Annotated in this window: 52 protein-coding genes (2 of these 52 cut by a window edge); 24 read left to right on the top strand and 28 right to left on the bottom strand. The window is 47.1% G+C overall.

The window, feature by feature from the left end; genetic code table 11:
• On the top strand, positions 1–294 hold the end of the coding sequence (gcvP, locus tag I5M27_RS15130) for an aminomethyl-transferring glycine dehydrogenase (protein WP_200507166.1). 2,628 nt of this gene lie to the left of the window's left edge; 294 of the gene's 2,922 nt are visible here — the last part of the coding sequence; its start codon lies beyond the left edge, outside the window; the stop codon is at positions 292–294.
• A gap of 787 nt (positions 295–1,081) precedes the next feature.
• Here the strand turns inward: gcvP and I5M27_RS15125 are convergent.
• Positions 1,082–2,377, bottom strand: coding sequence for a lectin-like domain-containing protein (locus I5M27_RS15125; protein ID WP_200507165.1), 1,296 nt, complete (start codon positions 2,375–2,377; stop codon positions 1,082–1,084).
• Positions 2,378–2,649: 272 nt separating this feature from the next.
• On the opposite strand from I5M27_RS15125, the gene I5M27_RS15120 reads away from it, so the two are divergent.
• Positions 2,650–3,234, top strand: coding sequence for a DUF4136 domain-containing protein (locus tag I5M27_RS15120; protein WP_200507164.1), 585 nt, complete (start codon positions 2,650–2,652; stop codon positions 3,232–3,234).
• A gap of 106 nt (positions 3,235–3,340) precedes the next feature.
• On the opposite strand, the gene lipA is transcribed toward I5M27_RS15120, so the two are convergent.
• Positions 3,341–4,234: a lipoyl synthase gene (gene lipA, locus I5M27_RS15115; protein WP_200507163.1), complete on the bottom strand. Its 894-nt coding sequence runs from the start codon at positions 4,232–4,234 to the stop codon at positions 3,341–3,343.
• A gap of 52 nt (positions 4,235–4,286) precedes the next feature.
• The gene (locus I5M27_RS15110) at positions 4,287–5,036 is read right to left on the bottom strand and encodes a hypothetical protein (RefSeq protein ID WP_317193607.1); all 750 of its coding nucleotides are present in this window, start codon (positions 5,034–5,036) and stop codon (positions 4,287–4,289) included.
• 69 nt (positions 5,037–5,105) lie between these two features.
• Between I5M27_RS15110 and I5M27_RS15105 the strand changes: the two genes are divergently transcribed.
• A complete protein-coding gene (locus tag I5M27_RS15105; RefSeq protein ID WP_200507162.1) occupies positions 5,106–5,513 on the top strand; it encodes an OsmC family protein in 408 nt (135 codons plus the stop codon).
• Between the two features lie 119 nt (positions 5,514–5,632).
• On the opposite strand, the gene ytxJ is transcribed toward I5M27_RS15105, so the two are convergent.
• The 4 genes from ytxJ to I5M27_RS15085 form a co-directional block, all read right to left on the bottom strand.
• Positions 5,633–5,977, bottom strand: a complete 345-nt coding sequence (gene ytxJ / locus I5M27_RS15100; RefSeq protein WP_317193606.1) for a bacillithiol system redox-active protein YtxJ — start codon at positions 5,975–5,977, stop codon at positions 5,633–5,635.
• Between the two features lie 18 nt (positions 5,978–5,995).
• On the bottom strand, positions 5,996–6,304 hold the full coding sequence (locus I5M27_RS15095; RefSeq protein ID WP_200507161.1) for an SPFH domain-containing protein: 309 nt from the start codon (positions 6,302–6,304) through the stop codon (positions 5,996–5,998).
• 24 nt (positions 6,305–6,328) lie between these two features.
• Positions 6,329–6,730 carry a hypothetical protein gene (locus I5M27_RS15090; protein WP_200507160.1) on the bottom strand — a complete coding sequence of 134 codons (402 nt, stop codon included), beginning with the start codon at positions 6,728–6,730 and terminating at the stop codon, positions 6,329–6,331.
• Between the two features lie 103 nt (positions 6,731–6,833).
• The gene (locus tag I5M27_RS15085) at positions 6,834–8,810 is read right to left on the bottom strand and encodes an alpha-ketoacid dehydrogenase subunit alpha/beta (protein WP_200507159.1); all 1,977 of its coding nucleotides are present in this window, start codon (positions 8,808–8,810) and stop codon (positions 6,834–6,836) included.
• A gap of 155 nt (positions 8,811–8,965) precedes the next feature.
• On the opposite strand from I5M27_RS15085, the gene I5M27_RS15080 reads away from it, so the two are divergent.
• From I5M27_RS15080 to I5M27_RS15045, 8 genes are all read left to right on the top strand, one after another.
• Positions 8,966–9,346, top strand: coding sequence for a hypothetical protein (locus I5M27_RS15080; RefSeq protein ID WP_200507158.1), 381 nt, complete (start codon positions 8,966–8,968; stop codon positions 9,344–9,346).
• A gap of 132 nt (positions 9,347–9,478) precedes the next feature.
• Positions 9,479–10,765, top strand: coding sequence for a M16 family metallopeptidase (locus I5M27_RS15075; RefSeq protein WP_200507157.1), 1,287 nt, complete (start codon positions 9,479–9,481; stop codon positions 10,763–10,765).
• A gap of 9 nt (positions 10,766–10,774) precedes the next feature.
• Positions 10,775–11,161 (top strand): hypothetical protein, encoded by a 387-nt coding sequence (locus I5M27_RS15070; RefSeq protein WP_200507156.1) that lies wholly within the window; start codon positions 10,775–10,777, stop codon positions 11,159–11,161.
• 293 nt (positions 11,162–11,454) lie between these two features.
• The gene (ispF, locus tag I5M27_RS15065; RefSeq protein WP_200507155.1) at positions 11,455–11,931 is read left to right on the top strand and encodes a 2-C-methyl-D-erythritol 2,4-cyclodiphosphate synthase; all 477 of its coding nucleotides are present in this window, start codon (positions 11,455–11,457) and stop codon (positions 11,929–11,931) included.
• A gap of 111 nt (positions 11,932–12,042) precedes the next feature.
• Positions 12,043–13,707 carry a M28 family peptidase gene (locus I5M27_RS15060; RefSeq protein ID WP_200507154.1) on the top strand — a complete coding sequence of 555 codons (1,665 nt, stop codon included), beginning with the start codon at positions 12,043–12,045 and terminating at the stop codon, positions 13,705–13,707.
• Positions 13,708–13,848: 141 nt separating this feature from the next.
• A complete protein-coding gene (locus I5M27_RS15055; protein WP_200507153.1) occupies positions 13,849–14,571 on the top strand; it encodes a toxin-antitoxin system YwqK family antitoxin in 723 nt (240 codons plus the stop codon).
• Positions 14,572–14,765: 194 nt separating this feature from the next.
• Positions 14,766–16,139, top strand: coding sequence for a LutB/LldF family L-lactate oxidation iron-sulfur protein (locus tag I5M27_RS15050; RefSeq protein ID WP_200507152.1), 1,374 nt, complete (start codon positions 14,766–14,768; stop codon positions 16,137–16,139).
• On the top strand, positions 16,132–17,904 hold the full coding sequence (locus I5M27_RS15045) for a DUF6044 family protein (protein WP_200507151.1): 1,773 nt from the start codon (positions 16,132–16,134) through the stop codon (positions 17,902–17,904). Before I5M27_RS15050 ends, I5M27_RS15045 begins: the two co-directional genes overlap by 8 nt.
• A 57-nt stretch (positions 17,905–17,961) precedes the next feature.
• Here I5M27_RS15045 and I5M27_RS15040 read toward each other — a convergent pair whose 3' ends face one another.
• The 5 genes from I5M27_RS15040 to I5M27_RS15020 all read right to left on the bottom strand — a co-directional run bounded on the left by I5M27_RS15040 (position 17,962) and on the right by I5M27_RS15020 (position 23,096).
• The gene (locus I5M27_RS15040) at positions 17,962–18,156 is read right to left on the bottom strand and encodes a hypothetical protein (protein ID WP_200507150.1); all 195 of its coding nucleotides are present in this window, start codon (positions 18,154–18,156) and stop codon (positions 17,962–17,964) included.
• Between the two features lie 234 nt (positions 18,157–18,390).
• Positions 18,391–18,585, bottom strand: coding sequence for a hypothetical protein (locus I5M27_RS15035; RefSeq protein ID WP_200507149.1), 195 nt, complete (start codon positions 18,583–18,585; stop codon positions 18,391–18,393).
• A 534-nt stretch (positions 18,586–19,119) separates the two neighbouring features.
• Complete coding sequence (locus I5M27_RS15030; protein ID WP_200507148.1) at positions 19,120–19,575, bottom strand: hypothetical protein; 456 nt, start codon at positions 19,573–19,575, stop codon at positions 19,120–19,122.
• A gap of 140 nt (positions 19,576–19,715) precedes the next feature.
• Complete coding sequence (gene sdaAA, locus I5M27_RS15025; RefSeq protein ID WP_200507147.1) at positions 19,716–20,624, bottom strand: L-serine ammonia-lyase, iron-sulfur-dependent, subunit alpha; 909 nt, start codon at positions 20,622–20,624, stop codon at positions 19,716–19,718.
• 1,056 nt (positions 20,625–21,680) lie between these two features.
• Positions 21,681–23,096, bottom strand: a complete 1,416-nt coding sequence (locus tag I5M27_RS15020; protein WP_200507146.1) for a thioredoxin-like domain-containing protein — start codon at positions 23,094–23,096, stop codon at positions 21,681–21,683.
• A 200-nt stretch (positions 23,097–23,296) separates the two neighbouring features.
• On the opposite strand from I5M27_RS15020, the gene I5M27_RS15015 reads away from it, so the two are divergent.
• From I5M27_RS15015 to I5M27_RS14985, 7 genes are all read left to right on the top strand, one after another.
• Complete coding sequence (locus I5M27_RS15015) at positions 23,297–23,773, top strand: NADH-quinone oxidoreductase subunit A (protein ID WP_200507145.1); 477 nt, start codon at positions 23,297–23,299, stop codon at positions 23,771–23,773.
• A gap of 177 nt (positions 23,774–23,950) precedes the next feature.
• Entirely contained in the window at positions 23,951–24,487 is a 537-nt protein-coding gene (locus I5M27_RS15010; RefSeq protein WP_200507144.1) for an NADH-quinone oxidoreductase subunit B, read from the top strand.
• 31 nt (positions 24,488–24,518) lie between these two features.
• A complete protein-coding gene (locus tag I5M27_RS15005; RefSeq protein WP_200507143.1) occupies positions 24,519–25,235 on the top strand; it encodes a DUF6794 domain-containing protein in 717 nt (238 codons plus the stop codon).
• Between the two features lie 12 nt (positions 25,236–25,247).
• Positions 25,248–25,790 (top strand): NADH-quinone oxidoreductase subunit C, encoded by a 543-nt coding sequence (locus I5M27_RS15000; protein ID WP_200507142.1) that lies wholly within the window; start codon positions 25,248–25,250, stop codon positions 25,788–25,790.
• Between the two features lie 148 nt (positions 25,791–25,938).
• On the top strand, positions 25,939–27,150 hold the full coding sequence (locus tag I5M27_RS14995; RefSeq protein ID WP_317193605.1) for an NADH-quinone oxidoreductase subunit D: 1,212 nt from the start codon (positions 25,939–25,941) through the stop codon (positions 27,148–27,150).
• A gap of 546 nt (positions 27,151–27,696) precedes the next feature.
• The gene (locus I5M27_RS14990; RefSeq protein ID WP_200507141.1) at positions 27,697–30,126 is read left to right on the top strand and encodes a DUF5686 and carboxypeptidase-like regulatory domain-containing protein; all 2,430 of its coding nucleotides are present in this window, start codon (positions 27,697–27,699) and stop codon (positions 30,124–30,126) included.
• A gap of 291 nt (positions 30,127–30,417) precedes the next feature.
• Positions 30,418–31,932 (top strand): NAD(P)H-hydrate dehydratase, encoded by a 1,515-nt coding sequence (locus I5M27_RS14985; protein WP_200507140.1) that lies wholly within the window; start codon positions 30,418–30,420, stop codon positions 31,930–31,932.
• A gap of 278 nt (positions 31,933–32,210) precedes the next feature.
• On the opposite strand, the gene I5M27_RS14980 is transcribed toward I5M27_RS14985, so the two are convergent.
• Positions 32,211–33,053 (bottom strand): UbiA prenyltransferase family protein, encoded by an 843-nt coding sequence (locus tag I5M27_RS14980; RefSeq protein WP_200507139.1) that lies wholly within the window; start codon positions 33,051–33,053, stop codon positions 32,211–32,213.
• 48 nt (positions 33,054–33,101) lie between these two features.
• Here I5M27_RS14980 and I5M27_RS14975 point away from each other — a divergent pair, with 48 nt between their 5' ends.
• Positions 33,102–34,043 carry a hypothetical protein gene (locus I5M27_RS14975; protein WP_200507138.1) on the top strand — a complete coding sequence of 314 codons (942 nt, stop codon included), beginning with the start codon at positions 33,102–33,104 and terminating at the stop codon, positions 34,041–34,043.
• A gap of 52 nt (positions 34,044–34,095) precedes the next feature.
• On the opposite strand, the gene I5M27_RS14970 is transcribed toward I5M27_RS14975, so the two are convergent.
• The 4 genes from I5M27_RS14970 to I5M27_RS14955 all read right to left on the bottom strand — a co-directional run bounded on the left by I5M27_RS14970 (position 34,096) and on the right by I5M27_RS14955 (position 38,703).
• Positions 34,096–34,776 (bottom strand): DUF6766 family protein, encoded by a 681-nt coding sequence (locus tag I5M27_RS14970; RefSeq protein WP_200507137.1) that lies wholly within the window; start codon positions 34,774–34,776, stop codon positions 34,096–34,098.
• Between the two features lie 88 nt (positions 34,777–34,864).
• Positions 34,865–35,431 carry an inorganic diphosphatase gene (locus tag I5M27_RS14965; RefSeq protein WP_200507136.1) on the bottom strand — a complete coding sequence of 189 codons (567 nt, stop codon included), beginning with the start codon at positions 35,429–35,431 and terminating at the stop codon, positions 34,865–34,867.
• A gap of 154 nt (positions 35,432–35,585) precedes the next feature.
• The gene (gene pafA / locus I5M27_RS14960; RefSeq protein WP_200507135.1) at positions 35,586–37,259 is read right to left on the bottom strand and encodes an alkaline phosphatase PafA; all 1,674 of its coding nucleotides are present in this window, start codon (positions 37,257–37,259) and stop codon (positions 35,586–35,588) included.
• A gap of 613 nt (positions 37,260–37,872) precedes the next feature.
• Entirely contained in the window at positions 37,873–38,703 is an 831-nt protein-coding gene (locus I5M27_RS14955) for an IS5 family transposase (RefSeq protein WP_200507134.1), read from the bottom strand.
• A gap of 378 nt (positions 38,704–39,081) precedes the next feature.
• Here I5M27_RS14955 and I5M27_RS14950 point away from each other — a divergent pair, with 378 nt between their 5' ends.
• Together I5M27_RS14950 and I5M27_RS14945 are read left to right on the top strand one after the other, a co-directional pair.
• Complete coding sequence (locus I5M27_RS14950; protein ID WP_200507133.1) at positions 39,082–40,338, top strand: ribonuclease D; 1,257 nt, start codon at positions 39,082–39,084, stop codon at positions 40,336–40,338.
• A gap of 127 nt (positions 40,339–40,465) precedes the next feature.
• Positions 40,466–40,984: a hypothetical protein gene (locus I5M27_RS14945; RefSeq protein ID WP_200507132.1), complete on the top strand. Its 519-nt coding sequence runs from the start codon at positions 40,466–40,468 to the stop codon at positions 40,982–40,984.
• 65 nt (positions 40,985–41,049) lie between these two features.
• Here I5M27_RS14945 and I5M27_RS14940 read toward each other — a convergent pair whose 3' ends face one another.
• From I5M27_RS14940 to I5M27_RS14900, 9 genes are all read right to left on the bottom strand, one after another.
• Positions 41,050–42,543 (bottom strand): T9SS type A sorting domain-containing protein, encoded by a 1,494-nt coding sequence (locus I5M27_RS14940; protein ID WP_200507131.1) that lies wholly within the window; start codon positions 42,541–42,543, stop codon positions 41,050–41,052.
• A gap of 155 nt (positions 42,544–42,698) precedes the next feature.
• Positions 42,699–43,592, bottom strand: a complete 894-nt coding sequence (gene atpG, locus I5M27_RS14935) for an ATP synthase F1 subunit gamma (protein WP_200507130.1) — start codon at positions 43,590–43,592, stop codon at positions 42,699–42,701.
• A 123-nt stretch (positions 43,593–43,715) separates the two neighbouring features.
• Complete coding sequence (atpA, locus tag I5M27_RS14930) at positions 43,716–45,290, bottom strand: F0F1 ATP synthase subunit alpha (protein ID WP_200507129.1); 1,575 nt, start codon at positions 45,288–45,290, stop codon at positions 43,716–43,718.
• A gap of 2 nt (positions 45,291–45,292) precedes the next feature.
• Positions 45,293–45,850, bottom strand: coding sequence for an ATP synthase F1 subunit delta (gene atpH / locus I5M27_RS14925; RefSeq protein ID WP_200507128.1), 558 nt, complete (start codon positions 45,848–45,850; stop codon positions 45,293–45,295).
• A gap of 105 nt (positions 45,851–45,955) precedes the next feature.
• Positions 45,956–46,450, bottom strand: coding sequence for a F0F1 ATP synthase subunit B (locus tag I5M27_RS14920; protein WP_200507127.1), 495 nt, complete (start codon positions 46,448–46,450; stop codon positions 45,956–45,958).
• Between the two features lie 168 nt (positions 46,451–46,618).
• The gene (gene atpE / locus I5M27_RS14915; protein WP_200507126.1) at positions 46,619–46,888 is read right to left on the bottom strand and encodes an ATP synthase F0 subunit C; all 270 of its coding nucleotides are present in this window, start codon (positions 46,886–46,888) and stop codon (positions 46,619–46,621) included.
• A 37-nt stretch (positions 46,889–46,925) separates the two neighbouring features.
• Complete coding sequence (gene atpB, locus I5M27_RS14910; RefSeq protein WP_200507125.1) at positions 46,926–48,011, bottom strand: F0F1 ATP synthase subunit A; 1,086 nt, start codon at positions 48,009–48,011, stop codon at positions 46,926–46,928.
• Between the two features lie 44 nt (positions 48,012–48,055).
• Positions 48,056–48,439: a hypothetical protein gene (locus I5M27_RS14905; protein WP_200507124.1), complete on the bottom strand. Its 384-nt coding sequence runs from the start codon at positions 48,437–48,439 to the stop codon at positions 48,056–48,058.
• A 10-nt stretch (positions 48,440–48,449) separates the two neighbouring features.
• Positions 48,450–48,686, bottom strand: coding sequence for an AtpZ/AtpI family protein (locus tag I5M27_RS14900; protein ID WP_200507123.1), 237 nt, complete (start codon positions 48,684–48,686; stop codon positions 48,450–48,452).
• Between the two features lie 235 nt (positions 48,687–48,921).
• Between I5M27_RS14900 and porW the strand changes: the two genes are divergently transcribed.
• Genes porW through uvrC form a run of 3 tightly spaced genes read left to right on the top strand, consistent with a single transcriptional unit; the run spans position 48,922 to position 55,688 of the window.
• Positions 48,922–51,570, top strand: coding sequence for a type IX secretion system periplasmic lipoprotein PorW/SprE (gene porW / locus I5M27_RS14895; RefSeq protein WP_200507122.1), 2,649 nt, complete (start codon positions 48,922–48,924; stop codon positions 51,568–51,570).
• Positions 51,571–53,877 (top strand): penicillin-binding protein 1A, encoded by a 2,307-nt coding sequence (locus tag I5M27_RS14890; RefSeq protein WP_200507121.1) that lies wholly within the window; start codon positions 51,571–51,573, stop codon positions 53,875–53,877.
• An 8-nt stretch (positions 53,878–53,885) separates the two neighbouring features.
• Positions 53,886–55,688, top strand: coding sequence for an excinuclease ABC subunit UvrC (gene uvrC, locus I5M27_RS14885; protein WP_200507120.1), 1,803 nt, complete (start codon positions 53,886–53,888; stop codon positions 55,686–55,688).
• Between the two features lie 172 nt (positions 55,689–55,860).
• Here the strand turns inward: uvrC and porN are convergent, their stop codons facing one another.
• Together porN and porM are read right to left on the bottom strand one after the other, a co-directional pair.
• Positions 55,861–56,715, bottom strand: a complete 855-nt coding sequence (gene porN, locus I5M27_RS14880; RefSeq protein ID WP_200507119.1) for a type IX secretion system ring subunit PorN/GldN — start codon at positions 56,713–56,715, stop codon at positions 55,861–55,863.
• Positions 56,716–56,742: 27 nt separating this feature from the next.
• Positions 56,743–57,671, bottom strand: partial view of a type IX secretion system motor protein PorM/GldM gene (gene porM / locus I5M27_RS14875; RefSeq protein ID WP_200507118.1) — the 3' portion only. It continues 652 nt past the right edge of the window; the window shows 929 of its 1,581 coding nt (coding positions 653–1,581); the start codon falls outside the window, past its right edge; its stop codon occupies positions 56,743–56,745.

Here is a 57,671-nt window from a genome sequence, read left to right as displayed (position 1 = left end):
ATCGCGATCCGCAAGGAAATTGAGGAAGTAGAAAATGGTGCAGCCGATCAGAAAAACAATGTGCTGAAACATGCGCCGCATACGGCTGAGTTAGCCCTTGCTGAAAACTGGGATCGTCCGTATAGCCGTGAGAAAGCGGTTTATCCGTACGAATTCAGCCGCACGAACAAGTTCTGGCCTTCCGTTTCCCGCGTAGATTCTGCTTACGGCGACCGTAACCTGATCTGTTCTTGTACGCCATTAGAAGCCTACAACAACCCGGAAGTTGCGCAGCACGCTACGGGCATTGAATAAGCTAAATTGTTAGATGGCATAACTGCTTAAAGATTGAAAAGGCCGCTCTGAAGAATTTCGGGGCGGCTTTTTTATTTATAGGCCTGATTTTTTGCAACCCAAAGCATAGCGTTTTTCTTTGAAATACAGCTTTTAACCCTCCCCTTTTTTGTCTGAAACAGGATTTTCAAGATTCAAGGATTTTGTCTGAACTATGGTTTATTTGATTTTTATAATTTGTCTGAATCAGAATTTACAGAACTGCCCCACCTAAATCCTCCCCTAAAAACAGTCGAGGACTTTTTTACGCATATCGCCAGCGCAGCGTATCCTGAAGATCACGTTACCGGGAAACTAAACTAAAAAGAAGTTCACTACGAAGGGAACTGATACCAGTTTCTGTGCGAGCGGCCTCCAAGACTTCCGGTGCCACAGGCAGCCCGCAAGGGCAGGAAGGGTTGCAGCCGCGAACGCAGAAACGAAGCCGCCCGGCTTGAGGGTGAAAGTAAACTATGAAAGTAAAAAGTTATTAGTTAAGATCGAAAGTAAGCTATGAAAACGGTATCCTTTCAGGCTCAAAAACTCAAATTGCAAACTAACTTATTAGCTTAAATAGATCCCTCCTATCGTCGGGATGACAAAATAAACGCTATACTTTCAGCCATAAAAACTCTGCGAAATCCCAACTCCCTTAAATCTGTGATCCAAAACGCTATAGCTTTAACGTAAAAAAACCCGAAGCAACGCTCCGGGCCTTTTTTCACTTTATCAAACAAAATTAATACTACTGCTTTTTCTTTTTTGCGGGTTAGCGAACCACTACCCGCTTAGTTTCTTTTGTGCTGCCGCTGGCAACCTGCACCAGATACATTCCCGGCTTCACAGAGGCCATATTCAGGCTGTAAGTATTCCGGCCGGTTTCCGCGGTCTGGTTTTCGCTTTTTACCACGGTGCCCATCATGTCGAGTAACTGAATGGTAACGTTTGCTTTTGCTTTGGTTTCGAAAGTAAGATGCAGGTTTTCTGCTTGTTGTACCGGGTTCGGGAAAACGCTTACTGAAGCAGCCAGTTGGTTTTCAGACTGTATGGTAATTACCTTCGAGAATTCAGACGTTCCATCCAGGTCCACCATTTTCAGGCGGTAGTAAAGCAGGCCGGCGGCAGAGGAAGCGTCAGTAAATTCGTAGTTAACTATATTGCTGCTGTTGCCTTGCGATGCGATTTTGGTTAAAGCATTCCAGTTTTTAGCATCGGCGCTGCGTTCAACCAGGAAATAAGCACTGTTCTTTTCAGAAGCCGTAGCCCAGGTTAATTTATTGCCTTTGTCGGTTTTGGCAGCTGCAAATTTTACCAGAGAAACCGGCAGCGGCGTGATCACTTTATTATTAAGGTCGGTCAGGGAAATATTTAAATCATATACCCGGTGCTGGTTAGAAAGGCTTTCGGTGCTGGATGTAAAACCCCAGTAAACACTGCCGTTTCCGCCGAAAATGTTATTTACCACATCATTGGTGTAGGTTTGGCGCAAGCTTCCATTGAAATAAACGTACAGGGTCTGGGCAAGTGCATCCCAGGAAACTTCTACCTTGTGGTCGGCGCCGTTTTCGATATTGGCATTAACAGTACTGGCCTGAACTGCGTTCTGTAATTTGGTAGCGGTTGCAGTAGCTGTGTTTTTAGACAACCCGATCGCGTCCGGAGCGTTTTTACCGGAATTTCCCCGGGAAACATTGGTATCGAACTCGATGTTCAGCGACGAGGCAATTCCCTGAAAACCAAAATACTGGCTCGGGCCGCCAACGGTAGCTGCCGCGCCGCGGGCATCGTTCTGAAAAACCAACGCCATTCCTTCGGCACCTGTAGCATCTTTGCTGCCAAAATTAGCCGAAAACGTTAAGGTAAAAGAGTTATTCCGAAGATCGATCGGGGTATTGCTCCATACTGCACCTTGCTGGGTTGTCAGATCGGCTGTAAGCTGAAAAGAGTGCGGACGCTTTGTTGTTGAAATTTCGATTGCGTCGCCGTTAGCAGTAAACTGGGCTTTGGAAACCCGGGCAGTTAAAGCGAAAAGCAAAATTAAGGCGGTGGTAAATATTTTTTTCATTTGATAAGCAGTTGGCAGTGCGCGTTATTTTCTTGTTTGATGCTCCAAAATTACTGCCTCCCTCCCGCCTCCCGGAAAGTATTCGTTAAACGCCGGCTATAGCTCGACGAAACCGGCTTTTTGTCGGTTATATTTTCCAGGCTACCCGATAAACCATATCACTTTCCCGACAAAACACCATAACACACCACAAAATAAAATAGCAGCCGTATAAACTTTAATTTTTCCCGGTTAACAATAACCCGGCTTAAACGCTTCTAAACCTGAAAACTATGAGCAAAATTTACCTCCTGACCCTGGTGCTGGGCTTATTCCTGAGCGGCTGCGCTTCCGTGCCGGTAGATGTAAGCACCGATTACGACCGGGCCGCCAATTTTAACCAATTCACCACTTTCAGATGGTTCCAGGAAAACCCCTCGGCCCGGCGTGATTCTACCCGGTCTTACAATACTTTTTTAGATAAACGCATTAGAGCGGCCGTAGAAGCCAATCTGGCCCGCAAAGGTTTCCGGATGACGACTGCCAACCCCGATGTTCTGGTTGCTTACGATGTGAAAGTAGTTACCAAACAGGAGGTTCGCCCGGACTATTCTTACCCTCCCGGCTGGTATGGCGGATACGGCTGGTGGTATGGCTACCGGTATAATTATGGCTATTCGCGCTTTGCACAACCCATGTACATCGATCAGTACCAGGATGGCACCATTATTATTGACCTGATAGATGCCAAAGACAATGAACTGGTGTGGCGCGGCTGGGGACAAATGGAAGTGGGCAGCACCAATGTTTCGGAAGCCGAGGTAAACAAGATCGTAACCAAGATCCTGGAAAAATACCCGCCGGGCTCCGACAAATAAAAGCAGTTTTTAAAGTAAAAAGCATAGCATTTCCCGATTTGCAGAAAAAAAAAGTCCTTCCGGAAAGCTCAGGAAGGACTTTTTCAGCTTAAAAGCATAGCGTTTTTTATACGTGCACGTGGCGTTCGGCGTGGTAGGAAGAACGTACCAGCGGGCCCGATTCTACGTATTTCAGGCCGCGGCGCAAACCTTCTTCCCGGTAATGCGCAAACAGATCCGGATGGATGAATTCGGCAACTTCGATATGGCGTTTGGTTGGCTGCAAATACTGACCCAGCGTTAAAATATCCAGTCCGTTGGCTGCCAGATCGTCCATGGCCTGATAAACCTCTTCTTTCTTTTCGCCCAGGCCCAGCATAATGCCGGTTTTGGTGCGTTGGCCGTATTCCTTGGTTCTTCTGATCTGCTCCAGGCTGCGGTCGTATTTAGCCTGCGGACGCACCATGCGGTACAAACTGCCTACGGTTTCCATGTTGTGCGAAACTACTTCCTGGCCGGCCGAGATCATTACTTCCAGGGCTTCCCAGTTCGCTTTCACGTCCGGAATTAAGGTTTCAATGGTAGTTTGCGGCGAAAGTTGTTTGATAAGCACTACGGTTTCGTGCCAGATAGCCGCGCCACGGTCTTTCAGTTCATCGCGGTTTACCGAAGTGATCACGGCGTGTTTTACGCCCATGGTTTTGATGGCTTCGGCTACGCGGCGGGGTTCGTCGGTATCATATTCATTTGGCCGGCCGGTGGCTACGGCGCAGAACGAGCAGCTGCGCGTGCAAACGTTGCCTAATATCATGAACGTGGCCGTGCCGGCGCCCCAGCATTCGCCCATGTTCGGACAGTTTCCGCTTTCGCAGATGGTATGCAGTTTATTTTCGTCTACTATTTTGCGGACGTTGGCGTATTCCTTCCCTACGGGCAGCTTTACGCGCAGCCAGTCGGGCTTGCGGTTTTTGGGCTGTTCTACTACCGGTTGTATAACCGGCAACCTTACAAATTCATCCATAAGGCAAAGGTACGAAGCTTGCGGGGGAATGACAAAAAGCTGAGCGCCAGATTTATTTGCGGCGACCCCAGTAAACGGTAAGGTATACGGTGGTAAATACCTTGTAATTTTCGGCTGCGGGCAGCATAACGAGCTTTTTATTGAAGGCTTCGAAGAGGAAACCGGTTTCTACGCCTGCAATATTTTCCTGGTACCGGCCAAATTCAAAACTGAGGGCGGTGCGAAGATGTGCACCCAGGTTTACATCGGTTTCGTTGGCTCCGGTCAGGAAGCCGGCGCTGCCTCTTATATTTTCAAATTCGCGGTGCTGACCCATCGGATCGTAACGTTCCACGCGGATATCGGTAGGGCCAACCTGCACGCCTTTGCTGTATTCGGTATAATCGTAACTGATGTAGTAAGGAACCATTAAACCCAGCGAAGGACCTACGCCAATTACCCCGTTCACCTGCACGCCGGATTCCGGCGCTTTGCGGAAAAGCGAATATTCCCGCCCGTATTCAGGCCGGGCCACGAACAGGTAATTGGTTTTCCCCAGCACAAAAACATCGCCATCCAGCCCCAGTAAACGGTTTTCTTTCGGGTGTTTTACTTCTACAATTTCCAGGCTCCAGAACTGCTGCCACTTTTCCTTATCGGGCACGGGCCGCAGCATCCGGATAGAAGCGCCGCCAATTATGCCGCCGTTGGTGTTCCAGTTTATGCCCCAGGTAAATTCACGGCTTTGCTCCCCTCCCTGCGCAGAAACGCTGGTGGCCAGGCCTAAAAAGAGCAGTAAACCGATCGCTAAAGATTTATACACAGACGGGAAAATAAGTGCTTTAAAAGTAATAAATTTACGTCCAATACCAAAATTAGTTATTCACATTCCATGAGCACAATCACTTCTGTTTATACCGGCAATTTACGTACCCAGGCTACTCATAACGCTTCAGGCAACCAGATTATTACCGATGCGCCCTTAGATAATAACGGCCGCGGCGAAGCTTTTTCGCCTTCGGATCTTACCTGCGCCTCGTTGGGTAGCTGCATGATGACGATTATGGGCATTGTGGCCGAACGCAATAATATTACGCTGGAAGGCACCAAAATGGAGATCACCAAAATTATGGTTCCGGAGCCGCGCCGCATTGGCGAAATCGTGATCGACTTTCATTTGCCGGCCGGCGCCACGTACTCCGATAAAGAAAAAGCACTGCTGGAAAATGCCGCCAAAACCTGCCCGGTAGCCTTGAGTCTGCACCCGGAAATTAAGCAAACGGTTAAATTTATCTATTAAACGTCTGCTTTAGGAATTGCCTTATGCAAAAACGGTAGGTATTTCAGCTTAAAAACTCATGCGAGACTTTTAAGCTGAAATACCTACCGTTCTCATTTCGCCGGCGGCGTTATTTTCTATTAGGCGGAAACCCGTTTTTTTACTTCGTCTAACTTAATGCCCAGGTGCGAACCATGGTACGTACACATGCCGTCCTGAATAAGGAGCAACTGCGGCGACTCGTGGCGGACCTGGAAAAAATCGGCAATTTCGTTTGAAACCGGGCGATGCGCCAGCAGATCCAGGTAATAGGTTTTCACGTTCCCGAATCCGTTTTCAGCCCACTGGCGTTCCAGGCGGGTTTTAGCCGTAGCGCTGATGGAGCAACTGGTGCTGTGCTTAAATATTACCACCGGCTGCTGTTTCGATTCTTCGGCCAGCGCCTCTATCTGTCCCACTTCATTAAGCTTTTCCCACTGCATCATAATCTGATCTGAAATAAATTAACGCTTCTTTTTAAACAACTTCCGCTCTTTTTTTACGGGGTTCGGGCCGTAGTAAATTTCGTCGTACTGTAATTCTTCCGCCACCGGCCGGTTTCCCGGTTCGCCCCGCTTATACGAATACTTGCTCATATCCAGGTGCGATTCTTTTACGTCTTCGGCCTTGTATTTTGCGGCTTCGCGGCGGACGCGGCGGCTGTCAGCTTTCTTTCCCGTTTCATCGTCGAAAGAGATTTGCGCGTACGCAGGTAACTGCAAAGTTGTTACGATCAACACTCCCATAAAACCAGCTTTTATCAGCCGGTTCATCCTCAAAGTAGCTTTTTTCATACCTTAATAATCTGCGGGTTCAACATTCGTTCGCTGCTTCGGCTTACTGGCCGATTTCTTCTTTCCCGAGAAGATACTCAATATACCGCTATTGTGGCGGCTTCGTTTACGGGCCGGGTTGCTGCGCAGCCTTTTATACTTTTTCTTCTGCAACAGACCGTTCTTCGAATACTTGTTTTTGGAGCCGGTTATTTTTGGTTTCGCAGGCTCGCCGCTTTCATCGGCGGTGGCATCGTCATCGGACAGGGCCGCGGAGGCGTCTGCTGTCTCGGTGCCGTCGCCCTCACTTGCCGCATTTTGTTTTTTAGGTGCTTTCTTCTTTTTGTTTTTAGCCTGCTTTTCCGCTTTTACTGGTGTTGGGCAAGGCATTTTCTTACTGCAGGCGCCCGCAAAAACGGTAAGCATGGCCAATAAAAGCAATAAAGCACTTTTACGGGCGAAAAGCCTACCGTTTTTCCGGGAAATCTGCAGCATTATCAACATATTGTGTAATTTACGAAACGCCGGCTTAATAAGCAAGCATTTTCGCTACGGCATCTTCAAAACGCCTGGTTGGCAGGAATTGTTGCTCCAGCGGCGGCGAGAACGGAATAGCCGTATCCAGGCCACCTACGCGCAGTACCGGCGCATCCAAACGCTCAAAACAGTTCTCCGAGATCCAGGCCGCAATTTCTGCCCCGATGCCCCCCGTTAAAGTATCTTCGTGCAACACAATTACGCGCCCGGTTTTTTCTACCGTTTTTCTAACCGCATCTTTATCCCAAGGCAGCAAGGTTCTCAGGTCTAAAATATCGGCGCTCAAGCCCTGTTTTTCCAGAAGTTGCTTGGCCCAATGCACGCCCATGCCATAGGTAATAATTGAAAGATCATCGCCTTCAGCAGCCAGTGCAGCTTTGCCAATTTCGGTAGTATAATAGTCGTCCGGCACGTTGGCTGAAATAGAACGGTACAGCATTTTGTGCTCAAAGTACATTACCGGGTTCGGATCTTCGATAGCCGCCGCCAGCAAACCTTTTGCATCAACTGGGTTGCTTGGATAAACGATCTTCAGTCCCGGTGTGTGGAAGAACCAGGCTTCGTTGCTTTGCGAATGGAACGGACCAGCGGCTGCGCCGGCACCCGTAGGCATCCGTACTACCACGTCGGCATTTTGTCCCCAACGATAATGCGATTTTGCAAGATTATTTACGATCTGGTTGAAACCGCAGGTCACAAAATCGGCGAACTGCATTTCCACCATCGTTTTTTTCTTTTTGATGGACATGCCCAAACCGATACCAATAATGGCCGATTCGCAAAGCGGGGTATTACGCACGCGTTCCTTGCCGAATTTCTCTACAAAGCCTTCCGTAATTTTGAAAACGCCGCCGTATTCCGCAATGTCCTGACCCATTAAAGTCAGCTCCGGAAACTTCTCCATGCTCTGGCGTAATCCGTCAGAAATGGCATCTACAAAGCGTTTTTCGGTAGTTTTATCGGAAGCAGGCTTGATTACTTTCTGCTCGAACGGCAGATACATATCGGCTACTTCTTCCTCTACGCTTGGCGTTGGCATTGGCGTGTTGAAAGCGGTATCCAGGCCTTTTTCGATCTCGGCTTTGAATTCTTCGCGAATAGCCGCCATCGATTTTGGCGTCAGCACTTTTTCGTCGAGCAGGTATTTTTCGAAATTCTCAACCGGATCTTTCTTCGCCCATTTCTCGAACAATTCCTGCGGCACGTATTTGGTACCGGAAGCTTCTTCATGACCGCGCATCCGGAACGTCATTGCTTCGATCAGCATTGGGCGCGGATTTTTGCGCATGCTATAAGCCGCCTGGCGGATGGTATCGTACACCTCCAGCACGTTGTTGCCGTCTATCTGCAGCGCATCCATGCCGTAAGCCGGGCCTTTATCGATGAAATAGTTGAATTTGAATTGTTCGTTGCTTGGGGTAGATAGTCCGTAACCGTTATTCTCGATCATGAAAATTACCGGCAAGTTCCAAACCGCCGCTACATTCAGCGCCTCATGGAAATCGCCTTCGGAAGCACCGCCGTCGCCGGAATAAACCAGCGTAACTTTCTCCCGGTTTTCCAACAGATCCGCCAGGGCGATGCCGCCGGCCACCGCCAATTGCGGCCCCAAATGCGAGATCATGCCCACAATGTGGTGCTCATTCGAACCGAAGTGGAAAGAACGATCGCGACCTTTGGTGAAACCGGTTGTCTTGCCCTGGAACTGCGCAAACAGCTGCCCTAAGTCCATGTCGCGGCAGGTGAACACCCCTAAATTGCGGTGCATCGGTAAAATATATTCGTCTTCTTCCAGCGCGAGCGTTGAGCCTACCGAAATTGCTTCCTGGCCAATGCCGGAAAACCATTTGCTTACTTTGCCCTGGCGCAGCAGGATCAGCATTTTTTCTTCGATCATGCGCGGCTTTAAAATGCCACGGTACAAGCGGATCAGTTCGTCGTCGGAATATTCTTTGCGGTTGAAATTCATAGTGGTTAAGCAATTGAATGCGCGGCAAAATTAACCGGATTTTATGCAGGCAAAAAGAAATAAGGGTTTATTTTTTGGTAGCTGGTAATAGGTATCTGGTATCTGGATAAAAATTTGTTAAATTTACCATAGTACAACTTTACAAGAACTTAAAATTGCTCAACGAATACTTTACAATTTTGCTTAATGAAAAGTCTATTGGGGCTACTGCGTTTGAAAAAACAGATGTTTCGATGGGTGTCGTATTTGGTGAAATTAAATTTACAGATGTAAAATCAGGCTATGCCTTTTTCAAAGAATATTGCTTGATGAATAATATTGTATTCGAAGAATACCCGGATGATAAATTAATTTCAACCAGAAATATTCCAAACCTTAAAGTAACTGATAAGAATAGTGTTGAAATCAAAGGCCTTTCTTGCTCAATTTCTGGAATGGATTCTGATGGATTTGAGATTACCATTGAAGGAATTCCAAATGAGATTTTTGAATTGAATTTCCCTCATCATATTAATCGCTACAGAGACTTTCAGTAATTCCGAATAATTTCCCCTGTTTCCATAATTATTTCCCTAAAAAAACTGAACTTCGGCACAAACTGTCGTAAAACGGTAGGTTTTTCGGGCGAAAAAGTCCCGATACCCAATACCTGCTACCAGATACCAACTATGATCCATTTCGAAGAATTTACTTTAGATAACGGCCTGCGCGTAATTGTGCACGAAGACTTAACCTCGCCCATGGCGGTTTTGAACGTGCTTTACAACGTAGGTTCCCGCGACGAGGCCGAAACGCACACCGGCTTTGCGCATTTATTTGAGCATTTAATGTTCAGCGGTTCGGTAAACATACCAAGCTACGATGAGCCTTTGCAGAAAGTAGGCGGCGAAAATAACGCCTTCACCAGTCCCGATATTACCAATTATTACCTCACCGTGCCGGCGCAGAACATCGAAACCGGTTTCTGGCTCGAATCGGATCGCATGCTGGGCTTAGCTTTTTCAGAAAACGGTTTAGAAGTGCAGCGCAAAGTGGTGATCGAGGAATTCAAACAGAACTACCTGAACCAGCCCTACGGCGACGTGTGGCTGAAATTGCGACCGTTGGCCTACCAGGTGCATCCGTATAAATGGGCCACGATTGGGAAAGAGATTTCGCACATCGAAAACGCCGTAATGGACGACGTGCGGGCTTTTTTCAACAAGCATTATTCGCCCGTAAACGCCATTTTAGTCGTAGCCGGAAACGTAACGGTAGCCAAAGCGAAAGAACTTTCGGAGAAATGGTTCGGGCCGATTCCAAGCGGCACGCTTTACGAACGCAACATTCCGCAGGAACCCAAGCAAACTGACGCCCGCAGATTAGACGTGTACGCCGATGTGCCGCTGAACGCGCTTTACAAAGTGTATCACATGCCGGCCCGGAACGACAAGAATTACCACTCCGCCGACCTGGTAAGTGATATTCTGGGCCGCGGAAAATCTTCGCGCCTTTACGACAAACTGGTAAAAGAGCAGAAGCTGTTCAACTCGATCTCAGCTTCGGTAATGGGCTCCATGGAACCGGGTTTGCTCGTAATTCAGGGCAAACTGAACGTCGGCGTAGACCTGGAAACTGCCAACCGCGCCATCGAGGAAATAAACGCCGAATTCATGGCCACCGGCATTTCGGAAGAAGAACTGACTAAAGTAAAAAACCAGGCCGAAACCAGCCTCGTTTTCTCCGAAATTGAATTGCTGAACCGCGCCATGATGCTGGCTTTCTGCAAACTGCTCGGCGACGCCAATGATATAAACCAGGAAAGCGCCAAAGTACAAGCCGTAACCCGCGAAAGCCTTTTAGAGCAAGCCCGCACTGTTTTAGATCCGAATAACTGCTCCACGCTTTACTACCACGCGCAGCCCAAAGCCGCCGAAAAAGTGGAAGACGCAGTAGAGAAAATTAAAGAAGCATAATCGAAAAGAATGAATACAAAACTTCTGATGACCCTGAGCAGCGTTTTCATGGCAGCCACCGGTCTGGCGTTTTCCTTTTTCCCGCAGGAATTCCTGACCACGTTCAACGAACCGGCCAGCCCGATCATGATGCTTATTTTGCAACTTCTCGGAGCGTTATACCTGGGTTTTGCAATGCTGAACTATATGGCCAAAGGCAGCATAATGGGCGGCATTTACAACCGGCCCATTGCCATTGGTAATTTCATGCACTTCCTGGTAGCGGGTTTGGCCTTGCTGAAAAGTACACCAGGCTTAGCAGTTCCGCAGCTCTGGGGTTTAGCCGTGATTTACGCTGGCTTTGCGCTGGCCTTCGGCTTCGTGGTTTTCACCCATCCGAAAGCAGTGAAAGCTTGACGTGTAAAACCACCCCAACCCCTCCTTGGTATGGAGGGGCTTGGCAGTCTACCTTGCTTTGACTTTTTAGCGCTTAAACCCTACCGTTTTTGTATTTGCTGCAACGCACTGAAATTAAAAATGCGCAGAAAAGCAGCTCCCCTCCTTTCCAGGGAGGGCCGGGGGTGGTTAAAGAACGCTATGCTTTAAGCCAGAAAAACTACTGAAACAAAAAGAATCAAATAACCATAAAAAATACCTACCCAAAAACCCCCTCCCCTGAATCAGGGCCGGGCCGGGGTGGGGCCAACACTATGAAAATAAGAACCGGCTTCGGCTACGATGTACACCAATTAGTAGAAGGATTAGATTTCTGGCTCGGCGGCATAAAAGTGCCCCACACCCACGGCGCCTTGGGTCACTCCGATGCCGACGTGCTCCTACACGTGATCTGCGATGCGCTTTTAGGCGCGGCCAATTTAAGAGATATCGGCTTTCACTTCCCCGACACCGACCCGAAATACAAAGGCGTAGATTCTAAAATTCTGCTGAAAGAAGTGATGCGGTTATTAACGGAAAAAGGCTACCAGATCAGCAACATCGATTCTACCATTTGTTTGCAGGAACCCAAGATCAACCCGCATATCCCGGCCATGAAAACCTGCATTGCCGAAGTAATGGGCATTCCCGAAGAAGATATTTCCATTAAAGCCACCACTACCGAAAAGCTTGGTTTTGTGGGCAAAAAAGAAGGCGTGGCCGCGTATGCTTCTGTGCTCATTTACAAATAAGCTTTTATAAAAACGCCAGGGTTTCAGGCTAAAAAACCGATTCGGGCGTTAAGGTTTTACCTTTTAAAGATCAACGAATTCATTTCCGGGAAAGCGGGTAATTTCGACTATATGAAAAAGAATATATTGGCACTTTTGCTGGCCACTGGCGTTGCCTTGTCTCCGGCCGAAGCTCAGAAAACCAAAAGCAAAGTAAAAACCAAAACCGTGGCTGTTCCGGCCCCCGAACCTTTGGTTGCGCCCAAGCTTACCGCTGAAATGTTTGCCCAATCCATTACAGCCGCCGATCTTTCGGTTCACCTGCATATTCTGGCTTCCGACGAAATGGAGGGCCGGGAAACCGGTAAAAAAGGACAGAAAATGGCGGCCGAATACATTGCCGGCCACTTCCGCGAAATTGGCGTTTCCAGCCCGGCTGCATTGCCTCAACCCTATTACCAGCCATTTGAGCTGGAAGAAAGTCGCTGGGAAAAAGCCGCTTTACGGGTAGACAAAACCGATTTAGGATTCCTGAAAGACTTTTATCTGCCCGGCGACGAACCAGCCGAACAAAACCAGCAGCTCGACCTCGTTTTTGCCGGTTACGGCATCGAAACCGATAAACATTCCGATTACCAGAACCTGGACGTGAAAGGCAAAACCGTGCTGGTACTCAACGGCGAACCCAAAGATGCGCAGGGCAATTTCCTGGTTTCGGGCAGCAAAAAACCTTCCGCCTGGAACGCCGATTACCGCAGCAAACTGCGGCTGGCCCGCGAAAAAGGCGTCAAAAACCTCATCATCATTTCCGACCAGTCTGCGACCCAATTTCAGAAACAGCTTGCTTATTTAAGCCACCGTTTAGAAAAACCGCGTCTGGATTTTCCCGCCGAAAAACACCCGGGAAGTCAAACGCCGGTAGTCATCGTTTCGCAACCGGTGGGCCTTGCGTTGCTGCAAACAAACGATAAAAAGCTACAGGCTTATAAAAACCAGGTGAGCAAAGCCGGCAAACCGGTAATTTCCAAATTTAAACCGGTTAAAAACGCTATGCTTTCCGCCGAAAAAACCCGCACGCCGGTACCAACCGAAAACGTGCTGGGCTTTGTGGAAGGCACCGATAAAAAAGACGAGATATTGGTAATTACCGCGCATTACGATCACGTAGGCATGGACCCAAGCCTGAAAGGCGACCAGATCTTCAATGGGGCTGACGACGATGGTTCCGGCACTTCGGCGATCTTAGAACTGGCGCAGGCGTTTCAGGAAGCAAAAAAAGCGGGTGCCGGCCCGCGGCGCAGCATTTTGTTTATGACCGTTACTGCCGAAGAAAAAGGTTTGCTGGGCTCGGAATACTACGTCAACAACCCGGTTTTCCCGCTGCCAAACACGGTCGCCAACCTCAACATCGACATGATCGGGAGACTCGACAAGAAATACGCCGACAATAAAAACTACATTTACGTGATAGGTTCCGACAAACTTTCTTCCGAACTGCACGCCATCAACGAAGAGGCCAACGCCAAACACACCAACCTGAAGCTCGACTATACTTACAACGACGAAAAAGACCCGAACCAGTTCTATTACCGTTCTGATCATTACAATTTCGCCAAAAACAACATTCCGGTAATTTTCTATTTCAACGGCGTGCACGAAGATTACCACCAGCCCGGCGACGAAGTAGAAAAAATTCTCTTCGATAAAATGGAAACCATCACGCGCCTCGTTTTCCACACCGCCTGGGAAATCGCTAATCGTGACGAACGGATTAAAGTGGATAGTAATAAGAAGTAAAGTTTAATTGTTGAATGGCTGAATGGTTGAATTGTTGAATTGTTGAATTGTTGAATTGTTGAATTGTTTTTAATAAAAACGACAGGGATTTTGGCCTAAAAAGTATATCCCATATTCACTTGCATTTATAATTAATTCAAAATGACCAAATTAATATTAATCTATTTTGGGCTATTTGCAATTATTTGGTTATTGTTTAAAATCTCTAAGAAGCAATCCGATCCTTTTAAAAATAGATTTTTCTGGTCAACCTTTCTTTTATCGTTTATTGGATTAACTGCTTACTTCTTTTTTTCATTTACCAGAAATTTTTTCGGAACACCCCCAAAAGATGGCTGGAATCGAACCTACTATGAGGATGGTAAACTATTAACAGAATTTTTCGCTTCTGATGGAAAAATTGAAGGTTTTTACAAAAATTATTATCCGAATGGACAATTGTGGCTTTTATCAAAATATAAAAATGGCGTGGAAATTGACACTTCATTTGCATTTTATGAAACAGGAGAGATTTCAAGCTTTGAAGTTTTTAAAGACAATAAATCAATATGTGAAATCAATTATTCCCCAACCGGAATAAAGAAATCTGAAAGACATAATCCAATTAGTAGTTTACAGCCAAATCACAACATCACTTATTATCCAAATGGTAAAAAGGAATTTGAATCAATTATTGACAACAAAACTTTTGAAGGTAAAGGAATTTATTATTATCCCAATGGAGTGGTTAAGTTTCAAGGCCAGTATAAGAAAGGAAATAAAAGTGGAGTATGGTTTTATTTTGATAGTGTGAATGGCAATATTTTAGACACTGACACATTCAGCTTAAAAACTGATCGCGATTTCAAAACTTCTTGGCTATAGTTAAGAACTCCGTTATGCGGAAAGCCAATCTCCAGATTGGCGTAAACCATCACAAAACGCTATCCTTTCAGCCCTAAAAACTGTAAAGAAAAACGGTATTGCTTTCGGCATAAAAACTCCGAACTTTGTACAAATTCTGATTTGAGAATCATTTCCAAATTTTCAAATCTCCAAATTTTCAAATTGAACAACAGGTGAGCAGGTTAAAACAATTTTTAGTAGAATCCGAAGCGAAGGCGTTTGATCTGGAACACCGTAAAAAGATCCGGTTCAACATCGGCAAATACAACGCGGCCGTAGAGAAAGGCATGCACCAGTACGATAACCACGAACTGGCCCGGCAACGCGCTTCTTTCATCAAAACCACCGCCATCAACAACCTCGATAAATACCTCATCGAGTTCGAAAATAACTTTACCCAACGCGGCGGCAAAGTGATCTGGGCCCAAAACGCCGAAGAAGCTTTAAAAGAGATCGGCCAAATCATGAAACGGAAAAAAGCCCGCACGGTGGTAAAATCCAAATCCATGATCACCGAGGAAATTCACCTGAACGACTTCCTCGAGAAAAACGGCATCGACGTAGTAGAAACCGATCTCGGCGAATACATTGTGCAGTTAGCCGATCAGCGCCCCTACCACATCGTTACGCCGGCTATGCACATGTCTAAAAAAGACATCGCCGACCTGTTCGTAAAAAAACTCCGCATTCAGCCCACCGAAGATGCCCAGCAGCTGGTTTTAACCGCCCGCCGTTTGCTGCGCGAAAAATACACCCAGGCCGAAGTAGGCATTACCGGCGCCAACTTTCTCCTCGCCGACGTGGGCGGCATTGCCCTTACCGAAAACGAAGGCAATGCGCGCCTGAGCACCACCTTTCCGAAAACGCACATTGTAGTGGTGGGCATCGAAAAAATGCTGCCTTCTATCATGGATCTGGATCTTTTCTGGCCATTGCTGAGCACCAGCGGCACCGGCCAGCAGGTTACCGTTTACAACACTGTAATTACCGGCCCGCGCCAGCCCCACGAAAAAGACGGTCCGGAAGAAATGTACGTGATCCTGCTCGACAACGGCCGTACCAACCTTTTGGCCCAGCCCGAAAAACGCGAAGCGCTGAACTGCATCCGTTGCGGCGCTTGTTTAAACGTGTGCCCGGTTTACAAAAACATCGGCGGCCACACCTACGAAACCACCTATTCCGGTCCCATCGGTTCGGTAATAGAACCGCACATGAGCGGCATGGCCGAAAACAAGCATTTAAGCTTTGCCAGTTCGCTTTGCGGTGCCTGTACTTCGGTTTGTCCGGTAAAAATAAACCTGCATAATTTGCTCCTGCTAAACCGCAAGCAAAGCGTAGACGAAGGGCTGGTAGAAAAGCAGGAACGCTACGTGATCCGGTTTTGGGAATACGGCATGAAACATCCTAAAATGCTGGACATGGTACCGGCCGGATTAAAGAACTTCGTACTGCGGAAAATTCAGAAAGACACCTGGAGCAAGCGCCGCGAACCGCTGCAGGTTGCCCCAAAGTCGTTCCGCCAGCTGTGGAAAGAACAAAATGGATAATCGTTTGCCGCCAACACCGCAGGTTCACGCTGAAGCTTCCCGCAATTCCAAAGCATTTTTTCAGCCGCGCAATTTTGCTTATGCCGGCGTTTTAGGCGCCCTTTGCATTGCGTTTTTTTTCCTGAGCATCAGGCTTATTCTGGGCGAAGATTCCTTTGTAACCATCCACGATAACCTCGATTCGGAAATTCCGTGGCGATTCGCGCTGGCGCATAATCAAAACCCGGATGTGGTTCCGCAGATCATGAACGGCCTGCCGCTTAGCTTCATGACAACCCAGCTGCATTTGGTTTATGCTTTATTCACCATTTTCAGTCCTTTTAAAGCCTATATTTTAACCGAAGCGCTGGTGCATGCAGTAGCTTTCCTGGGCATGTTTCTGCTCCTGCATTGGTACTTCCGGCAATATTTACAGCACAGCAAACTGCTTATTTTCGGCATTGCCCTGTGCTTTAGTTTACTGCCTTTTTACAGCATTTACGGGCTTTCGGTCGCAGGTCAGCCGCTCTTACTGGCTTGTTTCTTCAATTTGCAGAATCGGCGGCGGGTGCTGTTTTCCCTGCTTTACATCGTCTTTTTTGCGTTTGCTTCGGTGTTTGCACTAGCCGGGGTTTTTATCATTGCTTCGGCCGGGATCTGGCTTTTATGGAATACCTTCCGGGACCGGCAGCTAAACGTTTATTTCCTGGCCGGCCTGGTATTACTGGCGGTTTGCTACTGCCTTTCGGAATACCGCCTGCTGGAACTCATGCTGCTGAAAAAAGAACCTTCGCACCGCGAAAGCTGGGATCTGGTACAGCTGAGCAAGCCCTTTGGCAAATCACTTTTTGCCTCCCTCATCGATTTTCTGATCGGGCAATACCACGTGGCCAGCCAGCATGTTTTTATTTTGGTCATGGGCATTACGGCCTTTCTGCTGGCCTGGTATAAGCGCTTACATAGTTTCACCAAACCCTTATTCGGCCTATTGGTGCTGCTGGGCATTATTGCTCTGATCTTCGGTTTCTTTACCTGGAACAGCCTTATTCCGCTGAAAGAAAAAGTTACGCTGCTGAAAACTTTTAACGTAAGCCGTTTCTATTTTCTGCAGCCGCTGCTCTGGCACCTGGTTTTAACCTTTGCCCTGGGCGCGCTTTACCTGCAATTCCGCAGCCGGAAAATGGTGTTGGCTTTGCTGGCCCTGCAACTCAGTTTTACCGTGGGCAGCAACCTGCAGGCCGAAAATGAACTACGCACCAACCTGCGTTTGCTCGCCGGAAACTTCACTAAAAAACAACCCAACGTAATAACCTACAGACAATACGTTTCAGCCGGTTTGTTTCACCAGATCGATAGCGTTATTGCCCGGCCCAAGGCCAGTTACCGGGTGGTTTGTTTGGGAATTTACCCGGCTATGGCGCAGCTGAACGGTTTTTATACCTTAGACAGCTATCAGAACAATTACCCCCTGCGCTATAAAAAAGCGTTCCGCGAAATAATTGCCCCGGAATTAGCCAAAAACCCGAAATGGCAGGACTATTACGACGGCTGGGGCTCCCGCTGCTACCTGTTTGCCGCCGAAACCGAAAAAACCTTCCCCGATAATAAAAAAATAACGGCGCTGCAAAACTTTGCCCTGAATAACGCGGCCCTGAAAAACATGAACGGCCAGTATCTGATCTCGGCTTACCTGCTGCAAAATGCGCCGGCCAGCAACCTGAAGCTGATCCGGAAATTTGAGCACCCTGCGGCGCTACGGGCACTTTATCTTTACGCTGTTTTATAAAATTTCCCCATAAAAAAACCCTGCCGCTAGAAAACGGTAGGGTTTTGGGGTTAAAAACTAGTTTTGCCGGGCACCCGGACGGTACATATGTTTTCTTTTTTGCTTTTTCACTTTTTTCGGTTTTTTCTTCCCGATAAAAGTGGTGGCCTTCAGTTCGGTTTTAGTATTTTCAGGAACCGGGGTAGCTTCGGAAGGCAGCGCCGGCAAAGCCAGTAGCGCAGCCAACGTGTAACAGACAAATTGCGTTTTCATAGTTCATGGCGTTGGTTTGTTTCATTCTATTACGGAACCAGCGCAGAAACAATCCGGCTGAAACAAGCAATACAAATAAAGCAAAAGCCTTTTCTTGCCGAAATCCAAAAGCAGCCTCAAATTCCCCGAAATTCACCCCTTATCAGACCAAATGCCTGCTTAAAATATCCGTTTTCAGCTGAAGACAACCGCGTAAAAAAGGTTATAATTCTACCAACCATAATGTTTTATACGCTAAAAGGTATAGAGACCATAATTTTGTTCCGGATATGGCTGGGGCTTTTTTTCTTTTTCCAGGAACTTGCTTTTCTTTTTATGGTTGAGCGCAATAGCAGCATTCAAATTCTCTGCGGAAGGAGCTTTTGCCAGGCGTGCATGAATAGGCAACGTAAGGCAAAACACCAAAAGATAGGCCGGTAGTTTTTTCATGGAGCAGAAGCGAAGTTAGTCTTTGTTTAGTTTCCGGTATTCAAGAATTAGATTCAACTTCGCTTGCCGACAGACCCACATTTACGGATTATTACAGGCAGCAGTTGTAATATTCATAGATAAAACAGTCTGTTTACCAGCTATTCACTTCTGTTCACCCAATCCTCAAGTTTACCGTGCAGCTTTAAACGCCCTGATCCTGAAGCAGTTTCTATTTCGGCTTGTTAACCGGAACGCTTCAATACCTTAAAAACGGTATGCTTTTTCTTTCCAAAACTGCTATTAAGGTTATAATAACCTGGTTATTAATCCTAAGGTTATCAGGTTAATTTTGGTCATCCCGAGCGCGAGGTAGCGCGAAACTTGCAAGTGAAGCTCTTGAGAGAACGAAGGCGTACCGAACCCTACAAAACGAACCTCAGCCCTTGAACGCCAGGAATTCCTTACTTCGCTCAAATTCCATAGCAGTACCCGTTAGGTTCTTCGGCAAGCTCAGAATGACCTAACAATTCCTTGAATTGACGAGATTGGAAGCTAATCCCAGGGCATGAAGTAAACGGCGGCCAGCATAAAAATAGCGCAGAACGTGGCCGTAAACGCAAATACGCAACTCCAGACATCGCACCAGATCAAAGCCGGAAAGCCGGCATACAAACCGGCAATAAGCACGTTGAGGCCCGTAAAAACCGTTCCGCTGAAAACCAGCCAATTGCGGGCTGCTGCGCTTTTCCGCAACTTATTCCGCAGCAGGTTCTGCATTATCAGGAAAAATAAAAGCGTAGGAAAAAAGCCCCAGAAACCGGCCACCCACACCCAGAAACTCTGCACCACAGCTTCCTGAAACGACAAGACGCGCGCCTCCGGCAGCAAATAAATAATGATTCCGAAATAATTGAACGTAGCCAGCACAAGCGTAGTAAACCACACTTTTAATCCGTACGCCACCGCATCGTAATTCTCGCCTTTCATGGGGTAATTTTCGCCTTTCATGAGCCTAATCTAACAAAAAAGCCCGGACAATTTCGCCCGGGCTTTCGCTTACGTAAAACGGTATCTGCATGAGTAAAAAAAGTCAATCAACAATAAACTTTAAATCAATCAACAACTTAGCAATTCAACCATTTAACAATTTAGTCGGCATTATCTTCGTCGGGCAGAATTTCCACATCCTGCACCAGCACCAGCTTTTCAATTTCGCGGGCTTTCGCGGTATTAGCCAAGCCACCCAAAGCCGTTTCCTTGTATTTGGTTTCCATGCTCTGCCCCACTTCGCCTAAGGCAGCCACGCACTGGTCTACCGGAATAACGGGGTTTACGCCCGCAATGGCGATCTGGGCCGAAGAATAAGCAATAGCCGCCGCACTGGCGTTGCGCACAATGCAGGGCACTTCTACCAGACCCGCCACCGGATCGCAAACCAAACCCAGCATACACTGAATGGTAATGGCGACGGCCGCAAAAACCTGGTCGATGCTGCCGCCTAAGCAATACACAATAGCGCCCGCACCCATAGCCGCCGCACTTCCCGTTTCGGCCTGACAACCGCCTACCGCACCCGCCAACGAAGCATTAGTTTCGATGATCAGGGCAATTCCCGCCGCAATAAGCAAGCCTTCGTGAATTTTCCGGTCGTCGAGTTTATGCAGATCCTGCAATGTGGTTAAAATGCCCGGCAAAATGCCCGAAGCCCCGGCCGTAGGCGCGGCTACCACGCGACCCATGCACGAATTCACTTCCTTGGCCCCCAGTGCCCGCGTGATCAGCATTTTAAATTCCGGCGAAAGCGTAGTAACCGGCGAAGCAGCCACTTTTTTAGCGCCATTATTCACCATGCCCGAACGCGAACGCATGTCTTCGGAAAGTCCGGTTTTCACGGCATCCTGCATTACCGCATAAGCATGCGCCATGGTTTCCCAGATCAGTTCTTCGGTACGGCCTTTCTGTTCAATTTCGTATTCTAAAACCGGCTGATAAAGCGGTTGGTTCGTTTCTTCGCAATGTTTCTGCCAGCTGGCAAAATCGTTAAATAATAAAGACATATTTCTAATGGCTGAATGCGTGAATGACTGAATGAAAGAATTTGCGGCAGTTCCAAGCTAAAATCGGTTTGATTCCCTACTCCGGTATCTCTCATTCCATACTACAAGGTCAGAACGTTTTTCCGGATTCACAAATTCACTTTTGCCGGAAGGGTGGAAAAACTTCGTCAGCTAAAGCAGACGACAATAAAGTCTGAACACGTTTTTCAGGATTTATGGTATGGACAGGATTTTTGTCTGAAACGTAGTTCGGCGAAGCCAATTGGGATTTGTAGGATTCAAGAATTTAAGGATTCTTTTCTGAATCGGAATTTTCTGAATCGGAATTTTCTGAATGTAATACAACCACCCCAACCCCAAATATCGTCAACTTAAATAATTATTTGGTCATCCCGAGCATTCCTGAGACGAGAGTCGAAAGGACCCTGCGTAGCAGCCGAGGGAACTAACGCGTACCGAACCTGCAAGGAATTCATTGCTTCGCTCGAATTCCCTTGTAATTCCGCGTAAGTTTCTTCGACAGGCTCAGAATGACCCAATAATTTTCTATGGATTCTCTTATGTTGACGGCATTGCCCCCAACCCCTATCCCGAAATTCTCCGGGATCTGAGACTTAAAAAGGAGGTGAACTTTTACGCATAATTGATCTTCCGCCTTTCGCCAGCGCAGCGTCACATGAAAATCACGCTATCTGAAGAAAGTAGACTAAAAAGAAGCGAGCTACGAAGGGAATCTGACACCAGTTTCTGTGCGAGCGGCCTCCAAGACTTCCGGTGCCGAGGAACGAGGCAGCCCGCAAGGGCAGGAAGGGTTGCAGCCGCGAACGCAGAAACGAAGCCACCCGGCTTGAGGGAGAAAGCTTCATTGAAAAACTAAAGTGATGAATTAAAAGCCGTAGCAAACTATAAAAACGGTATCTTTTTAGGCATAAAAACCCAAGAGCCAACTTACCATTAAGCTTAAATAGATCCCTTCTATCGTCGGTATGACAGTAAGAGTCGGGATGACAAGAAAAAAACGCTATGCTTTCAACCTAAAAAACTCCTTAAAGCAAACTAACCTTCCCTTACTTCAAGCCGGTTTTTCTCCCCCGTTTCCGGATTCACCTTATAAAGTTCATGGCTGTTCGTGCTGCTTACCCAAAGCGCCTCCCCTACAAATTTCACATCGTTCGGTTCCGCAAAACCTTCGGCCAGCGTTTTAATTCGTTTCGTATCCAGGTTAAGAACTTTGATCTTTCCGTTATACGTATCGGCAATATAGAGGCAATTTTCGCGCACCGTTAGGCCCACGGCGTGCTGCAGCAAAGCAATATCCGCTTCGCCGTCCATATCGCCGAAATCGAAAAGCCCTATTCCTAAAAGCGTGCTTACTTCGCCGTTATGCAGATTCAGGCAACGAACGGCGCTGGCTTCGGCATCGGCTATGTAGAGGTTTTCGTTTTGCAGCGCAAGGCCGCTGGGCTGATTAAACGCCGCATCGTGTAAGTTGCCGTTTACCAAGGCTTCGGAGCCGGTACCGGCAAAGCGCATAACCATATTAGTATTCAAATTCATTTGCAGCAACTGGTGGTTACCGGCATTGGCAATGTACATTACTTCATTATTTATTACCAGATCCCAGGGTGAATTCGGCTGCACCGGCACGCCCCATTTTTCGGCCCCGAAATAATACCCCAGCTCCCCGTTTCCGGCGGCCGTTTCTACGGTTTTATTTTCCAGATCTATTTTCCGGATGGCGTTGTTTTTGGTATCGGCTACAAATAAAAAATTCCCGGAAAGGGCCATGCCGTGCGGTTCAAAAAACGAGGCCTCGGCAAAACTGCCGTTCGTGAAACCGGCTTTACCGCTGCCAATTTTTTCCAAAATTTTACCGCTCAGGTCCAGCTTCAGGATGCGGTTATTTCCGCTGTCGGCCAGGAAAACGAAATCGTTTTGCGCCAGGATCTTCGATGGAAAATACAACAGGCTTCTTTCTTTTTCTTCCGGCCGGAACTTAATTACTTCGCGGTTCAGACGATCGGCAAAATCCGGCAATCGCGTATCCAGGTTCGGTTTTACCACTTCGTAAACACCTTCGCCAGCGCGCTGCCCAATCACTTTTCCGTCCGGATCGATGAGCACGATGGTGGGCCAGGCATTGATGGCATATTGGCGCCACAAACTAAAATCGGCATCGTTAATAACGGGGTGTTTTATGCCGAATTTCTGAATGGCTTTCCGGATGGCTTCGTCGCTTTTTTCGGCATCGAACTTGGCGGAATGCACGCCGATCACGACCAGGTTTTCCGGAAATTCTGCTTCCAGACGTTCCAGATCGGGCAGAATATGCTGGCAATTAATGCAGCCATAGGTCCAGAAATCGAGCAGCACAAATTTTCCTCTGAAGTCTTTAAGGGAATATGCTTTATCAGCGTTCAGCCAGCCAGATTTAGAAAGGAGTTCGGGAGCGTTTACGCGGCCTGTTTGCATATTTTAATAAGTTGTGAGCGTTCAAGATTCAGGGTAGTACGGAATATTAGCAGAAAACGATATTAATTCTTTCTGTATTCAGGACGTAAACAAATTCGCGGCCGTTGCCTGCCTGCTTAAAATTGCGCCAAAACGCTATGTTTTTCAGCCCCAAAACTCCGCGCCGAATCATTACCTTTGCATCAGCAACCTGAATAAAAATGGAAGAAACCTACCTTTCCGATTTCGGCACCATCCTGCTTTTTCTCATTGGTGGCGCCGTTTTTATTTTGATCGGGTTAGGAGCTTCTAAAATGCTGCGCCCCAGCAACCCTAACCCCGAAAAACTGAGCAGCTACGAATGCGGCGAAGAGGCCATGGGAAGTTCCTGGGTTTCGTTCAACCCCCGCTTTTACGTAATTGCCCTGATCTTCATCATTTTCGACGTAGAACTGGTTTTCTTCTTTCCCTGGGCCGTAGTTTTCGGGCAGGAAGAGCTGATCCGCGCCACCAACGGAACCTGGGGTTGGTTTTCCTTAATTGAAATGGGTATTTTCCTCGGAATTTTACTTTTAGGCCTGGCTTACGTGTGGGTAAACGGCCACCTGGACTGGATCAAACCCAAACCCGTAATTCCGCAAAGCCGCTCTAAAATCCCGGCCGAAATGTATGCAGCGGTGAACAAGAAATATTCCTGATTTGAAAATTTGGAGATTGGAAAATTGGAAGAAAAGTAGCGTAGGGTTTAAACCCTACGCTACTAATGCTACAAAAAAACGCTATCCTTTTGGGTAGAAAAAGTAAAATAAAGCATTAAACCAAAACTCCCCTCCTTTTCAAGGAGGGGTTGGGGGTAGTTGAAATTTAAACCAAACATGAACATTCCGCAGGCACAACTTTCCAGAGATAAAACCGGCGACGGCGGCGTGATCATTGCCAGACTTGATGACCTGCTCAATTGGGCGCGGCTTTCGTCACTTTTCCCGATGGGTTTTGGTCTGGCTTGCTGCGCCATAGAAATGATGGGCGCTTACGGTTCCGGTTACGATCTGGATCGTTTCGGCATTATTCCCAGGGCATCACCCAGGCAATCGGACGTGATGATCGTGGCCGGTACGGTTACGTTTAAAATGGCCGATAGAATCCGGAGGCTTTACGAACAAATGCCCGAACCGCGCTACGTCATTTCCATGGGCAGCTGCTCGAATTGCGGCGGTCCGTACTGGGAACAAGGCTACCACGTGGTAAAAGGCGTAGACCGCATTATTCCGGTAGATGTGTACGTGCCCGGTTGTCCGCCCCGGCCGGAAGCGCTCATCGGCGGATTTCTGAAATTGCAGGAACTAATCCGGAAAGAAAGCGTGCTGCAACCCAAAGCCGTAATGAAATTGATGGCCGAACCGAAGGCATAGAAAACAGATGCAAAGGCTTTTACTTTTTTGTGTGTTTTTACTACCGTTTCTGGCGCAGGCGCAGGAGCCCGGATTTGGTGGTTATTACATTCCCAAAAACGTAGACGAAGCCATATTTCATTTAAGTTTTACCTGGCCGGAAGACCGGCAAATGGTTTTCAAATATAAATCCGAAGACAAAGCCATAGCCGAACAGCATTTTTTTGCCGGCCTGGATATGCGCAATCACTGGCGCTTGTGGACCGGCAGCCCGCTCGCCGATTATTTCAAAGCCCAGGGCATTTACCACCCCGACGACATGTCGGCTATTGTGCTGCGCAGCTTTCACCGCAACCTGAACCGCAAAGAAATAGACCTGGAAGGCCAGTTCCGGTTTTACCGCGAATACTGGGAATTTCTGGAGCATGATTATTCCGAAAACGAGAAACGCGTAGCCCGTAATTTCAACAGCATTCAACTGGCCGATACCGTAGAAATGTCTTTTTTTATTGCCGCCACCGCGGATGGAAAAACGGAGATCCTGCTTAGCCCGCCGGCCGAAAAACCGGAGAGCGGTTGGGAAAACCCGTCGTGCAAGTTAAGCGGGGTAGTTTTAAAGAAAGATCAGTACGGCAAAACCTACAAGCTTTATATTAAATTAACCGATATCTGCCAGCTTAGTGAAGTGTATTACGGCCATGAAAAACTGCAGACCGGCAGCATCATGAATTTTGACCTGAGCTTCCATAACTGGAAAAAAGCCCAATAAACTGTTTCTGCTTTGACCTTCGAAGAAATTAAAAACCTGCTCGTTGCTAAATTTGGCCCGGAAGTAATTCTTGCCGAGAATCTGCAGCCACTCATGCCTTATGTGCTTATTCCGAAAGAAGAACTTGCAGCAATTTGCCTCGAACTGCACGACAACGAACAAACTTATTTCGATTTTTTAAGCTGCCAGACGGGAATTGATAATGGTCCGGAAGCCGGCACGCTGGAAGTAGTTTATAACCTGTATTCCATACCGTTTGAGCATAGTTTCTGCCTGAAAGTACAGGTACCACGAAATACAGAAAACGAACCGCTTCCGGAAATCCCAACCGTAAGCCATATCTGGCGCAGCGCCGACTGGCACGAACGCGAAATTTTCGATTTGATCGGCATTCAGTTTTCCGGCCACCCGGATATGCGCCGCATACTTTGCGCCGCCAACTGGCAAGGCCACCCGTTGCGCAAAGATTACGTCTGGCCCGAATATTACCACGACATAAAAGTGCCTTACGAAAAGCATAACGAGGATAATGGGTTTAAAGGAGAAAGGTGGTGATTTAAATGGTTTAATTGTTAAATGGCTGAATGGTTAAAATCGCTATACTTTTCGGTCCAAAAACTAAATAAACTTAAATTCCCTTTAAAAAATAAATTTCATGGGCTGAATTAACCATTTAACAATTTAGCCATTTAACAATTAAAAAGTGCCCGAAGTAACATCTAAATACACCTCCTACCTTTTACAAGCCGAACCGAACCTGCACGATGTGAACACCTTGCAGAGCGGCGAAATGCTGATCAACATGGGTCCGCAGCACCCGAGCATGCACGGCGTTTTGCGACTGGAAACCCTTACCGACGGCGAAATTGTAAAGGAAGTCGTGCCGCATATTGGTTACCTGCACCGGTGTTTCGAAAAGCACGCCGAGAGCATGGCTTACAACCAAAGCATTCCCTACGTAGATCGTTTGGATTATTTAGCGGCCATGAATTCGGAACACGTTTGGTGCATGGGCGTGGAAAAAATGCTGGGCTTAACCGGGCAACTGCACAAGCGGGTAGAATACATCCGGGTATTGGTAGCGGAGCTGAATAGATTAGCTTCGCACTTTGTAGCCATTGGCACTTATGCCATCGACATCGGGGCTTTTACGCCGTTTTTGTGGCTCCTCCGCGACCGCGAACACATTCAGCGCTTACTGGAATGGGTTACCGGCGCGCGCATGCTGTACAATTACATCTGGGTGGGCGGCTTGTATTACGATCTGCCGGTTGGTTTCGAAGAAAAGTGCCAGGAATTTATTACTTATCTGAAACCAAAACTGGTAGAAATTCAGCAGCTTTTGATCGAGAACAAGATCTTTGTAGACCGTACCGCGAACGTGGGCGTATTGCCGTTGGACGTGGCCATTAATTACGGTTGTACCGGCCCCATGCTGCGCGGTTCGGGTTTGAAATATGACCTGCGGCGGGTGGATGGTTATTCGGTTTACCCGGAACTGGAATTCGATATTCCGGTGGGCACGGGCAAAATGGGCACCGTAGGCGATTGCTGGGACAGAACCGAAGTGCGGGCCTTGGAATGCGATGAATCGGTGAAAATTATTGAGCAATGTCTGAAACGCTTAACCACCGACTACAAACGCTCGCCCGATTTTAACCCGCAGGAAATGTGCCCGAAAAAGATCCGGCCGGCCGAACAGGAATTATACTTTAGAGGTGAAACGCCGCGCGGCGAACTGGGCTTTTACTTCCGGGCTACCGGCAAAACCGATATTCCGTTCCGCAGCCATGCCCGCTCAGGTTGTTTTTCCAACTTATCGGTTCTGCCCGAAATTTCCCGCGGGCGCATGATCGCCGACCTGATCGCCATTGTGGGTTCGGTAGATATTGTGATGGGCGAGCTGGACCGGTAGTTTTTTAAGCCAAAACCATAGCGTTTTTTTAATTCCGGTTCCGGATAAGAATGTTCTGAAGCGTAACCCGCAGTTTTCGGGCTCAAAAGCATAGCGTTTTTACAGCAGTTAGAAGTAGTGTAGGGTTCAAAACATACGCTTTTTAAACATTATTGCGTCATCCCGACCTTGGGAGGGAACTATCGCATACCGAACCTGCAGGAAATTTGGCTACGCAGAACTTTGTTTATCGTGCAGTCGCTCAAAATCCTATTGAAGTAGCAGCTAGTTTAGCTCCACTGAATCTTCGATCGCTTCAACCAAGTCAGCATAACCAAATACATTTCCTTAAGTTGGCGGCGCATGATTTAAACCCTACACTGCTGGTTTAATTCCTGCCCTCCCGAGTTTTTCACCCCATTCTCCTACCCTTTCCCTAAAGCTTCAATTCCTTTTACCAAGCTCTTCGGTTTCTCGCCGGAATTTTCTTTAGCATTGTATAAGACGGACAACCTTCCGGGCATTATTTGCATCTGGAAACTGACACGCTTCTTTGCTTTTATCACTATGAAAAATATTATTGGCTGCCTGTTATTGGTTCTGGGGTTTTCGGGCTGGGGGCAGGCGCAGCATTTGCTCAAAGGCACCGTACGCGACGCCCAAACCAACGAAGCACTGCCTTTTGTAAGTATTTTGATAAACGAAGGTCCGAACGGCACTACTTCCGATATAAACGGCAAATTTGAAGTTAAAAGCAAAGAAAAACTGCGCCAACTCACCTTCAGTTACCTGGGTTACGAACTGCTGCACCTGCAGCTTTCCGATTCGGTAAACCAGCCGCTGGCTCTAAAAATGAAACCCCAGGCCAATAACCTGCGCGAAGTGGTGATTCGGGCGGGCTATAATCCGGCGCACCGCATCATTAAACGCGCTACGGCCAACCGCAAAAACAACGACCCGGCCCAACTTCCCGAATTTACTTACCGGGTTTACACCAAAACGGTAATTACCTACGATATTAAAGAAGCCGAAAAAGATACTTTCAAACTGGTGGAAGTAAAACCGATCCTCACGGCCGAAGATTCTTCGAAGCTGGAAATGGAAGCGTATTTCGCCAAGCATTACCTTTTCCTGACTGAAAGCATCGCCGACCACGCCTTTATAAAACCAAACCTCGACAAGGAAACCGTGCTGGCCACGCGCGTTTCGGGCCTGAAAAACCCAACTTTCGCTTTGCTTTCCACCGATAGCAAGAATTTTTCGGTTTACCAGGATATGGTTACGTTCTTCGGCAAATCTTATTTAGGCCCCTTAAGCGAAGGCAGCACCAGAAAATACGATTTCCAGCTCGAAGACACCACCTACCACCACGGCGACACGGTTTTCATTATTTCTTACCAGCCGCTTCCCGGTAAAAATTTCGAAGGCCTGAAAGGGCAGCTCCACATCAGCTCAGACGGCTGGGCGGTGGCCAATATCATTGCCCAATCGGCGGAAGAAAGCAACCAGAGCGTGCGGTTGCAGCAGCATTACGAAAAGATCGGCCAGACCTGGTTTCCGGTGCAGGTGCACACCGATTACGATTTCAAAACGCTGCTGAATCATGGCCATAAACCGGTGGCTTACAGCCGCAGCTATTACACGCAGATCAATTTAAAGCCCGAGCTGAAGCGCCGCGAATTTAAAGCCGTTACCATAAAAATGCAGGACGATGCCGCCCGGAAAACGGACGCTTTCTGGAACCAGCACCGCCCCGACAGCCTCAGTTTCCAGGAACGCAACACCTACCACAAACTCGATAGCCTGGGCCGGGAATTTAAAATGGATGCGCGTTTCCGCCTCTTTGAGGCTTTGTATTCGAAGAAAGTGCCTTTCGGCCCGGTTTCTGTAGACCTGGACCGCATTTACCGCCTGAACCGCTACGAAAGGTTCCGTTTAGGCCTGGGCTTGCATACCAACGAGCGGGTTTCGCGCTTTTTTACCTTGGGCGGTTATGCCGGCTACGGCGTAAAAGATAAGGCCTGGAAATACGGCGGCGACCTGGCTTTCAACCTTTACCGGCCATCGGGTTTAAAACTGACCCTTACCCATTCCGAAGATATTGCCGAAAGCGGCGGAACAATTCTGCCCTTTTATAACGCACCGCTGCTGGGTAATAACCTGCGCCACCTCGTGATCCGGAACATGGATAAAGTTACCCACCAGAGCGTTTTCCTTTCGGCCCGCGTGCTGAAGTACATGGATGTGCAAGCCGGCCTGCTGGAAGAACATAAACGGCCCACCAACGGTTACGCCTACGAAGTTTCCAAAGATAATTTCCGCACCGATTTCCGGTTTACCGAGGCGGTTGTTGGTTTCCGCTACGCATTCCGCGAGCAACTCATGGAAATGTTCAACAACCTCATTCCGATGGGTACCAATTACCCTATCGTCTGGTTCCAGTACCGTCAGGGCCTGGATGAGCTGATGAACGGCCAGTTTGCTTACCATAAATACAGTGCCCGCGTGGAAAAAAACCTCAAACATAAAGCCCTGGGTACTACTTCGCTGGTTTTGGCCGGGGGGCTGGCCAAAGGCAATATTCCCTACCCGAATTTGTTTAACGGCAACGGCGCTGAAGAACGAAAACTGCATTTATACACCTCGGAAGGTTTCCAGACCATGCTGCCGGAAGAATTTTTATCGGACCGGTATGCGGCTTTGTACGTGCGTCATAATTTTGCCAGCCTGCTCTACAAATCCAAAAACTTCAGCCCGAAACTGGCCGTGGTTACGAACGTGGGTTTCGGGAGCTTGAAAGCGCCGGAAAAGCACCGCAATATTGCCTTCAAAACCATGGAAAAAGGCTTTTACGAATCGGGCTTGCTGGTAAACGACCTGGTTAAAATGAATTTCAGTTCGCTTGGCCTGGGCGCCTTTTACCGCTACGGCGCCTATCAATTGCCCGCTTTCGAAGATAACCTGTCGCTGAAACTCGTGATCGGGTTTACCTTATAACAATTGCGAATAAGATATGCATCGTCTCCCTTTGGAGGGGGTAGGGGGAGGATTTTTTATTTGAGTTAAAAAAAGCTCAGAAATGTTTGGTCCTCCCCCTACCCCCTCCAAAGGGGGACTTTTTTGACACTTCGCCGTGGTCTGTGGCATACGACTTGCAAATTTTTAGCTTCCGGTTTTTCAAAGTGTTTTCAAATGCCATTTATTTATGCGGCGGCCGCCGTAGTTTTTTCGTTAAAAAGCCTACCGTTTTCGGCCAGGAAATTTTACCTTTAAACAAAAAACTACGGCATGAAGATCTTATCGTCGGCCCAGCTGCGCGAAGCAGATACCTTTACCATTTCGCATGAAAACCTGGCTCCCGGCGCTTTGATGGAACGCGCCGCCCAGGCTTTTACCAACTGGTTTATTAACCATTGCGGCCGCGAAAAAGAAGTAGCCATTTTCTGCGGGCCCGGCAACAATGGCGGCGATGGCCTGGCCGTAGCCCGCTTGCTGAGCGAACACAATTACCTTGTCCGCACTTTTATACCCGAAACCGATAGCGTTTTTTCCGAAGAATTTAAACTGAACCTGAAGCGTTTACCGGCCCGAATTCCGGTAGTGCGTTTCAACCATACGGCCCCGCTGGAAGACCGGCACCTTTCCAAAACCCGGATCATCGACGCCCTTTTCGGTACCGGTCTGAACCGGCCACTTACCGGGCTTTACGCCGAAACCATCCGTTTTCTCAATAACCTGCACGCCGAGATCATCAGCATAGACCTGCCTTCGGGCTTATTTGCCGATAGCGCCACCCCGGAAGATGCCGCCGTAATTAAAGCCAGCCAGACCATAACCTTTGCCAGCCCCAAACTTGCCTTGCTGCTGCCCCAGAACCAGGTTTACAGCCAGCAAATGCACAGCGTTCTCATTGGGCTCAACATTGGTTTTATAGAAAACCTGCGTTCCCCGTTTTACTACGTAGATTCGGTAAGTGCCAGAAGCCGCTGGAAACCCCGCCCCAGATTCGGGCATAAAGGTACTTTTGGCCATTCGTTGCTGTTGGTGGGCAGTTACGGCAAAATAGGCGCGGCCATTCTCAGCACCCGGGCCTGCCTGCGCAGCGGCTCCGGCCTGGTAAGCGTTTCGTTGCCGCGGGCCGGCTACCAGATCATGCAAACCGCTGCGCCCGAAGCCATGGTTTTAGCCGATCCTTCCGAAAAAATAATTACCGAGCTGCCCCCGGAACTGGAAAAATACGCGGTCGTTGGCCTTGGTCCGGGCATTGGCCAGGCAGCAGAAACCAAAAAAATGCTGGGGAATTTACTCGAAAAAGTAAAAGTGCCATTGGTGCTCGATGCCGATGCGCTCAACCTGCTGGCCGCCGATAAATCCTTGCTGCCAAAGCTTCCGCCCGAAACCATTTTAACCCCCCATCCCAAAGAATTTGAACGCCTCACGCAGCCTTTTACCGATGATTTTGAACGGCTGAAGCGGCTGCGCGAATTCTGCCAGCAGTACCGCTGCTACGTGGTTTTGAAAGGCGCAAATACCTGCATCGGCACGCCTTCGGGCAACCACTTTTTCAATTCTACCGGCAACCCCGGCATGGCCACCGGCGGCTCCGGCGATGTGCTGACCGGCATCATTACTGCGTTGCGCGCCCAGGGTTACCCGGCCGAAGACGCCTGCATTTTAGGGGTTTACATCCACGGCCTGGCCGGCGACTTTGCTAAAAACGAAAAAGGCGAAACTGCTTTAATTGCTTCAGATATCATTGAAAATCTGGGAAAAGCCTTTAAAACGCTGGAAGAAACGGCTTGAATCACGGAATTTAGGGATTTATGGGTTTCGCGGATCTTATAGTATTTGCACCAACAAGTCGCATCAAATTTTATTTAAATACTATTTGGTCAGACATTACCCGGTCATCCCGAGCGCAGCCGAGGGAACTAACGCATACCGAACCCGCATGAAAGCTAATCTCAAACTTTGGGAGATAGAAATTCCTTGCTACGCTCGAATTCCATAGCAGTACGCTTGAATTTCCTCGGCTGTGCTCGGGATGACTTACGAAAACTCAGAAATGAAACTTCAACCAACTACACCATAAAAAGCCACACCAGCAGAAACTGCAGCAGCATCATGCCGTCGGCCAGGCCGGCGTAGTAATAATCAGGTCGGTCTTCTTCGGAAAACACTACCACCAGGGCCGCTAAAACTGCCGATAAAACCAGGGCAATCCGTTCGTTTCCGGTTTCCTGAAAAAGGGTTAAAAGCATGAAAAACGCCAGCGCCGAAAACGACAATATTTTAGCAAATGGCACTCCGAATTCCCCCGGAAAAGTAACCGTGCCCGTGCGTTTATCTTTCTGCAAATCGCGGATATCGAAAAGCAGCGTTAAGGCAAAAATGAACAGGAAACGGCGCAGCAAAAACCGGCTTAGTTCTTCCAGGCCAATTTCGGCGCCGGAAACCAGCAGCGGCAGCAAAACCGTTAAGCCCGACCACACCAGCGCCACCAGAAAAACTTTCAGCAAAGGCACGTCGCGCAGCGGAATAAAGCCTTTGGCGGCAGGCAGCACGGGCAGCGAGTAAAAAATGGAAATTACCAGAAACGGAATAAAAAACCAGAACGGCACCAGTTGGTAAAGCAGCGCGTATAAAGCCACCACCATCATCCCGGAAAAAACGGCCAGGCCCAGCAAAAGTCTGCGGTGGCCGAAGATCCATTTTTTACGTTCGGAAAGGAAATGCTGCTGGCCGGTTTTATAAGGCAGCAAACTATCGAGGTTATACAGAAAAAGGGTAGCAAAAAAGATCAGAAAACCCACGCGCCAATCGAGCGGTATACGGGCAACCAGGTAGGTTTCGGCGGTGAGCGCCAGGCCGCACAACGAAATAAAAATGCTGCTGTAAAAAAGAAAATCGGTAAGTTTTTTCAAGGCTGCCTGGTTTCGGGCCGGCGCCTTAAACCGACGCAATTACTGCCCATGCTTCAAAGTTACAAAACAATTAAACGCGCTGCTTTGTCTCAAATTATCCGGAAACGAATATTGGTAGCTGGCCTGCTCCTTTTTATGGCAATGGCGGCTCTGGGTTTACAGGTTACCGGCAGCAAGCGGGGCACGCAGTTTTTTGTGCATTTTACCTACCGTTTTCTAGTACCCGAAAAACAGACTAAAACTCTCTGGCGCTTCCTGGAAAAAAATTATGCCACGGCACTTCCGCCGGAAGAAGATACGGTAACTGACTTTTATTTCGACGATGACAAACAAACGCTGCTGCGACAGAACATGATGCTGCGGCGCCGGCTCATTATTTCGAGGGAAGGAAGAAAGGACCGGACCGAATGCATCTTTCCGGGAAACGGACCGGCCCCAAACGGGCAGCTGGTCGTTTTCCGACACAACCGCAAACCCGATAAAGGAACTGGTTTTACAACGCATCCGCTGCTGAAACTGATCCGCAAGAAAGACCGGCCGGTTTTAGATTCACTGCTGAAGCCATTGCGCATAAACCCGGAAACGTTGAAACCAGTCCTGGAAATTACCCAGCACCGCAAACAACTGCACCTGCAAAAAAACAACAGCGCCTGGATCAGTGTTTCTTTGGCGCAACTTCGTTCCGAAACGCCTGCCTACACTGCCTGGGAACTGCAAATCATACCCGACCGTAAATTTTTAACCCACGCTTCGGCAGATGTAAAAAAAGAACTGCTGCAGGATTGCAAGCAACTGGCCGCAACCTTAAAAAAGCAGTTTCCGGAATTGCAGCCCCAAACGCAAACCGAATTACTGACCATGCTGCAAGCCGACCTGAAGGCAGCTGCCAAAGAAATTCCGGGCGAGCTGGGTTATCCGTTGGGCTTGCTGGCTTTGGCCGGCATATTGTTTTGGTTCTTCAACCATTTCAAACAAAAACGCCGGGAATAGGCATAAAAAAACGCTATACTTTTTGGCCTTAAAAGTATTGCGTTTCTGGTAATTATTCGCCCGTTTCATCATGCGGCGCATCTACCGGTTTAGATTCCGGCGAACCTTGCTGGCGCAGGAAGATCGAGAACACCACAATAGACACAATGCTTAAAAACTCGCTTTGCCAGTTCTGCAACGATTCGAACCAGAACCGGGAAGTAGCCATATACCCCATCACCGTTACGGTTTCTTTGCCCTGATCGGCCTGTTCTATATTGTAAACTTCGGCGCCTCCTAATGCATGCAGGTAAAACGTGATGAAAAACAGCAGGAAGAAAGCAATGCTCAGGGAATGCTTGTAAACCGCCAATGCAAAGCCCCCGATCCGGACCGGCAGCGGCGCATCTTTTTTAGGTTGCGGCTCGCGGTCCACGTCTTCTTTTTCGTAGAGTTGTTTCGATTCGGAAGAGCCTTTTTGCCGCAGCCAGATGGTAAGCATTACGTAGAGGCCCATTTGCAGGAATTCACTTTCCCAGTTCTCGAAAATGGCTTCTATAAAATGCCCGGAACCCAGGTATTGCAGCAAGCTCAGGGGTGCCAGGTCCATTTCTTCCAGTTCCTGGTTATACACATCCCAGCCGGTAAAAGCCTGCCCAACGATGGTAGCCAGCATAAAAAACGTTACAACCAGCGAAAGGCTGTTCTCATATAAAAACCGAAGGAACTTTGATTTTGGAGGGTGCTTTAACATAAAAACGGCTTTGGTTGGTTTTGCAGTAGATACGCAAGCCAATCAAAGCCGTTAAATTTCCTGATATAAATATCGGAATAAAGAGATATTACTTTTCTGCGGTTACCGCCGCTTCCGCTTTCGGGAAGGTTTCTTTGTAAAGCTCGATGCTGCGCTGCACAATTTCGTAAGCGGCTTCACGGCCCAGGAAATTCTCTACAATTACTTCTTTGTTTTCGAGTTTCTTATAATCTTCGAAGAAACGGCGCATTTCCAATAAGGTGTGCGGCGGCAATTCAGAAATATCGTTGATGTGGTTTACTGACATATCGTGGGCAGCAACGGCAATGATCTTGTCGTCTTCCTCGTTGTTGTCTATCATCTGCATCACCCCAATCACTTTGGCTTCTACCAGGGTCATCGGGCGGATATCGATCGAGCAGATCACCAGGATATCGAGCGGGTCGTTATCGTCGCAGTAGGTTTGCGGAATAAAGCCGTAGTTAGCCGGGTAATGCATGGAAGAAAACAACACGCGGTCTAGTTTCAGCATGCCGGTTTCTTTGTCGAGTTCGTATTTGCCTTTCGATTTTTTCTGAATTTCAATGATGGCGGTAACCTGCTGCGGCGCTTCTTCGCCGTAAGGTACTGCATGCCATGGGTTAAAGTGTTCCATCTACGCTAAAAAAACTATTTTATAAGATTCAATTACTGCTTTTGCGGCCTTGTAAACCGAATTCATTTGTTCCCGGTTCAAAATCGGGCCTTTAAAACGCTGAAAATTACGCATTTTAGCCCTTTTTCTGAAAGAAACGGCCGCAAAGATACAATTATTTCATCTTATGCTGCAAGGGTTTACCAATACAACCGCTTGGTTCCTGAATTTTAAGCCATTGCGCGAGCGTAGGAGCAATATCAGTGATGTAAACTTCTTCGTTGCTCTGCCCTTTTTTCACGTTCCAGCCATAAAAAATAAGCGGCACGTGCGTATCGTAGCGGCCGGCGGTACCATGGCTGGTACCTTTGCGGCTCGGTCCACCATAACCTTCCAGCCAGCCCGGGTGGTAAGCCACCAGCACATCGCCGGAACGTTGCGGATTAAAGCCGCGCTGCATCATGCCCAGCAAACCTTCGTGCCATTGGGTTATGCGAAGTTCTTCGGCGGTAATTACTTTGGCAATGGCTGAATTTTTCTGTAAAAACGCTACCGTTTTCTGCTGCACGTCGCGCAAAGCGATCTTTTTGCTTTGAATAAAATTCCGGTTTAAATAAACCTGCTGGTTATCGTAAGCGCTGATCCATTTTCCGGGGCCGAATTCCTTTTGCAAATGCTTTTCCAGGGAATCTTGCAAAGCCACCGGCGAATTGCTGCCGCCCGGCATTTTCAGGCTGCTCAGGAAATTCTGCACGTGGTTCACGCCATGGTCGGCAGTTAAGAATACCAGCACGTTTTTCTTGCCGACCTGCTTGTCCAGAAACGTCAGGAATTCAGCAATATCTTTATCCAGGCGCAGATACGTATCCTGGGTTTCCACAGAATTCGGTCCGAACTGGTGACCAATATAATCGGTGGAAGAAAAGCTCATCGCCAGGAAATCAGTAAAACCGCTTTGGCCCATTTTTTCCTGCCTGATCACTTCCATGCCGAATTCTTTGGTAAAGGTGTTGCCAAAGGGCGTATTGCGCAGAATATCGGAAGTGCCGTTGCGCAAAGCGGGTAAATTATGCGGAAATACCGGCCGCGAAGCTCCCTTGAAAGGGTTTTCGAATTCGTTATCGTCGGGCGTGCTTTGCGTGTATTCGTTTAGGGGTAAAAGCGTATTCCAGGGCTGCGTCAGATATTTTTCGGCGGGCTTTTTGGCGTTATACGCTTCTACCCAATCGGGTAATTTTTGCGTGTAATACGTGCTCGTGATCCAGCCGCCAATAGAGCCGTCGTACCAATAAGCGGCCGTAGGCATGTGGCCGGCTGGTAGAATGGAACCGCGGTCTTTCAAACACACGCCAATTACTTTGGAACGCAGGTTGGTAGCCAGCCGCAGTTCGTCGGTAATGGTGCTGGCTTTTAAATTTCCCGGCGACATCTTGCCCCAAACCGAAGTGCTGCCAATGGTGCCGGCGGCATCGTCCTGAGTGCAGTACATGTTCAGGCCGGTTTCGCAATCGAACCAGTCGTTGCCCACAATGCCATGCGTGGCAGGCGTGGTGCCGGTATAAATAGAAGCGTGGCCGGGACCGGTGTGCGTGGGCACGTAATTGTATTGTGTATTTTCAAAGCTGTAGCCTTCTTTCAGCAAGCGTTTAAAACCGCCCTCAGAATACTGATCCCAGTACCGGTACAGAAAATCGTAACGCATCTGGTCTACTACCAGGCCTACTACCAGTTTCGGACGGTCTAAAGGTTTAGATTTTGGTTTGGCGGAAGCAAAAAACGGTAGGGTTTGCGTTAGAAAAACTAAAAGCCAGACAGCCGGAAAACGACAGAAAGAAACACGGAACTTCATAAGCTATTCAGAAACTTGTAACCGCAAAGATACAAACCAAAAAGCAGTTCCCTTCGAACCGAGGCAAAACGGCAAGCGGAATTAATGAATTCTTAAATTGCCCCAACCCTCCCATAATTTAGAGGAGGCTTAAATACCGTCAACTGAAGCAGATGGCCATGAAGTTTGTCTGAACACGATTTTAAGGATTTATGGGATAGACAGGATTTCTGTCTGAAACGTAGTTCGGCGAAGCCAATTTGGATTTATCAGATTAGGGGATTTAAGGATTTTATCAGAATCAGAATTTACAGAATCAAAGTTCGGCGTAGCCAATTCAAGAATTATCAGAATCAAAAAATGGAATTTACCGGTAGGTGCATTCTTAGTGGACGCACTTTCACTTTATCCCTTCACGATATCGCCAGCGCAGCGTTTCCTGAAAATCACGACATCCAGAAAACTAAACTAAAAAGAAGCGAGCTACGAAGGAAACAGACACCAGTTTCTGTGAGAGCGGCCTCCAAGCTTAACGGTGGCTTTAGCCAGCCCGCTAGGGCAGGTAAGGTTGCAGCCGCGAACGCAGAAACGAAGCCACCCGGCTTGAGGGAGAAAGTTTAATTAATGAACCTGTTTAGTAAAGTTTAATTTTATTCAATTTACGAATAAGCTGCACTGAGAAAGCGATAAAATGCAGGCAAAGCCAGTGCAGGGCTTTAACTTCATATCGAATGAGCAGGGCTTTAAAGGCATCTAGCCAGGCATTAGCCTGTTCAATAACGATCCTTCTTTTATAAAGCAGCTCATCAAAATAATATTGTTGCTCTGGCAAAGCTTTGTTTCTGGCATTGTAAGGAATATTAGCTTCTATTTCTTGTTCTTCACAGGCGCTTCTAAACACTTTGCTATCAAATCCTGCATCGGCATTAAGGAACAGACCAGCCGTTTCAATTCCCGCCTCTTTTAGCAGCGCAAGCAACTCTTCGAAGAGTTGCCGGATCTGGAACAGGTCATGATGCTGGCCGCTGACAGGGCTCGAGCAGCTGAGCATGAGCCCCTGATTATCGGCCAGAAACAAGCTGTTAGAGCTGTTTGCAGCCTTTCTTTTCTGATAACCGACTGCCTCTCCACCATTATGGGCAATACTGTGGCTGCCATCCAGGTGCACCGATGACAGATCCAGCAACTGCCGGTGCTGAGCCAGCAGCGCGATCCAAACCTTCCGCCAGGAGCCATCAGCGGACCATTTCCGAAAGTGATAATAAACTCCCTGCCAGCTTAATTGATAAGCTTTAAAAAATGACTCTACCGGTAATTGCCGCCATTGGCAGCCAGTCTTTAGTTTAAATAAAACAGCTTTGACAATGGCTGATTTTAAAACTTTGAACTTGCCCTCTCTTTTTCCTGAACTTAAGTGAGGGATTATTAACCGGTTTATGCTATCTTCACTGATGAGAACTTCCATGGCTGTAAGGGTTTAAGCGTCTTTGCAAACACTTTTACCAAGTAGCACTTTGGAGGTTCTTTTTTTCTTTACTAAACAGGTTCAATAATTAAAAATTAAGAATTAAGAATTGAAGCCTGCTATGAAAACGGTATCCTTACAGGCTAAAAAACTCAAAAGCAAGCTTTATTATCAGCTTAAATAGATCCCTCTTAACATCGGAATGACAAAAAGAGTTGGGACGACAAAAAAACGCTATGCTTTCAGTTAAAAAAACTCCTCAAAATCCCAAAACCTCTTTCATCCGCAGTCAAAAAACCGCCTTTTACCCAGAAAAATCGCAACACCAAAACAAAACCCGTAAAACTTCTTAACTTTAAGGCATTAATAGCATACCTTATGACCCAATTAGGCGACTTTTTTTCCGCCGCGCATCAAAATAAACTGCACGCAACTCCTTCCGCTTCCGGTACTTTTTCCGGCCATAACGATACCGATTTCCCGATTAGGATCATTGCCACCCAGGAAGACCTGCAGGAAGCCTACGAGATTTTAAGCAAACATACCGAACTGGCCTTCGACCTCGAGTTTGACGACATGCGCTATTTTTATGGCCGTACGTTAAGCTTGGTGCAGGTTTTCGATGGTGAAACGGTTTTTATAATCGACGCCGTTTCCTTAGAAAATATCGAACCGCTGCTGCGCATTTTCGAGAACGACCATTTGGTAAAGATCTTCCACAGTTCCTGGAACGACCTCATGGTTTTGAGCGAACTCTATGGCTGCCAGATGAAGAACGTGCTCGACACCAGCATTCTTTACCGCATGCTCGGGCATTCCGAAAACAGCATTTCGCTTAAAAACCTGATCAAAACCTACCTGGATGTGGACATGGAAAAAGGCGAACAATCCAGCAACTGGATCTCCCGCCCGCTTTCCGATTCGCAGATATTGTACGCGGCCAAAGATGTGATCTACCTGCACCAGGCGGCTCATGCCATGAAACTGGAACTGGAAGCTGCCGGTCGCTGGGAATGGGCGGTAGAAGAATGTAAATCGCTGGAAAAGATCCGCTACACCCCCGACCCGAAACCGTATTTAAAGCTGGCGCAGAAAAACCGGATCTACTCTCATTTGTATCCGCGTTTTGCCGAGGTGTGGTATTTCCGCGAGAACCTGGCGAAGAAAATGAACAAACCGCCCTACCAGCTTTTCCCCAACGATGTGCTGTGTGAACTGGTGCGGCAACCCGAAAAAACGCTGGAAAAATGGGACACCTACCGCGGCATCCATCCGAGTCTGCGCCGCGAAGCCAGCGTGCAGCAATTAAGCAAACTTACCGCCGCCGAAATGCCGGTACCGGCCCTGCCCTACCGCGAATACGAGAACCGCATCCGGGCCTTTGAGCACAGCATGGTAGATTATAAAGCCTGGCTCCGCGAAGAACGCAAAACGGTACTGGCGCAGCTCAAAAAACTGCTCGCCGAAACCCACGGGCTCCCCATTACGAATTTATTTTTATCGGAAAAAATTCAGCCAGAAGTGGCGGATTTGGGCACCAGAAAAGCGCTAAAAAACTGGCAGGACCAATTAATAAAAGAAACCTGCGAAACGCACCACCTCGATTATTCCCTGATCAGCTTCTCTTTGTATTAATTCCGCCACTTTTATTAGTTAAAACCATACCGTTTCAGTAACTTATCCGTAAATAAGGGAACAATTCTTGCAGCTAACGCCTTCTGGAATTGCTTTCCTTTTACTACGCCGATTATTACTACTTCCGTTGAATAAGTTTCTGCTTGTTATCGTTTTAGCTTTAAGCTGCCTGCCTTTGCGCGCGCAGACTCTTAAAGGCCTTCCCGAAGATTTTACCAGTTACGAACTGCTGATCGTGGCTTACGAACCGTCGGACCTGATTCCGGCCGATGCCAAAAGCCACGAAAGCATTTACCGCCAGCTCACTCCGCTGCAAGCCCAAAGCGTTCAGGCCAACCAGCAGATCGCGGCTGTAGCCAAAGCGAAATATCCTTCCCGATTCCGGCTTGTTTCTAAAAACGACTTGCCAGCTTTTTCCGCTGACAACGCTTATATTTTTGAGCCCGGAAAGCTTTACAGCCAGCCTACGGTTTGGTCTACCACGCCGCTTTACATCCGCCACGCCGCTTCCGGCCTGGTGTACGAGATCGGCTTTTTACCCACCCACGCCATTTTCTTCCCCGAAAAAATCATGGAGCATTTTATCCAGTTCGTACCAAAGAATTTACCGGTACAGGCTTCGGATAAAGTGGCGGTGAAGCAGTAAGGTTGAGAGATTGCCGGGTTTAATCTTCGGAAAACGCTATGCTTTTCGCCTGAAAAAGCCTGAACTTACTTCATTACGGCCAGTTTCTTGGTAGCCACCGGCTTCTCATCTACTACCAAACTATACAGATACAAACCACTGCTCAGGTTGCTGACATCTACCGTTAAACTGCGGCTGTTTCGTTTCAGCTGATACTTTCCTATCGCTCTACCGGTAGCAATATCCCGGATCAAAATGCTGGCATTGCTGTAGTTCTTTGGCAACGCATAAGGAATGATGGCTTCGGAAGCCGTTGGATTCGGATAGCTTTGGCCTAAATTGATTTCAGCAGTTGAATATCCTGGTTTCGTACCTGAAACAATGGCGGGTGCGGGCATTGCCGGCGGCAAACCGGGAATCTTAACTTTGGCTAAATAAAAAGCTAATGGAAAAAATTGCGCAGTTGTAGCTGCCCGCCCGCCTATAATAAAACTACTGTCCGGCAGCGCTTGCAGAATCAGGGGCCTGATTTGTGAGCCTACAGTACTGGTAAAGGGATAAATATTTTGCAAAGTACCACGCTTACTAAAATGATAAAGAAAAAACTGATTGTTTTGAGTACCTGTGGTTACTTGCCTGTTAAACCCTAATACCACTACTGAACTATCCGTTAATTCCTTGGCCTTAATGAAAACAACATTATTGGGTAAGGTACGATGAATATAATGCCATTGCGGTTGCAGGTTAGCGTTCACTTTCACTACCATCCCTAGCATTTGGCCATTAACCGTATCAATTTCTGCAGCCATTAAAAACCCATTGTCTGATAGAGGAATAATAATACAACCGTTAAACATCATCCTTTCGTGTCGGTTTGGATCTCCAATTATGGTTATTTTTCTTCCTAATACCGAATCTCCATTCTGGTTCACCAGCAACAATTTCAACCGTTGCGGAGCACCGGTATATCCATACATGATGATATTGCCGTTACGCGTATGCTGAATATCGGCAAGGAAATCATTGAGATGCCAGTTGAAATGCTTTCGCCACTTCAGGTTACCTAAACTATCGGTGCGGTTTAAAGTAAATGCCTTGGGGATATTGGCAACTTGATTTGTTCCGCCAAAGAAGTAACCGCTGCCAGGAGCTAATAAAAGCTTCTCACCAGACTCCCAATAACCAGTAGCGTATTGCTTCGTCCATTTGATATTACCATTGGCATCTAATTTCTGCAAGCTCGGGCCTGTAGCATTAGGATTAGTATATTTTTGAGTACCATAAAAAGCAAATCCATTGTCCGGTGTTTGTAAAATACCAAATGCTCTACCCGCATTTAAAAACCCATTCTTTACCCAAATAGTATCAAGATTGGGCTTTACAAGCATGTAAATGGTTTGGTAAGTAGGGTTTGCTCCATAAGAGCCTGCGAGTATTACATTCCCATTACTGGTAAGCGAATTTGATGCAAAGGTTCTATCTGAATTCCCTGATTTATAAACCCATTCCCGCACGATCTGCTGTGCTGAAACCTGAAAGGAGAATATATAAAAGACTATTAGTAGAATGATCCGTTTCATGCCAATTCTTAGTTGTTACTAAAAGTAATAAAAAACGCTATGGTTTTAATAGTAAAAAGTAATATATTTTGTTATATATCGTGAATGAACAAAATAATAAACAAAAAAGCCCGGCTGTTTCCAGTCGGGCTTTCTGCAATTCTATTATTCTTAAACTATCGGCTCGCAGCCAAGGCTTCGGCACCACCTACGATCTCGAGGATCTCGGTGGTAATAGCTGCCTGGCGGGTACGGTTGTAAGATAACTTCAGGGCTTTCAGCAATTCACCGGCATTTTCGGTTGCTTTATCCATGGCCGTCATCCGGGCGCCGTGCTCCGAAGCGTTGCTTTCCAATACGGCTTTGTAAACCTGGATCTTCAGCGATTTCGGGATCAGCTCCTGGATAATTTCTTCTTTCGAAGGCTCAAAAACGTAATCCGGAATGTTGGTATTCTTCGCGTTTTCGTCTTTCTCCTTTTCTACGATCGGCAAAAACTGCTCCCGGCGAACGATCTGCGTGGCAACGTTTTTAAATTCATTGTACACAATTTCTACCTGGTCGTAAGTACCATTCCGGAAACCGTCCATTGCCAGTTCAGCCGCTACGCGTACCGTATCGAAAGAAAGCTTGCCGAAAACGTGCGTGAAATCGCCGTTTACTTTATAACCTTTTTTCAACAGCGCTTCGTGGCCTTTTTTACCGATCGCTACAAACTCCACGTTACCGGCAGCCATTTGGGCAGCGTATTTTTCTGCCACCAGGCTGGTTACGCCTTTCAGCACGTTGCTGTTAAAAGCACCGGCCAGACCACGGTCCGAAGTAACTGCAATGATCAGTACCCGGTTGATGTCGCGTTTTACCGTGTAAGGGTTAGAAACCGACTCGCCGGTCAGCTCCGACAAATTCGTCAGGATCTGGCTCAAACGCTGGGCATAAGGGCGCATCCGGATAATGCTATCCTGGGCACGACGCAGCTTGGCAGCCGCCACCATTTTCATGGCTTTGGTAATTTGCTGCGTACTTTGTACGGAAACGATCCGGTTACGAACTTCTTTTAAACTTGCCATCTATTTTTTCAAGGTTCCGGTGGTTATAGACTTTTGGAGCCATTTTCCCTACCGTTTTTCCCGATAATAAATTATGAAACAGAAGCAGAAGTTTACCTCCTGCTTCTTTTTTACATTTCTGAATTAGTAACGCGAAGAAAGTTCTTTCGCTACCTTTTTGATGTCCGCAATTACGGAATCCTCCAGTTTACCAGCTTTCAGCAGGTTCAGAGAATCTTTGTGCTGTGCGTTCATGGTGCGGGTGAAATCTTTCTCGAAGTTTCTCACCTCGTTTACCGGCACGTTGTCCAGCAAACCATTGGTACAGCAGTAGATCATAGCAACCTGGTCTTCTACTTTTACCGGAGAGAATTGCGGCTGCTTCAGCACTTCCAGGTTACGACGACCACGCTCAATTGTAAGCTTGGTAGAAGCATCCAGGTCAGAACCGAATTTCGCAAACGCTTCCAGTTCGCGGAACTGCGCCTGATCCAGTTTCAAAGTACCGGCAACTTTCTTCATCGATTTGATCTGCGCGTTACCACCTACGCGCGATACCGAGATACCTACGTTAATGGCCGGACGGATACCAGCGTTGAATAAGTTAGTTTCCAGGAAGATCTGACCATCCGTGATCGAAATTACGTTCGTCGGGATATAAGCAGAAACGTCACCAGCCTGGGTTTCGATAATTGGAAGGGCCGTTAAAGAACCACCACCTTTTACCAGATGCTTGATCGATTCCGGTAAGTCGTTCATGTCACGAGCGATCTCGTCCGATGCGTTGATCTTCGCGGCACGCTCTAATAAACGGCTGTGCAGGTAGAAAACGTCACCCGGATAAGCCTCACGTCCCGGAGGGCGACGAAGTAACAGGGAAACTTCACGGTAAGCAACCGCTTGCTTAGAAAGGTCATCATAAACTACTAAAGCCGGACGGCCGGTATCGCGGAAATATTCACCGATAGCAGCACCGGTAAATGGCGCAAAGAACTGCATTGGCGCCGGATCGGCAGCAGCAGCAGCTACAACTACGGTGTAATCCATCGCACCACCATCGGTCAGGGCTTTCACAACCTGCGCAATAGTAGAAGCTTTCTGACCAACCGCTACATAAATACAGAATACTGGTTTGCCAGCTTCGTAGAATTCACGCTGATTCAGAATCGTATCGATAGCCACGGCAGATTTACCAGTCTGACGGTCACCGATAATCAGCTCACGCTGGCCACGGCCAACCGGGATCATCGAGTCGATCGCCTTGATACCAGTCTGCATTGGTTCGGTTACCGGCTGACGATAAATTACACCCGGCGCTTTACGCTCCAATGGCATATCGTACATATCACCGGCAATCGGACCACGGCCGTCAATTGGCTGACCAAGAGTGTTCACTACGCGGCCTACAATGCCTTCGCCTACTTTAATAGAGGCAATTTTATTCGTACGTTTTACGGTATCGCCTTCTTTCACGGTGCTGTAGTCACCAAGCATTACCGCACCTACGTTATCTTCTTCCAGGTTCAGTACCAGCGCTTGCAGGCCGTTGTTGAACTCTAAAAGCTCACCAGACTGGGCTTTGGAAAGGCCGTAGATACGGGCCACGCCGTCACCAACCTGCAATACAGTACCTACTTCTTCCAGTTCGGCTTCTGTCTTGAAATTGGAGAGTTGCTCTCTTAAGATTGCGGATACTTCATCCGGTCTAACTTCTGCCATGATTATAATTTAGAAATGTATGTTTGATCGTTAAATTTATTGCGCAACCGCTGCAGGCTGCTCTTAATAGAATCGTCAATTTGGGTATCGCCAATGGTCAGTACAAAACCGCCGATCAAAGCCGGATCAACTTTTTCAGCCAACTGAATGGTTTTGCCGGTTTTCCTGGCTACCAGCTCGCTGAACTCATCGCGCAGTCTGGCGTCTAAAGGCACAGCCGTGGTAATGGTAGCCGTCTGAATATTATTCTTCAGGTTATATTGTTTTTCGAATTCAGCCGGCATCGATTCCAGCACAGCTTCGCGGTTTTTCCGGGTAATGATCTCCAGGAAAAGTGAAGTCATATCCGTAACCTTGCCACCGAAAATTGCTTTCAGGATGGCCAGTTTTTTATCGTGCTTAATGATCGGGTTTTTCAGCATTAACTGGTAATCGCGGTTTTGCTGAACCGTTTTATCTAAAAGCAACATGTCTTGCCGAACCTGCTCCAGCATACCTTTCTCCTGGGCAAGATCGAGCAGCGATTTGGCGTATCGGGAAGCAACGCGGGTATCTGACATCTATTTAAATTGTTTAATTGTTAAATGGCTTAATTGTTAAATGGTTATATGGTTAAACTGTTAGATTTTTGCTTTTAACAATTCAACCATTAAGCAATTTAACAATTAATTTAAAGTTACTTCTTTCATGTAATCGCTTACCAGCTGTTGCTGCGCAGTAGCATCTTTCAGCTCGCGTTTCAGCAATTGCTCGGCAATTTCTACAGAAAGGTTACCCGCCAGGTTCTTGATCTCGGCAATGGCAGCGCGCTTTTCGTTCGTAACCGCTTCGCGGGCCTGCGCGATCATGCGGTTGCTTTCTTCGCCGGCTTTGGCTTTAGCGGCTTCTATCATCTGGTTGCTGGCTTCAGAAGCTTCTTTCAGAATTCTGTCGCGCTCGGCACGGGCTTCGGCTAACAGTTTTTCGTTGCCGGCTTTCAGCGCCTGCATTTCCAGCTTCGCTTTTTCGGCCATGCTCAACGCATTTTCAATAGAAGATTCCCGCTCGCGCAGCGCAGTCATAATAGGTTTCCAGGCAAATTTGGAAAGCAGGAACAACACCAGCAGGAAGGTAATTGTCTGCCAGAAAATTAAACCAATACCAGGGGTTACTAATTCCATATTCTTGTAAAGTTTATCGGGTTTTTTGCTTTAAAACGATACCGTTTTGCGGCCTTAACCAATTTTTATGCGAAACAGTTTATTCTTTTTTCAACTTGGTTCAGGGTTACTGTTTCCCGGCCAATCGCCGGGAAACAGTTCCTGTTTTTTTCTTTGAAAAGCTACAAATTAGCCTTTGAAAGAGATCAGCAGACATACTACTACGCCGAACAGAGCAACACCCTCGATAAGAGCGGAAGCAATGATCATTGCAGTCTGTACTTTGCCAGAAGCCTCAGGCTGACGAGCGATAGCTTCCATAGCGGAACCACCGATCTTACCGATACCAAGGCCAGCGCCTAACGCAACTAAACCTGCACCGATACCGGCACCCATGATAGCTAAGCCCATTCCTGAACCTGCCTCTGCAACTACTTGTAACAATAATGCTAACAACATAATGTATTATATATAGAGTTAAAAAAAGAAAAACAAATTAGTGTGCCGCTACCGGCGTATTTAAACCGTGCGATCCGTCGCCGTGGCCCATATCGTCTACATGGTCATGCTCTTCTACTGCGCCGCCAAAGTACATGGAAGAAAGCAGGGTAAACACATAAGCCTGCAGCAACGCTACGAACAATTCCAGGAAGTTCATAAAGATCGCGAACGCTACCGAGATCGGGCCTACGGCAATGCTTTCGAAAATGAAGATCAGGGAGAATAAGCTCAGGATAATGATGTGACCGGCCGTGATGTTTGCAAAAAGACGAACCATCAGGGAGAAAGGCTTGGTTAAGATACCAACCAATTCGATCGGAACCATGATCAGCAACAAGGGAATCGGAACGCCCGGGGTTTTGAAAATGTGCGCCCAGTAGTTTTTATTAGAGCTTGCCAGCGTAATGATCAGGGTAAATAAAGCCAGGATCAGGGTAACGGCAATGTTTCCGGTTAAGTTGGCACCGCCCGGCATTAAGCCCAGCAGGTTGTTGAACCAGATAAAGAAGAAGATAGTCAGCAGATAAGGCACATAGCGCTCGTATTTCGGACCAATGTTCGGGCGGGCGATCTCGTCGCGAACGAAGAGGATGATCGGCTCAAAGAAAGACTGGATTCCGTAAGGTGCGCGGCCTTCGGTTTTTTTGTAGCGGCCGGCAATGGTAAAGAAAACCCCGATCAGAAGAATGGCGCTTAAAAACAAAGAAGCCACGTTCTTGGTAATAGAAAGATCCAGCGGACCAACGTGCTTTTCTTTGCCTTCCACCATTTCGGTGCGCGGATTACCTTGCGCATCGGCGTAATAAATATGGCCGTGATCCATTACATAGCCCTTATAAGGAACTACTTCATGGTTTTCGTTATAAAAATTACCGGCTGAAAATACGTCCAATCCGTTCTCTCCGTAAAGGATTACCGGCAGGTTCAGCACCAGGCCATCGGCAAAATGCCAGGTATAATCATCGCCGATGTGGTGCGTGATCATATCGCCCGGTTTGAACGTTCCGCCTTTCTCTTCAGCAGCGGAAGCGAAAGTGGTAAAAGAGAATACTACTAGCAATAAAGCAAATAACTTCTTCATTAAGAGATATTTATAAGCCAAGGGCAGTTATACGTAAAAGCAACCTATACCTGCTTTTTTGAAATCGGGCGCAAGTTAGTTAAAATGCAATAGATTTCAAACCCGGTAAAAATAAAATATAAAACAAAGAAGTTTAAGGCGAATTGGAGATGCCTTTCCTTGGTGAAAATCACATACAGGAACACTACTGCTAAGCACATTAACACCCGGAAGGCCATGGAACCGAAATAATACAATTGAAAATTATCTTCGTCTTCCTCGAACCCTTTTTTGGTAATATAGAAGGTAAAGCTGGTTACGAACACAAAAAATCCGAGCATGTACCAGATATAGGGGTGAACCACATTATGAGCCGTCGTATAGATCAGCAGACTGATGAGCAAGGCAACCACCCCGGTAGTAATAATTAATTTGCGCGTAAAGCTCACTTTATAGTTTTTAAGAGTTTTTCGTTACCGTTTTTATGATCAGGTACATGGAAGCCGTAACGCCGATCAGCAACAATACCAAGGTAAACCAGGGCTGCTTGTTCTGAAAATGATCGTCGAGCCACTGCCCGCTGTAAGCCGCCAGCAGCAAAACCGCGATCATCTGGAAAGCCATGCCCGAATAGCGCACAAAAGCATTGGCCGATTTTTTGGTATTTTCCTTCAGTTCTTCGTTTTCGGACTCCATGGCTTTTTCCGTTTCAGGTTACAAATTTAGTTTATTGGGTTGGAAGTATACCGTTTTTTTTCAACGGCCGGTTTGGGTAATTGTACGTAAAAAACCAGGTTCGGGAAAACGGTAGGGTTTTGCAGCTAAAAACTCATATTTTTGTGTGGGGAAACCTGCGCGCATGTACCAAAACACGGGCTTCTGCGTTGTAACCCCAGCGGATATATTTTCTTTTAAAAAGCTAAGAATCATTTTGAATAATTTTCGCCCTTATATATATAGTGTACTTGCGGTTGCTTTATTCCTGGCCGGTTGTTCCGGCAGCAACCCCATCAGCAAATTATACCACAACGTGGCCGCCCGCGACAACGGTTATTTCCTGGCCCGCGAAAAAATGAAGGAAGCCGAAGCCGCCGTGGCCAAAAGCCAGGTGTACGATTATAACCGCCCGCTCGCCATTTTTCCTTCGCCCAACGAAACTTCCAGCCTCACCATTGCCCCCATGCTGGAAGATGTGATCAAGAAAGCCTCCTTCCCCATCCAACGTCACAAAACCAGCAACTGGGTAGACGATAGCTATATTTTGGTGGGCAAAGCCCGTTTTTACAAAGGCGATTTCGACGATGCGATCAAGACCTTTAAATATGTGAATACCATCAGCAAAGATGTGCACATCCGGCAGCTGGCTTTGGTATGGCTCATGCGCAGCTATTTAAAAACCGAAGAATACGATAATGCTTTAGCGGTTTCGGATTTTATTAAGAAGGAAAAGCTGAACAAACAAAACGCTGCCCTTTATTATTTAGCCCGTGCCCAATACTACACCATTCAGAACGATCTGAACAAAACCATCGAGAACCTGGAGTACGCCGTGCCCCTTATCAGTAAGAAAGATGAGCGGGGATTGGCGCGATTCACCCTGGCGCAGCTTTACCAGCAAAAAGGCGAAAACAAAAAAGCCTACGCCCAATACAACAAGATCCTGAAGCGCAACCCGCCTTACGAACTCGGTTTTTTCAGCAAACTGAACATGGGCCAGGTAACGGAACTTTCGAACCCGAACGATAAAAAACGCATTGAAAAATATTACGCCAAATTGCTGAAAGATCTGAAGAACGAAGAATACCGCGATAAGATCTATTACGAAATGGCCAAATTCGAACTGAAACAGAATAATTATAATAAAGCGCTCGAACACCTTGCCAGCTCTACCAAAGCCTCTGTAAACAATCCGAGCCAGAAAGCTTATTCTTTTTTACTGGCCGGCCAAACGTATTACGAAAAACTCCAGAACTACCGCCTGGCACAGGCTTATTACGACAGCACCACCAAAATAATGCCGCCTACCGCGCCCGAATACTTAGCAGTAACCGAGCGCCGCGATATTCTTACTGCTTTCACTACCCAGCTTTTTACCGTAGAAATTCAGGATAGCTTAATTACGCTGGCCCGCCTCGATACGGCTGCGTTTAACAAACGGCTGAATCGCTACATTGCCGGCCAACGCAAAAAACTGGAAGAGGAAGAAGCCCGCATCCAGGCCGCGTTAATTGCCGGCAGTAAAACTACCACCCGTAGCGGGCTTTTTGGGCAGAATAATCAGAATAACCAGAACAATAAAAGCAACACTTCCGGTGGCTTGTGGTATTTCGATAACCCGGCAATGGTTGGTACGGCGCGCGCTGAATTTATCCGGACCTGGGGTAACCGCAAACTGCAGGATAACTGGCGCCGCTCCAGCGTAGAAGCCAGCGGCCCTAGCTTACAAAACCAGACGCCGGGACAAATCGCAGCTGCCGATTCAGCTGCCAATGCCCCGAAACCGGACCCGGCCATTGCCTGGCGCGAAGCATATATGCGTGACATTCCGTTTACGCCCGAAAAGCAACAAAAAGCCGAAGACAGCCTGCAAACGGCATTGTTCAAGCTTGCCAATATTTATAACCAGCAATTAAAAGAACCCGCCCGCGCCGCCGAAACGTTCGAAAAACTGCTGGCCCGCAACCCTCAAACCAAATATGCTGCCGAAACCTATTATAACCTATACCTGCTTTATACCCTGCTGAACGATCCAAGAGCCGCGACGTATGCGGCCAAACTGCGCTCCGAATTCCCGAACTCTACGTTTGTGCGCATCATCGATCAACCGGATTATATGGCCCGGAACGCCGCTGCCAATCTGAAAATAAAACAGCTCTACGATTCGGCCTATACGCTTTATGAAGCAGATAAACTGAAAGAGGCGGCTGAGCTTACTGCAACTATTAAAAAAGACAATCCTCAATCGGAAATAAACGATAAGCTCGCTTTCCTCGAAATTCTTATTCTGGGCAAAACCAACCAGGTTAACCTGTATAAAGATGCTGCTGTGCGTTTTGTTTTCGATTACCCGCGCAGCCCTTTAAACCCAAGAGCGCAGGATATTCTGAAAGCCATTCAGTCTTACGAAAGCGGCCAGCTCAATTATGTGGCTCCACCAAAACAAACGAATCTTCCGGCAGCACCTATTGCCCCACCAACGCCTACTGCTGTAAATTACCAGCTGAATTCGGCCGCGCCGCATTATTTTGTAATTGCTTATCCACGTGGAACGGCCGCTCTGAATAACCTGCCCAAACAATATTCCGATTACAACGCCCGCTTCAACCAGACCGATAATTTAACTTTATCTCCCTATGTGCTGGGCGATTCTACCGAAATATTTGTGGTGAAAGGCTTTCCGGACAGCCGCCGGGCGCAGGCTTACGCCGTGAAACAAAAAGCGCCGCAATCGCCGATCGGTAAAATTCGCGGCGTAGATTTTAGTACCTTTGTCATTTCAGCCGATAATTTTCCGCTTTTATATAAAGCTGCAAACCTGGAAGAATATATGGCTTTTTACCGCAAAAATTACCAAAAATAAATGTCATCTGCTGCTCCTAAAACCTTCTCCCGCTTTATTATTTCTATCTGGTTACTTTTTGCGGGCGGAATAATAGCGTTAATGCTTTACATCTTTGCTGTAAGTATCAACTTCCTGAATTTATTCGGCGAACTGCCCGACCTGAAAACGCTGGAAAACCCTAAAAGCGAAATTGCTTCGGAAGTTTATTCTATCGACAACGTTCTGATGGGTAAATATTTCCGCGAAAACCGCTCGCCGGTAGATTACGAAGAACTGCCGCAGAATCTTATAGATGCCCTAATTGCTACCGAAGACGTGCGCTTTGAAGAACATTCAGGCATCGATTTCAAAGGTTCCTTTGCGATTCTTTATTACCAGCTCAAAGGCCAGGACCGTGGTTCCAGTACCATTACTCAGCAGCTGGCTAAAAATCTGTTCCGTACCCGTAGCGACCTGAACAACGGCTTGTTAAGCGATGTACCGGGCCTGCGCAAGCTCATTATGAAAAGCAAAGAATGGATCATGGCTATAAAACTGGAGCGCAATTATTCCAAAAAAGAGATCATGACCATGTACTTTAATACCGTAGATTTTGGCAGTAATGCCTTCGGGATTAAAACGGCAGCCAAAACCTTTTTCAATAAACTGCCTCAGGATCTTGCGCCGGAAGAATCAGCTGTATTGGTTGGTGTGCTCAAAGCGCCTTCCATGTTCAGCCCGGTAAATAATCCGGAACGCTCTAAAAACCGCCGCAATACCGTTTTAGCACAAATGCTGAAATACAATTTCCTGGATCAGGCCCAATACGAAACGCTATCGCAGAAGCCGCTAAAACTGCAATACAGCGTAGAAAACCAGAATAAAGGCATTGCCCCTTATTTCCGGACCGAAGCCAGCAAGTTCCTGCTGAAATGGTGCAAAGAAACCGGCCATGACCTTTATTCTGACGGTTTACGGATTTATACCACCATCGACTCGCGGATGCAGGAAAAAGCCGAAGAAGCCGTTAAAGAACACCTGAAGGCCCAGCAGAAGATCTTCAATAATTACTGGAAAGGCCGCAACCCCTGGACAGATGAGAATGGCAAAGAAATTCCTAATTTCCTGGAAATTGCCATTAAACGTACCGACCGTTACAAATTCCTGAACGAGCGTTATGAAGGTAACCAGGACTCGGTTAATTACTACCTGAATAAGAAAATTAAAATGCGGGTCTTCACCTGGGATAATCCGGAGGAAGAAAAAGAAGTAATGATGAGCCCGATGGACTCTTTACGCTATTACAAAAACTTCCTGCAAACCGGCTTTATGGCCATGAACCCGCTTAATGGCCACATTAAAGCCTGGGTTGGGGGTAATAATTACAAATATTTCAAATACGACCACGTAAAACAAGGCCGTCGCCAGCCGGGTTCTACTTTCAAGCCTTTCGTTTATGGCGCCGCTATTGAAAACGGATATTCGCCGTGCTACGAAGTGATCGATGCCCCGGTAACGTTTACTTCTTCCGATGGTCAGAGCTGGACGCCTAAAAACAGTGACGGTAATTTTTCTGGGTCCAAGTATACCCTCCGCGAAGCTTTAGGTTTTTCTATTAACTCGATCACAGCTTATCTGATGAAAAAGCTAACGCCCGACGTGGTGGTTGCCTATGCTAAACGGTTAGGTATCTCTTCTCCTTTAGAACCGGTACCTGCTTTGGCTTTAGGATCCAGCGATGTAAGCGTGTATGAAATGGTTGGTGCATACGGCACGTTCGTAAATAAAGGCGTATGGACCGAACCGGTAATGATCACCCGCATAGAAGATAAGAATGGCAACGTGCTGCTGGAATATTACCCCAAAACAGTTGAAGCGATCAGTGAAGAAAATGCCTATCTGATGGTACATCTCTTACAAAGTTCTACCGAAGGCCGCGGGGCTACCGCTTATTATGGCTTACGTTTCCGCCACGGCCTGAAAAACGAAATTGCAGGTAAAACCGGTACCACTTCCAATTACTCCGATGCGTGGTTTATGGGTTTAACCCCGGATCTGGTTTGCGGCACCTGGGTTGGCGGCGATGACCGCAGCATTCACTTCCGCAGTGCTAATTACGGACAGGGTAACAAACTGGCCATGCCGATCTATGGTAAATTCCTACAGAAAGTATATGCGGATAAATCCATCAGCGTTTCCAAAGCACCTTTTACAAAACCTACCCAGCCTTTATCAGTAGAAATAGATTGCAGTCGTTACAATAATGGCGGCATCAGCGACTCGGTACAGCAAAATGAAATTCTGACATTACCTGGGCACGACGAAGCTGGAAACGAAGAAATCTAATACTGTGTATGCCAGCTTCCGACGTATTAAAGGAAAAAATAAGCCACCTGCCGCATCGGCCGGGTATTTATAAATTCTTCGACGAAAACGGGATTATTTACGTCGGAAAAGCGGTGGATATCCGCAAACGGGTGAGCAGTTATTTTAATAAAAGTACCCAGCACAATAAAAAGACCCGCCACCTCATTGCCTGCATCCGCAACATAGAATTTACCATTGTAGATACTGAGGCCGATGCTTTTCTGCTGGAAAATAACCTGATAAAACAATATCAGCCAAAATACAACATTCTGCTGAAGGATGGCAAAACCTATCCGTATATCTGCATTTTAAACGAACGCTTTCCTCGCGTGATCAGCACGCGGAATAAAATTGCCGACGGATCGCGTTATTTCGGGCCGTACGCAAGTGTAACCAGCATGAATGTGCTGCTGGATCTTATCAGGGCATTGTATCCGTTACGGACCTGCACCTATAATTTATCGTCTGAAAATATACTGGCGGGGAAATTCAAGGTCTGTCTTGAATACCATATTGGCAATTGCAAAGGCCCCTGTGAAAATCTTTACGACGAAGAAAGCTATAACCAGCATATTATCCAGATCCGGAATATTCTTTCCGGAAATTTAGCGGTTGCCAAAAATTATTTCAAAGAGAAAATGAATGCGGCCGCAGCTGATTTTCAATTCGAATTGGCGCACAGTTTTAAAACGAAACTCGATCTGCTGGTTTCCTTCCAGGCAAAATCTACTGTAGTGAGCAATACGCTTACCAACATCGATGTGTTCGCCATTACTTCTACCGAGAAATGTGCATTTCTCAACTACCTCAAAGTAGTGAATGGCTCAATTATTCAAACGCAGTCGCTCGAAATTCAGAAAAAACTGGAAGAAACCGATGAAGAAATCCTGGCTTCCGTAATTGTGCAATTGCGGCACGAATTTGAAAGCGATTCACGCGAAATACTGGTAAATATAGATGTGCAGCTTCCGCTTCCCAATATCACGGTTACCGTTCCCCAGATTGGGGATAAGCGCAAACTACTCGATCTTTCGCTGAAAAACGCGATGTATTTGCGCAAAGAAAAGGAAAGCAGCCGTGAGAAAAGCAAAGACAGCAATGAGGTCCGGATCATGGAAACCATGAAAAAAGACCTGAAACTAACCGAATTGCCACGGCATATAGAATGTTTCGATAACTCAAATTTCCAGGGCGATAATCCGGTTGCGTCGATGGTCTGCTTTAAAAATGCCAGGCCATCCAAAAAAGATTACCGTCACTTTCATATTAAAACTGTGGTTGGCCCCGATGACTTTGCCTCGATGTACGAGATCGTTACCCGTCGGTATCGCCGCTTATTAGACGAAGCTGCCCCTTTACCGCAACTCATTATTATTGACGGAGGCAAAGGACAGCTGGGCATGGCCGTAAAAGCCCTGAAAGATTTAGATCTATGGGGCAAGATACCGGTAATTGGTATTGCCAAAAGGCTGGAAGAGATTTTTTACCCGGGAGATAACCTGCCACTTTATATCGATAAAAAATCCGAAACCCTGCGTCTTATCCAACGGATTCGAAACGAAGCCCACCGTTTTGCCATCACCTTTCACCGTAGCCGTCGCGATGCTGGAACTCTAAAAACTGAAATAACCGAGATTAAGGGTTTAGGAGCTGCAACCGCCGAAAAGCTTTTGTTGAAATATAAATCAGTGAAAAAAATCAAAGAACTCAGCTTCGTGGAATTAGCCGATGAAATCGGGCAACATAAAGCCAAGATCATCCTCGATTACTTTTCAGGCCAAAAAGCATAGCGTTTTTTTACACATTATTTCCTCGCAAATTCTTACTTAGCCATTTCTGAAAAACGCTATAGAAATTGGACTAAAAACTATATGGCCTAATTCAATTTAGTAAATGAAATACAAAAACAAAAAAAAGGAAACCAGATTGGTTTCCTTTTTTTTGTTTTTGTATTCTTAAAGCTTAGAAGCTCCACAGGTTATATTCGTATTCAATCATTTGCTCAGCAGTTGTCTGTGCAGCTAAGATACCTTGCTGCGGGCCACCATAAATATCTTCCAGGCTTGAATTATCCGGGTTAGAAACTTTGGTAATGAAAGAGCTGAAAAGTCTCAGGTCAAAAGCATCCGCCAGGTTTTTATGCTGGGCATCATTTTGCGGGTTGAACCACAAAGCTTCTGTTGGATGATCACGGAAAACTTTAACTAAGTCGCTGTATTTAAACGTTCCAACCGGAATATCACGGCCTTTTACGTTAGATTTCAACGATGCAGGCACAACTAAAGTGATCGCTTTGATATCGTGGTACATCCGTGAACGCTTCTTATCAAAGATAGCATCCTCTTTCAATTCCATCTGATACAAATCTTTTGGGAAGAATTCAGCTGGACCGGTTACAACAGCAGCATCTTGCGGTGCAGCATCTCCCCAGGCATCATTAGCAGCAGGTTCGTCAAAACCTAATGCTCTTTCTTCTTCAGTCATTCCACCACCTTCTTCTGGCATTACCATGTTGGTGTTGAACTCTTGTTGCGTAAGCGTAGTGGTTAAGGAATCGTTTTTATAGATCGGTAACTCTCCACGTTTTACGGCATCAATAATTACTTTAGTAATCTGTCGGCCATCAGCAAACAAAGGCTTGTTTTGCTTCTCCCGCAAATCGATGGTACGCCAAACCGTTTTACGATACATCATATCAGATTCCGCAATGGGTCTGGCAGATGGATTGCTGGCGGCGGTTGTCGATTGTTCCTGAGCGAATGCACCCACAGATAAGGTCATCGCTGCTCCTAAGCCTAAAATTTTAAAATAATTCATAATTGTAATACGGTAACCTGAGAACAATTAGTTCAAAGGAATATTAATAATTTTTGTACCGATGTTAACGTCTTCAGTTGCGTTACGGAAATTCAGACGTTTCACTTCTTTCACTTCAATCGAGATCCGGTCACCTTCTTTGGCCATTGCTGCAAAAGAAGTCAGGTTAGCAGTTTCGCCGTTGATCGTTTCCGAAGCAATTGCTTTTCTACCTCTTACCAGGAATACTTCCCATTTGAACACACGGTAACGGGCGTCTTTCGGTAAGAATGTTTTGAAGCTTTCGTCAGGAATAGCTTTCATGGTAATGCTACGCGGACCCGGAGCAGCCATACCTTGCTTTTCATTAACAGGGCGTCCATTTGTTAACGCTGTAATTTCTGGTTTTGGTATTAAACGAACCTGAAATTTCTCAGAACCAATTTTATTGCCACCGCTGCTTACGTTCAGGGTAACTTCTTTTGCTGAAGGTACCAGTGTAACAACTCCTTTTTCTGAGCCTTTAACTACGGCAGCACCGGTTGCAGAGAAAGAAGGGTCGTATGTTGCACCCAAAGCAGGAACCTGTACGTTCAGTTCGTTACCGCAGTTCAGGTAAAGTGCCTGTACTGATGCAGACTGTACCTGAATAACTGGCTTTGCAACAAAATACTCTTCTTTTAAAGTAAAGGTAGTATCGCGGCCGTTATTGTTAATGCGGATCTGACCTGTCCAGGATTGTTTAGAGATGCCTTCTTTGTCGTAAGCACCAGCCTGCGCTGTGAATTCAATTTTACCTAATCCGTTTTCTACTTTCACCGGACGGCCCTGATACGTCATAATAGGCGTAATGGCATTCGAAGAAGCTGCAATAAACATATCTGCTTTGTATTTGGTACCAGCAGCAACCGTTTTAGATTCAGCGCGGGCCATAGCAAATATTTTATCGAACTTGATAATATCCGCACCAACTTTTG

The sequence above is a fragment of the Adhaeribacter terrigena genome (assembly GCF_016623615.1).
In the GTDB taxonomy this organism is placed as follows: domain Bacteria; phylum Bacteroidota; class Bacteroidia; order Cytophagales; family Hymenobacteraceae; genus Adhaeribacter_A; species Adhaeribacter_A terrigena.
The sequence above is the reverse complement of the archived record's forward strand: the minus strand, read 5'-3'. Positions and strand labels throughout refer to the sequence as shown.

Coding starts and splice junctions, on each gene's coding strand:
- lipA (WP_200507163.1), bottom strand. CDS start 4,234: ATGGATGAATTTGTAAGGTTGCCGGTTATACAACCGGTAGTAGAACAG.
- I5M27_RS14920 (WP_200507127.1), bottom strand. CDS start 46,450: ATGGAATTAGTAACCCCTGGTATTGGTTTAATTTTCTGGCAGACAATT.
- I5M27_RS14970 (WP_200507137.1), bottom strand. CDS start 34,776: ATGTTAAAGCACCCTCCAAAATCAAAGTTCCTTCGGTTTTTATATGAG.
- atpG (WP_200507130.1), bottom strand. CDS start 43,592: ATGGCAAGTTTAAAAGAAGTTCGTAACCGGATCGTTTCCGTACAAAGT.
- I5M27_RS15045 (WP_200507151.1), top strand. CDS start 16,132: ATGGATAATCGTTTGCCGCCAACACCGCAGGTTCACGCTGAAGCTTCC.
- I5M27_RS14900 (WP_200507123.1), bottom strand. CDS start 48,686: ATGGAGTCCGAAAACGAAGAACTGAAGGAAAATACCAAAAAATCGGCC.
- I5M27_RS15090 (WP_200507160.1), bottom strand. CDS start 6,730: ATGCTTACCGTTTTTGCGGGCGCCTGCAGTAAGAAAATGCCTTGCCCA.
- I5M27_RS15015 (WP_200507145.1), top strand. CDS start 23,297: ATGGAAGAAACCTACCTTTCCGATTTCGGCACCATCCTGCTTTTTCTC.
- I5M27_RS14955 (WP_200507134.1), bottom strand. CDS start 38,703: ATGGAAGTTCTCATCAGTGAAGATAGCATAAACCGGTTAATAATCCCT.
- I5M27_RS15020 (WP_200507146.1), bottom strand. CDS start 23,096: ATGCAAACAGGCCGCGTAAACGCTCCCGAACTCCTTTCTAAATCTGGC.
- I5M27_RS15085 (WP_200507159.1), bottom strand. CDS start 8,810: ATGAATTTCAACCGCAAAGAATATTCCGACGACGAACTGATCCGCTTG.
- atpB (WP_200507125.1), bottom strand. CDS start 48,011: ATGAAGAAGTTATTTGCTTTATTGCTAGTAGTATTCTCTTTTACCACT.
- I5M27_RS15070 (WP_200507156.1), top strand. CDS start 10,775: ATGAATACAAAACTTCTGATGACCCTGAGCAGCGTTTTCATGGCAGCC.
- porN (WP_200507119.1), bottom strand. CDS start 56,715: ATGAATTATTTTAAAATTTTAGGCTTAGGAGCAGCGATGACCTTATCT.
- I5M27_RS15095 (WP_200507161.1), bottom strand. CDS start 6,304: ATGAACCGGCTGATAAAAGCTGGTTTTATGGGAGTGTTGATCGTAACA.
- uvrC (WP_200507120.1), top strand. CDS start 53,886: ATGCCAGCTTCCGACGTATTAAAGGAAAAAATAAGCCACCTGCCGCAT.
- I5M27_RS14950 (WP_200507133.1), top strand. CDS start 39,082: ATGACCCAATTAGGCGACTTTTTTTCCGCCGCGCATCAAAATAAACTG.
- I5M27_RS15075 (WP_200507157.1), top strand. CDS start 9,479: ATGATCCATTTCGAAGAATTTACTTTAGATAACGGCCTGCGCGTAATT.
- sdaAA (WP_200507147.1), bottom strand. CDS start 20,624: ATGTCTTTATTATTTAACGATTTTGCCAGCTGGCAGAAACATTGCGAA.
- I5M27_RS14975 (WP_200507138.1), top strand. CDS start 33,102: ATGCTTCAAAGTTACAAAACAATTAAACGCGCTGCTTTGTCTCAAATT.
- I5M27_RS15105 (WP_200507162.1), top strand. CDS start 5,106: ATGAGCACAATCACTTCTGTTTATACCGGCAATTTACGTACCCAGGCT.
- I5M27_RS14940 (WP_200507131.1), bottom strand. CDS start 42,543: ATGAAACGGATCATTCTACTAATAGTCTTTTATATATTCTCCTTTCAG.
- I5M27_RS14990 (WP_200507141.1), top strand. CDS start 27,697: ATGAAAAATATTATTGGCTGCCTGTTATTGGTTCTGGGGTTTTCGGGC.
- I5M27_RS14985 (WP_200507140.1), top strand. CDS start 30,418: ATGAAGATCTTATCGTCGGCCCAGCTGCGCGAAGCAGATACCTTTACC.
- I5M27_RS15125 (WP_200507165.1), bottom strand. CDS start 2,377: ATGAAAAAAATATTTACCACCGCCTTAATTTTGCTTTTCGCTTTAACT.
- atpA (WP_200507129.1), bottom strand. CDS start 45,290: ATGGCAGAAGTTAGACCGGATGAAGTATCCGCAATCTTAAGAGAGCAA.
- I5M27_RS15040 (WP_200507150.1), bottom strand. CDS start 18,156: ATGAAAACGCAATTTGTCTGTTACACGTTGGCTGCGCTACTGGCTTTG.
- I5M27_RS15010 (WP_200507144.1), top strand. CDS start 23,951: ATGAACATTCCGCAGGCACAACTTTCCAGAGATAAAACCGGCGACGGC.
- I5M27_RS14965 (WP_200507136.1), bottom strand. CDS start 35,431: ATGGAACACTTTAACCCATGGCATGCAGTACCTTACGGCGAAGAAGCG.
- I5M27_RS15055 (WP_200507153.1), top strand. CDS start 13,849: ATGACCAAATTAATATTAATCTATTTTGGGCTATTTGCAATTATTTGG.
- pafA (WP_200507135.1), bottom strand. CDS start 37,259: ATGAAGTTCCGTGTTTCTTTCTGTCGTTTTCCGGCTGTCTGGCTTTTA.
- I5M27_RS14890 (WP_200507121.1), top strand. CDS start 51,571: ATGTCATCTGCTGCTCCTAAAACCTTCTCCCGCTTTATTATTTCTATC.
- I5M27_RS15030 (WP_200507148.1), bottom strand. CDS start 19,575: ATGAAAGGCGAAAATTACCCCATGAAAGGCGAGAATTACGATGCGGTG.
- I5M27_RS15035 (WP_200507149.1), bottom strand. CDS start 18,585: ATGAAAAAACTACCGGCCTATCTTTTGGTGTTTTGCCTTACGTTGCCT.
- ispF (WP_200507155.1), top strand. CDS start 11,455: ATGAAAATAAGAACCGGCTTCGGCTACGATGTACACCAATTAGTAGAA.
- I5M27_RS15120 (WP_200507164.1), top strand. CDS start 2,650: ATGAGCAAAATTTACCTCCTGACCCTGGTGCTGGGCTTATTCCTGAGC.
- atpE (WP_200507126.1), bottom strand. CDS start 46,888: ATGTTGTTAGCATTATTGTTACAAGTAGTTGCAGAGGCAGGTTCAGGA.
- atpH (WP_200507128.1), bottom strand. CDS start 45,850: ATGTCAGATACCCGCGTTGCTTCCCGATACGCCAAATCGCTGCTCGAT.
- ytxJ (WP_317193606.1), bottom strand. CDS start 5,977: ATGATGCAGTGGGAAAAGCTTAATGAAGTGGGACAGATAGAGGCGCTG.
- I5M27_RS15060 (WP_200507154.1), top strand. CDS start 12,043: ATGAAAAAGAATATATTGGCACTTTTGCTGGCCACTGGCGTTGCCTTG.